The organism is Chryseobacterium mucoviscidosis (assembly GCF_002177115.1).
Lineage (GTDB): Bacteria > Bacteroidota > Bacteroidia > Flavobacteriales > Weeksellaceae > Chryseobacterium > Chryseobacterium mucoviscidosis.
The window spans coordinates 1-57,671 of record NZ_MVAG01000193.1 but is presented as its reverse complement, the minus strand read 5'-3'; the positions used below and the strand labels follow the sequence as shown (position 1 = coordinate 57,671).

General features: G+C 36.2%; 52 protein-coding genes, 1 tRNA gene and 2 pseudogenes (1 of these 55 running past the window's edge). 26 read left to right on the top strand and 29 right to left on the bottom strand.

The genetic code is table 11. The features are described from left to right. Nucleotides 1-56: the 3' end of a tRNA dihydrouridine synthase DusB gene (gene dusB, locus B0E34_RS19775; protein WP_076390857.1), read on the top strand. It extends 943 nt beyond the left edge of the window; 56 of the gene's 999 nt are visible here — the last part of the coding sequence; its start codon lies off the left edge, out of view; its stop codon occupies nucleotides 54-56. A gap of 62 nt (nucleotides 57-118) precedes the next feature. On the opposite strand, the gene deoC is transcribed toward dusB, so the two are convergent. The 5 genes from deoC to B0E34_RS19750 all read right to left on the bottom strand — a co-directional run bounded on the left by deoC (nucleotide 119) and on the right by B0E34_RS19750 (nucleotide 4,608). Then, nucleotides 119-865, bottom strand: coding sequence for a deoxyribose-phosphate aldolase (gene deoC, locus B0E34_RS19770; RefSeq protein ID WP_087712264.1), 747 nt, complete (start codon nucleotides 863-865; stop codon nucleotides 119-121). Between the two features lie 3 nt (nucleotides 866-868). Further along, nucleotides 869-1,339 carry an Lrp/AsnC ligand binding domain-containing protein gene (locus B0E34_RS19765; RefSeq protein WP_076390855.1) on the bottom strand — a complete coding sequence of 157 codons (471 nt, stop codon included), beginning with the start codon at nucleotides 1,337-1,339 and terminating at the stop codon, nucleotides 869-871. A 32-nt stretch (nucleotides 1,340-1,371) separates the two neighbouring features. Then, nucleotides 1,372-2,307 (bottom strand): endonuclease/exonuclease/phosphatase family protein, encoded by a 936-nt coding sequence (locus B0E34_RS19760; protein ID WP_087712262.1) that lies wholly within the window; start codon nucleotides 2,305-2,307, stop codon nucleotides 1,372-1,374. A gap of 370 nt (nucleotides 2,308-2,677) precedes the next feature. Continuing rightward, a complete protein-coding gene (trmD, locus tag B0E34_RS19755) occupies nucleotides 2,678-3,349 on the bottom strand; it encodes a tRNA (guanosine(37)-N1)-methyltransferase TrmD (protein ID WP_087712260.1) in 672 nt (223 codons plus the stop codon). Then, a complete protein-coding gene (locus B0E34_RS19750) occupies nucleotides 3,346-4,608 on the bottom strand; it encodes an NAD(P)/FAD-dependent oxidoreductase (protein WP_087712258.1) in 1,263 nt (420 codons plus the stop codon). Before B0E34_RS19750 ends, trmD begins: the two co-directional genes overlap by 4 nt. A 76-nt stretch (nucleotides 4,609-4,684) precedes the next feature. On the opposite strand from B0E34_RS19750, the gene B0E34_RS19745 reads away from it, so the two are divergent. Beyond that, nucleotides 4,685-5,536 (top strand): glycoside hydrolase family 25 protein, encoded by an 852-nt coding sequence (locus B0E34_RS19745; RefSeq protein WP_087712256.1) that lies wholly within the window; start codon nucleotides 4,685-4,687, stop codon nucleotides 5,534-5,536. Between the two features lie 143 nt (nucleotides 5,537-5,679). Here B0E34_RS19745 and B0E34_RS19740 read toward each other — a convergent pair whose 3' ends face one another. Beyond that, nucleotides 5,680-6,810, bottom strand: a complete 1,131-nt coding sequence (locus B0E34_RS19740) for an 8-amino-7-oxononanoate synthase (RefSeq protein ID WP_087712254.1) — start codon at nucleotides 6,808-6,810, stop codon at nucleotides 5,680-5,682. Between the two features lie 46 nt (nucleotides 6,811-6,856). Then, on the bottom strand, nucleotides 6,857-7,372 hold the full coding sequence (locus B0E34_RS19735; RefSeq protein WP_306460667.1) for a DUF1761 domain-containing protein: 516 nt from the start codon (nucleotides 7,370-7,372) through the stop codon (nucleotides 6,857-6,859). Nucleotides 7,373-7,644: 272 nt separating this feature from the next. On the opposite strand from B0E34_RS19735, the gene B0E34_RS19730 reads away from it, so the two are divergent. Then, nucleotides 7,645-9,540, top strand: a complete 1,896-nt coding sequence (locus B0E34_RS19730; protein WP_087712252.1) for an ABC-F family ATP-binding cassette domain-containing protein — start codon at nucleotides 7,645-7,647, stop codon at nucleotides 9,538-9,540. A 191-nt stretch (nucleotides 9,541-9,731) separates the two neighbouring features. Here B0E34_RS19730 and B0E34_RS19725 read toward each other — a convergent pair whose 3' ends face one another. Next, complete coding sequence (locus tag B0E34_RS19725) at nucleotides 9,732-10,787, bottom strand: Gfo/Idh/MocA family oxidoreductase (protein WP_087712250.1); 1,056 nt, start codon at nucleotides 10,785-10,787, stop codon at nucleotides 9,732-9,734. A gap of 179 nt (nucleotides 10,788-10,966) precedes the next feature. Here B0E34_RS19725 and B0E34_RS19720 point away from each other — a divergent pair, with 179 nt between their 5' ends. The 3 genes from B0E34_RS19720 to B0E34_RS19710 all read left to right on the top strand — a co-directional run bounded on the left by B0E34_RS19720 (nucleotide 10,967) and on the right by B0E34_RS19710 (nucleotide 14,609). After that, complete coding sequence (locus tag B0E34_RS19720; RefSeq protein WP_087712248.1) at nucleotides 10,967-13,255, top strand: TonB-dependent siderophore receptor; 2,289 nt, start codon at nucleotides 10,967-10,969, stop codon at nucleotides 13,253-13,255. An 89-nt stretch (nucleotides 13,256-13,344) separates the two neighbouring features. Next, nucleotides 13,345-13,860 carry a hypothetical protein gene (locus tag B0E34_RS19715; RefSeq protein WP_087712246.1) on the top strand — a complete coding sequence of 172 codons (516 nt, stop codon included), beginning with the start codon at nucleotides 13,345-13,347 and terminating at the stop codon, nucleotides 13,858-13,860. Nucleotides 13,861-14,018: 158 nt separating this feature from the next. Further along, a complete protein-coding gene (locus tag B0E34_RS19710) occupies nucleotides 14,019-14,609 on the top strand; it encodes a hypothetical protein (RefSeq protein WP_087712244.1) in 591 nt (196 codons plus the stop codon). Between the two features lie 113 nt (nucleotides 14,610-14,722). Here B0E34_RS19710 and B0E34_RS19705 read toward each other — a convergent pair whose 3' ends face one another. After that, nucleotides 14,723-15,358, bottom strand: a complete 636-nt coding sequence (locus tag B0E34_RS19705) for a peroxiredoxin (protein ID WP_087712242.1) — start codon at nucleotides 15,356-15,358, stop codon at nucleotides 14,723-14,725. A gap of 99 nt (nucleotides 15,359-15,457) precedes the next feature. Here B0E34_RS19705 and B0E34_RS19700 point away from each other — a divergent pair, with 99 nt between their 5' ends. Then, nucleotides 15,458-16,339, top strand: coding sequence for a mechanosensitive ion channel family protein (locus B0E34_RS19700; protein WP_087712240.1), 882 nt, complete (start codon nucleotides 15,458-15,460; stop codon nucleotides 16,337-16,339). A gap of 55 nt (nucleotides 16,340-16,394) precedes the next feature. On the opposite strand, the gene B0E34_RS19695 is transcribed toward B0E34_RS19700, so the two are convergent. From B0E34_RS19695 to B0E34_RS19660, 8 genes are all read right to left on the bottom strand, one after another. Next, a complete protein-coding gene (locus tag B0E34_RS19695) occupies nucleotides 16,395-18,599 on the bottom strand; it encodes a reprolysin-like metallopeptidase (RefSeq protein WP_087712238.1) in 2,205 nt (734 codons plus the stop codon). 17 nt (nucleotides 18,600-18,616) lie between these two features. Continuing rightward, nucleotides 18,617-18,994: a hypothetical protein gene (locus tag B0E34_RS19690; RefSeq protein ID WP_087712236.1), complete on the bottom strand. Its 378-nt coding sequence runs from the start codon at nucleotides 18,992-18,994 to the stop codon at nucleotides 18,617-18,619. Nucleotides 18,995-19,145: 151 nt separating this feature from the next. Continuing rightward, complete coding sequence (locus tag B0E34_RS19685; protein ID WP_087712234.1) at nucleotides 19,146-19,637, bottom strand: hypothetical protein; 492 nt, start codon at nucleotides 19,635-19,637, stop codon at nucleotides 19,146-19,148. Between the two features lie 111 nt (nucleotides 19,638-19,748). Next, nucleotides 19,749-20,939: an ADP-forming succinate--CoA ligase subunit beta gene (sucC, locus tag B0E34_RS19680; protein ID WP_087712232.1), complete on the bottom strand. Its 1,191-nt coding sequence runs from the start codon at nucleotides 20,937-20,939 to the stop codon at nucleotides 19,749-19,751. A 193-nt stretch (nucleotides 20,940-21,132) separates the two neighbouring features. Continuing rightward, nucleotides 21,133-22,083 carry a hypothetical protein gene (locus tag B0E34_RS19675; RefSeq protein WP_087712230.1) on the bottom strand — a complete coding sequence of 317 codons (951 nt, stop codon included), beginning with the start codon at nucleotides 22,081-22,083 and terminating at the stop codon, nucleotides 21,133-21,135. A 90-nt stretch (nucleotides 22,084-22,173) separates the two neighbouring features. Beyond that, entirely contained in the window at nucleotides 22,174-23,097 is a 924-nt protein-coding gene (locus B0E34_RS19670; RefSeq protein WP_087712228.1) for an alpha/beta hydrolase, read from the bottom strand. 80 nt (nucleotides 23,098-23,177) lie between these two features. Then, nucleotides 23,178-23,804, bottom strand: a complete 627-nt coding sequence (locus tag B0E34_RS19665; protein ID WP_087712226.1) for a leucine-rich repeat domain-containing protein — start codon at nucleotides 23,802-23,804, stop codon at nucleotides 23,178-23,180. Between the two features lie 110 nt (nucleotides 23,805-23,914). Beyond that, complete coding sequence (locus tag B0E34_RS19660) at nucleotides 23,915-24,688, bottom strand: carbonic anhydrase (protein ID WP_087712224.1); 774 nt, start codon at nucleotides 24,686-24,688, stop codon at nucleotides 23,915-23,917. Between the two features lie 188 nt (nucleotides 24,689-24,876). Between B0E34_RS19660 and B0E34_RS19655 the strand changes: the two genes are divergently transcribed. Genes B0E34_RS19655 through B0E34_RS19640 form a run of 4 tightly spaced genes read left to right on the top strand, consistent with a single transcriptional unit; the run spans nucleotide 24,877 to nucleotide 30,118 of the window. Next, on the top strand, nucleotides 24,877-25,554 hold the full coding sequence (locus tag B0E34_RS19655) for a TetR/AcrR family transcriptional regulator (RefSeq protein WP_087712222.1): 678 nt from the start codon (nucleotides 24,877-24,879) through the stop codon (nucleotides 25,552-25,554). Between the two features lie 10 nt (nucleotides 25,555-25,564). Then, nucleotides 25,565-27,238 carry a peptidase domain-containing ABC transporter gene (locus B0E34_RS19650; RefSeq protein ID WP_087712220.1) on the top strand — a complete coding sequence of 558 codons (1,674 nt, stop codon included), beginning with the start codon at nucleotides 25,565-25,567 and terminating at the stop codon, nucleotides 27,236-27,238. 5 nt (nucleotides 27,239-27,243) lie between these two features. Then, nucleotides 27,244-28,560 (top strand): HlyD family secretion protein, encoded by a 1,317-nt coding sequence (locus B0E34_RS19645; protein ID WP_087712218.1) that lies wholly within the window; start codon nucleotides 27,244-27,246, stop codon nucleotides 28,558-28,560. Then, nucleotides 28,541-30,118, top strand: a complete 1,578-nt coding sequence (locus B0E34_RS19640) for a TolC family protein (protein WP_087712216.1) — start codon at nucleotides 28,541-28,543, stop codon at nucleotides 30,116-30,118. The genes B0E34_RS19645 and B0E34_RS19640 overlap by 20 nt, the downstream gene beginning before the upstream one ends. 254 nt (nucleotides 30,119-30,372) lie before the next feature. Here the strand turns inward: B0E34_RS19640 and B0E34_RS19635 are convergent, their stop codons facing one another. Together B0E34_RS19635 and B0E34_RS19630 are read right to left on the bottom strand one after the other, a co-directional pair. After that, nucleotides 30,373-30,759: a DUF423 domain-containing protein gene (locus B0E34_RS19635; protein WP_087712214.1), complete on the bottom strand. Its 387-nt coding sequence runs from the start codon at nucleotides 30,757-30,759 to the stop codon at nucleotides 30,373-30,375. A 151-nt stretch (nucleotides 30,760-30,910) separates the two neighbouring features. Continuing rightward, on the bottom strand, nucleotides 30,911-32,239 hold the full coding sequence (locus tag B0E34_RS19630; protein ID WP_087712212.1) for a hydroxymethylglutaryl-CoA reductase, degradative: 1,329 nt from the start codon (nucleotides 32,237-32,239) through the stop codon (nucleotides 30,911-30,913). A 312-nt stretch (nucleotides 32,240-32,551) separates the two neighbouring features. Here B0E34_RS19630 and B0E34_RS19625 point away from each other — a divergent pair, with 312 nt between their 5' ends. From B0E34_RS19625 to recA, 9 genes and pseudogenes are all read left to right on the top strand, one after another. Then, nucleotides 32,552-33,811: a putative DNA modification/repair radical SAM protein gene (locus B0E34_RS19625; protein WP_087712210.1), complete on the top strand. Its 1,260-nt coding sequence runs from the start codon at nucleotides 32,552-32,554 to the stop codon at nucleotides 33,809-33,811. An 84-nt stretch (nucleotides 33,812-33,895) separates the two neighbouring features. Next, on the top strand, nucleotides 33,896-34,654 hold the full coding sequence (locus tag B0E34_RS19620; protein WP_087712208.1) for a TIGR03915 family putative DNA repair protein: 759 nt from the start codon (nucleotides 33,896-33,898) through the stop codon (nucleotides 34,652-34,654). Nucleotides 34,655-34,815: 161 nt separating this feature from the next. Then, entirely contained in the window at nucleotides 34,816-35,802 is a 987-nt protein-coding gene (gene pfkA, locus B0E34_RS19615; protein ID WP_087712206.1) for a 6-phosphofructokinase, read from the top strand. A 28-nt stretch (nucleotides 35,803-35,830) separates the two neighbouring features. After that, nucleotides 35,831-36,841: a type I glyceraldehyde-3-phosphate dehydrogenase gene (gene gap, locus B0E34_RS19610; RefSeq protein WP_076390825.1), complete on the top strand. Its 1,011-nt coding sequence runs from the start codon at nucleotides 35,831-35,833 to the stop codon at nucleotides 36,839-36,841. Nucleotides 36,842-36,951: 110 nt separating this feature from the next. Then, nucleotides 36,952-38,518, top strand: a pseudogene (locus B0E34_RS19605) (IS1182 family transposase). A 123-nt stretch (nucleotides 38,519-38,641) separates the two neighbouring features. Then, nucleotides 38,642-39,265, top strand: a complete 624-nt coding sequence (locus B0E34_RS19600; protein WP_087712204.1) for a hypothetical protein — start codon at nucleotides 38,642-38,644, stop codon at nucleotides 39,263-39,265. 316 nt (nucleotides 39,266-39,581) lie between these two features. Beyond that, nucleotides 39,582-40,358, top strand: coding sequence for a response regulator transcription factor (locus tag B0E34_RS19595; protein ID WP_087712202.1), 777 nt, complete (start codon nucleotides 39,582-39,584; stop codon nucleotides 40,356-40,358). A 97-nt stretch (nucleotides 40,359-40,455) separates the two neighbouring features. Further along, complete coding sequence (locus tag B0E34_RS19590) at nucleotides 40,456-41,652, top strand: oxygenase MpaB family protein (RefSeq protein WP_087712200.1); 1,197 nt, start codon at nucleotides 40,456-40,458, stop codon at nucleotides 41,650-41,652. Between the two features lie 270 nt (nucleotides 41,653-41,922). After that, entirely contained in the window at nucleotides 41,923-42,924 is a 1,002-nt protein-coding gene (gene recA, locus B0E34_RS19585; RefSeq protein ID WP_087712199.1) for a recombinase RecA, read from the top strand. 66 nt (nucleotides 42,925-42,990) lie between these two features. Here recA and B0E34_RS19580 read toward each other — a convergent pair whose 3' ends face one another. Then, nucleotides 42,991-45,888, bottom strand: a complete 2,898-nt coding sequence (locus B0E34_RS19580; RefSeq protein WP_087712197.1) for a S9 family peptidase — start codon at nucleotides 45,886-45,888, stop codon at nucleotides 42,991-42,993. A 284-nt stretch (nucleotides 45,889-46,172) separates the two neighbouring features. Between B0E34_RS19580 and htpG the strand changes: the two genes are divergently transcribed. Further along, nucleotides 46,173-48,065: a molecular chaperone HtpG gene (gene htpG / locus B0E34_RS19570; protein WP_087712193.1), complete on the top strand. Its 1,893-nt coding sequence runs from the start codon at nucleotides 46,173-46,175 to the stop codon at nucleotides 48,063-48,065. Nucleotides 48,066-48,162: 97 nt separating this feature from the next. On the opposite strand, the gene B0E34_RS19565 is transcribed toward htpG, so the two are convergent. Together B0E34_RS19565 and B0E34_RS19560 are read right to left on the bottom strand one after the other, a co-directional pair. Next, a complete protein-coding gene (locus B0E34_RS19565) occupies nucleotides 48,163-48,966 on the bottom strand; it encodes an alpha/beta hydrolase (protein WP_087712191.1) in 804 nt (267 codons plus the stop codon). Nucleotides 48,967-49,068: 102 nt separating this feature from the next. Further along, nucleotides 49,069-49,365, bottom strand: a complete 297-nt coding sequence (locus B0E34_RS19560; protein WP_087712189.1) for an MGMT family protein — start codon at nucleotides 49,363-49,365, stop codon at nucleotides 49,069-49,071. A 59-nt stretch (nucleotides 49,366-49,424) separates the two neighbouring features. On the opposite strand from B0E34_RS19560, the gene B0E34_RS21475 reads away from it, so the two are divergent. Next, complete coding sequence (locus tag B0E34_RS21475) at nucleotides 49,425-49,571, top strand: hypothetical protein (protein WP_165763033.1); 147 nt, start codon at nucleotides 49,425-49,427, stop codon at nucleotides 49,569-49,571. 13 nt (nucleotides 49,572-49,584) lie between these two features. Here the strand turns inward: B0E34_RS21475 and B0E34_RS19550 are convergent, their stop codons facing one another. The 3 genes from B0E34_RS19550 to B0E34_RS19540 all read right to left on the bottom strand — a co-directional run bounded on the left by B0E34_RS19550 (nucleotide 49,585) and on the right by B0E34_RS19540 (nucleotide 52,739). After that, complete coding sequence (locus tag B0E34_RS19550; RefSeq protein WP_228423117.1) at nucleotides 49,585-50,676, bottom strand: acyltransferase family protein; 1,092 nt, start codon at nucleotides 50,674-50,676, stop codon at nucleotides 49,585-49,587. Between the two features lie 419 nt (nucleotides 50,677-51,095). Then, complete coding sequence (locus tag B0E34_RS19545) at nucleotides 51,096-52,067, bottom strand: deoxyhypusine synthase family protein (RefSeq protein ID WP_087712185.1); 972 nt, start codon at nucleotides 52,065-52,067, stop codon at nucleotides 51,096-51,098. Nucleotides 52,068-52,094: 27 nt separating this feature from the next. After that, complete coding sequence (locus B0E34_RS19540) at nucleotides 52,095-52,739, bottom strand: hypothetical protein (RefSeq protein WP_087712183.1); 645 nt, start codon at nucleotides 52,737-52,739, stop codon at nucleotides 52,095-52,097. A 392-nt stretch (nucleotides 52,740-53,131) separates the two neighbouring features. Between B0E34_RS19540 and B0E34_RS19535 the strand changes: the two genes are divergently transcribed. From B0E34_RS19535 to B0E34_RS19525, 3 genes are read left to right on the top strand one after another with little or no spacing between them, the layout of a single operon-like run. Beyond that, nucleotides 53,132-53,854 carry a phage tail-like protein gene (locus B0E34_RS19535; protein WP_087712181.1) on the top strand — a complete coding sequence of 241 codons (723 nt, stop codon included), beginning with the start codon at nucleotides 53,132-53,134 and terminating at the stop codon, nucleotides 53,852-53,854. A 5-nt stretch (nucleotides 53,855-53,859) separates the two neighbouring features. Beyond that, the gene (locus tag B0E34_RS19530; protein WP_087712179.1) at nucleotides 53,860-54,615 is read left to right on the top strand and encodes a phage tail-like protein; all 756 of its coding nucleotides are present in this window, start codon (nucleotides 53,860-53,862) and stop codon (nucleotides 54,613-54,615) included. Nucleotides 54,616-54,623: 8 nt separating this feature from the next. Further along, complete coding sequence (locus B0E34_RS19525; RefSeq protein WP_087712177.1) at nucleotides 54,624-55,427, top strand: phage tail-like protein; 804 nt, start codon at nucleotides 54,624-54,626, stop codon at nucleotides 55,425-55,427. Nucleotides 55,428-55,434: 7 nt separating this feature from the next. Here the strand turns inward: B0E34_RS19525 and B0E34_RS19520 are convergent, their stop codons facing one another. From B0E34_RS19520 to B0E34_RS19510, 3 genes are all read right to left on the bottom strand, one after another. Next, nucleotides 55,435-55,761, bottom strand: a complete 327-nt coding sequence (locus tag B0E34_RS19520; protein ID WP_306460666.1) for an aminoacyl-tRNA hydrolase — start codon at nucleotides 55,759-55,761, stop codon at nucleotides 55,435-55,437. Nucleotides 55,762-55,827: 66 nt separating this feature from the next. Further along, the gene (locus B0E34_RS19515) at nucleotides 55,828-56,211 is read right to left on the bottom strand and encodes a hypothetical protein (RefSeq protein WP_123956712.1); all 384 of its coding nucleotides are present in this window, start codon (nucleotides 56,209-56,211) and stop codon (nucleotides 55,828-55,830) included. Nucleotides 56,212-56,285: 74 nt separating this feature from the next. Next, nucleotides 56,286-57,311 (bottom strand): AMP-binding protein, encoded by a 1,026-nt coding sequence (locus B0E34_RS19510; protein WP_087712173.1) that lies wholly within the window; start codon nucleotides 57,309-57,311, stop codon nucleotides 56,286-56,288. 100 nt (nucleotides 57,312-57,411) lie between these two features. Between B0E34_RS19510 and B0E34_RS19505 the strand changes: the two genes are divergently transcribed. After that, nucleotides 57,412-57,482: transfer RNA gene (locus B0E34_RS19505), tRNA-Gln, on the top strand. Between the two features lie 90 nt (nucleotides 57,483-57,572). On the opposite strand, the pseudogene B0E34_RS19500 reads toward B0E34_RS19505, so the two are convergent. Beyond that, nucleotides 57,573-57,671: pseudogene (locus tag B0E34_RS19500) on the bottom strand (transposase); the annotation flags it as partial.

Below are 57,671 nucleotides of genomic sequence, written 5' to 3'. Positions count from 1 at the left end.
CACTGATTAAAGAAACGCAGGAGTTTTACACAGAATATTTGGCGCAACAGGCATAAAAAATGAAACCATCAATAGTAATAGGTTGATGGTTTTTTATTTTCACTGTTAATTTTTTCACTTAATATCCTTCCGAAGCCGATTGGTTTTTAATTAACGCCAATGCAGATGAAGTTCCTATTCTTTTTACACCAAGACTGATCATTTTTTCGGCATCTTCCGGAGTTCTTACTCCTCCTGCTGCTTTTACAGGAAGTTTTCCGGCGTTTTCCACCATGATTTTAATTCCTTCAAAAGTTGCTCCGTTGGGTTTTCCTCCTTCTGTCTCATAGAAACCTGTGGAAGACTTTACGAAAATTTTAGACAAATCGTTTTCGGAAAAGTTTTCTTCTGCCCAACCGGAAATATTTTTGGTAAGATCAGCAATCTGCTCATCAGTTAAAGCTGCGATTTCGATGATCCATTTTGCAATTTTATGGTGTTCCAGACAAAGCTTTGTACATTGTATAAATTCATTCTTTACAAGCTCAAGATCACCTTTAGTATAAGCACTGTAATTGATTACAAAATCCAGTTCATCTGCTCCGTCTGCAATTGCTTTTTCGGCTTCTGCAAGTTTTTCCTCTACAGAATAGGTTCCTTCATGAAACCCGATGACCGTTCCAACCACAACATCCGAATTCTTTTCCTGAATATACTTTTTAATTTCAGAAATATAATCGGGACGGATCATCACGGCAAAAATACCATGATCTATCGCTTCCTGCGTAAGTTCTATATCTTTCTGTAAAGTTTCTTTCTGTGACAGACCCGACTGTGCAGGTGTTTTCAAATATGTTGAATCCAGATATTGTGCAATATTCATAATTTATTATACTTTCAGTTGTCTGTAAATACCCTGTTCCAAAGATATGAAAGTTTCTGTTCTTATCACCCCTTTCAGTTGCTGAAGCTTACTCAGAATCTGCATAAGATGGTCGTTATCTTTACAAAGAACTTTCAGGAAAATGGTATAATTTCCTGTTGTGTAATGGGCTTCCACCACTTCATTAATGTCTTTAAGAGATTTTACCATGTCGGGATAATGACTTGGCTGATCCAGAAATACGCCGATGTAAGAAATAACTTTATAGCCGATTTTCTTAGGATTTAAAAAGGAAATTGAATTTTCAATAACCCCTGCCTGTTCAAGTTTTTTAATCCTTTGATGAACTGCTGTTGTAGATATTCCTACATTTTTTGAAATATGAGCTAGCGAAGATTTTGCATTATCCATTAACATATAGATAATTTCTTTATCGATTGAATCTAACTGATAACTCGTGTTGTTTGAATTTTTCATTCTTTCTACTTTATTTATGTTTTTTACGTCTGTTACAAATTCCTGAATTTTATAAAAACCGGAAAATGATCGCTATAACCACCCAAATACCTCGTTCCTGCGTAGGTTCTGTAGGGTCTGCCTGCAAATTTTCTGTCGCGGCTGCTGAGTTTTTCAGAATTAAATATTTTCGCCTCCTGAAATTTCAGACCACGGTCATCATCAAAGAAAGACTTCGATAAAATGATCTGGTCATACAGCAATCCCGATTTATAATGAAAAGTAGAATAATTTCTTGTGGAAAACAGACGCTGGAAAGGATTTTCCAATACTTTTTTTCCTGCATCATCAAAAAGAATTTTTACTAAATTTTCATCATCTGGGTTTTCATTAAAATCACCACACAGCAATACGTTTTCTTTATCATTCTGTACAATCTTAAGAATTCTCTCCCGAATCTCGGAAAGGATAAAGTCTCTTTTCGGTTTATTAACGTCTTTTTCGCGTTTAGAGGGAAGATGCGCGATAAAAACATTAATAATTTCGTCTTTATATCTTACTCTCGAGTAAAGAATGTCTCTTGTTGTATCGTAATTTCCTGTGTTTCTGTTTATAATTTCAAAAAAGAAAGTAATGGTTTCTGAGTCTATTACTTCCACTTTATTTTTATCATATAATAAGGCTACATCTACCCTTCTCTCGTCCATAGAATTGTAGTGCACAATTCCGTATTGCGAATTGAAAGGTTCCATCTCCACAAGATCCTCCAGAACTTTCCTTCCGGAAACCTCAGAAAGACCAATCATAAAAGGCAAAACACCGCTTTCCTCCTTCATCAGCCTGAAAACATGTGCAATCTTGGAAAGTTTATTCCTGTATCTGCTTTCATCCCAATTTCTAAGTCCTGATATTGTAGGATCTAATTTATGCATCGGCTTCGGATCCGGTAAAAACAGATTTTCAACGTTGTAAAAACTAAACAGCTCCATTACCACACTTTTCAGATTTCAAACAATTCCTTTTATAAAATTGATTATGTAAATTTATTATTTTATTTAATATATCGTTAATAATTTTAACAAATTTCAACAATTAATTTTATCATTCAAATATAGACAATTAAAAGAATATTTTAAACCAGATAAACAATTTTAATTAAAAATATTATCCATAACACAATATTCACCTTTAAGTCTAAATAAAAACTGTTTTTAAAATTAAATTTTTTGGTAGAAAAAATTCTATGAACAGTTAGGTAAATGAAAAATTTTCAACCATTTCTTCGCAACGGCAATCAATTATCGTTGTAAAAATTTAAAAAATTTGGCGGTTTCTAAAAAACGATTGTTTTTGTCTATTTTAAAGCAGATCGGGGCGTTTTTCCGTGGTAATTCTTACGGCTTCATCATGTCTCCATTCTTCAATTTTGGCAAAATTTCCGCTCAGTAAAACTTTAGGAACTTCCAGACCTTTGTAAACTTCTGGTCTTGTATAAATTGGAGGAGATAAAAGATCGTCCTGAAAACTATCCGTTAAAGCACTTTGTTCATCATTCAGAACACCCGGAAGCAGTCGGATTACAGAATCTGCAAGAACGCAGGCTGCCAATTCTCCGCCGGTAAGAACATAATCTCCGATTGAAATTTCCTTTGTGATGTGCAGATCTCTCACGCGCTGATCAATACCTTTATAATGACCGCATAAGAAGATCAGGTTATTTTTAATAGAAAGTGTGTTGGCAATTTTTTGGTTCAGCGTAACTCCATCCGGAGTAAGATAAATCACCTCATCGTATTCTCTCTGAGATTTTAATTCTGAAATACAATTGTCTAAAGGTTCTACCATCATCACCATTCCTGCACCGCCGCCGTAAGGCTCATCATCAATCTGCTTTTTTTTGTTGATTCCCCACTCTCTCAAATGATGGAAATGAACTTCTGCCAAACCTTTATCAATCGCTCTTCTTAAAATAGAAGTTTTAAACGGACTTTCCATCAGTTCCGGAAGTACGCTTATTATATCAATTCTCATTGTACTGTTTCGTTTTTCTTATTCGGCAAAATTATTAATCTTAAGGAAGAATCTTTGTTAAAATAGCTCCACATCCAGTTAAAGAACACGGCAAGCTTGTTTCTTACACTTAAAATAAGCATTAAATGTAAAAACATCCAGAAATACCACGCCAGAAATCCCTGAAATTTAACAAATGGTAAATCTACGACCGCTCTGTGTTTTCCGATGGTAGCCAAAGAACCTTTGTCGTCATACTCATATTCCACCCATTCACCTGCATTCTTCTTTAAGAGATTCCTTCCCAAATTTTTTGCCTGATTAATTGCTACGTTTGCCACCTGCGGATGACCCTGCGGATATTTCGGAGTTTCCATATACGCAATATCTCCGATTGCAAAGACATTATCGTAGCCTTTTATTTTATTGTATCTGTCTGTAATGTATCTGTTTTTTATTAATTTTTCGGCAGGAAAACCATCTACAACATTTCCTGTAACGCCGGCTGCCCAGATTACATTATTGGACGGAATGGTTTTTCCGCTTTTCATATACACTTTATCGCCGTCATAATCTGTAACATATTCCTGGCTTAAAAATGTAACGCCTAAATCTTTTAAATATTTTTCAGATTTTTGCTGAGCTTCCGGACTCATTACTGCCAAAGGTTTTTCTGTAGAACTTACCAGAATAATCTTCAGATGATCAAAATTCATATAAGGATAATCTCGCGGCAGAATTTCTTTTTTCATCTCCGAAAAAGCTCCGGCTAATTCTACTCCGGTCGGTCCGCTTCCTACGATTACGATGTTCCAGTTTCCGTCGTCGCTTCGGCTCTTTTCTAGAATCAGCTTTTCGAAAGTCATTAAAACATGGTTTCGGATACTGATCGCTTCCTGAGTATTTTTCATTCCGAAAGCTTTCCCTGCAAGATCATTATTGCCAAAAAAATTGGTTTTACATCCTGTTGCGATGATGAGTTTATCGTAGGTAAATTCCGCTTCGTCGGTGATGACTTTATTATTTGCGGTATCGATTTCCTTAACCTCCGTTAAACGAAACTGGGTATTTCTGGAACGCTGAAAAATTTTTCTGAAAGGAAAAGAGATATTGGAAGGTTCTATCCTTCCGCATGCGACCTGATAGAAAAGCGGCTGAAACATATGATGGTTTACCCGATCCAGAACAATTACCTTTTTGTTCTTGTTATTCAACGTTTTCGCAAGCTGCAGCCCCGCAAAACCTCCTCCAATGATGATGATCTTTTCGCGTGTTTCCATAGTACACAAATTTACTGATTTTATTTAGCATTTAGAAGTGAAAAAAGTTAGTTTTGTAAATCTTTATTCACAAACGATGTACAGCAAAAAAACCGCCAAAAAGATTCATAAAAACCGCCGGAAAAAATATCTTTTCCGCAGAAAAATTGTGCTGGGAATTTTAATTATTGCTCTTATCGGAACAGGATTGTATTTAAGACAGTCCATAAGCTATTATTACGCTTTATATTTCAATAAATTTACTCACAGAAAGCTTCACAACAGTGAAACGGAAACTCTGAGAATACAGAAAATCCTGTCCAATAATTTAGATAAAACTTACGGGTTTGATATTTCGCATTATCAGAATAAAGAAGATATTAAATGGGACAATCTTACGATCGGAAACAAAACCATTCCGCTGGAGTTTGTGGTGATGCGTGCAACGATGGGAAACCGAAATGCTGACAAACATTTTTCTGATTTCTGGGAGCAGGCTAAAAAGCAGGATTTAATACGGGGAGCATACCATTTTTACAGGGCAGATGAAGATCCTGTCATTCAAGCGAATAATTTTCTTGAAAATGTAAAGCTTGAAAGCGGTGATCTTCCACCGATTTTGGATATTGAAAAAATCCCGAAACGCAAAACAAATAAAAAACTGGTTGAAGACCTTAAAGTGTGGTGCAAAATTGTAGAGGAAACTTACGGCGAAAAACCCATTATTTATACGTATTATCATTATTACAAAGATTTTCTGAAGGGCGAATTTGATGATTATCCGCTCTGGCTAGCGAATTACAATGATGTTCCGGCTCCATCACCCGATGCAGACTGGGATTTCTGGCAGTTTACAGAAAACGGAATCGTGCACGGAATTAATACAAAAGTAGATCTGGATATTTACAACGGAAGTTCGTGGTCTTTAAAGAGGCTGGCTTTGGATTGATTTTCTTTCCGGTGATTTTGCAAATTTTAAACATCTGAAACTTTGGCTAAAGCCAATCGAAAAACCTTATATTGTTAACGGGCTGAAGCCCGTTTTTATTGATGAAAACTTCAAACTAAAACCTGTGTAAATTATGTATAAAACTATTTAAACGGCTTTCTTTGAATCCATTCTGTTTTTGGAGAAATAGAAGGGAAAATAGTTTTCAGGAAAGGATTAATCATGAAATTATTATGCTTAATTAAACCAAAAATTTCAGTCGGCTCTGCTCCGATCGTTGATTTGATCTCTAAAGCTGTTCTTCCGAAAATAATTCTTTCAAAACGATGATGAATTCCAAATTCCACCATATCAAGAAGCATATTGAGATAGATCTGCTTTTGTTTCTGACAGTCTTTTTCGTAGCCTAAAAAGTAGGTATCGATATCTTTATTATTGAGTATCATGGTATAAAAACCGATAAGTTGATTTTCTGAAAGATATCCGAAGACTCTGAAATTTTCTCCTAGATTTTCTTTCATGCTTTCAAAATGATTTTCTCTGAGAAAAAAGGTGTTGAAAGGCGCATTTTCTGCCACATTCTGATAAAGAACATTCATTTCAGACTGATATTTTCTGATCATGTCTAATTGGAGTTCTTTTTTAACGATTCCTTCCAGTTTCTTTTTGGCAGTTTTGGCTCTTGCCCTGTATTTCTTCGAAAAATCATTGATATAATCATCAAAATTATTCCAGTTTTCTCTTATCCGAAGAATCATGTTCGGCTGAACGGAAAATCTGAAATATTTCCGATGCTTTTCTCCTTCAAAGTATTTCACAAAATTCGACTGGTAATCTTTATATATAATTAAGGATGTTGTTCTTATTTCCTTCTGCATTGTATAAACGGATTCTTCCAGAAGCGGAATCACTTCTTCGGAAGTAATTTTTGAAGCATCAAAATAAAATCCGTTCTGTCCAGTAAGCATATTATTTCCCAGAATCATCACATCTTTACCGAATTGTCTTGCCATAAAATTCCTGATGCTGCAAAACACCTCATTTTTCTGAAAGGTTTTATGCTGCAGAAAATTGAGATACTGAAACAAAGCACCGCCAATCAGTTCATTTTCTTTGAAAAAACCGACAAAGAAGCATTCCATGTTTTGCGGTCTGGAATTTTCTAATGCACGAAAATATTCTCCGGAAAGCAGGATATTGTGATTTCCGATCACAACATTCCAGTCTTCCGGCAAATCGGCAACTGACTGAAAAATTCTTAAAGTATATGACATAAAAGAGGCTACGCAAAAGTAGCCTTAACTTTTTAAAACATTACATTTATTTTTGTGTTGCCCAGTGAAAACCGTCCGGAGCATACCAACCGCAGATAATTCCGCCCATAATGGTAATGCAGACCGTCCAAAAAGCAGCGTTAATTAATGTATATTTCCACGATTTTCTTTCGAACATCGCATTGATGGCAATCATGGGAAGCACGAATAAAAATCCCGTCATGGAAGAATGCAGTGCGCCGTGACCAAAGGATCTGTAAGCCATTCCGTAGTCTTTCATGAAGGCATGATAAGACGGATTGGCGTTCATTTCATCTCCGCCGACCATTCCGAGCGCGCCAAACTGATGAATAGTTACAAATTGTAAGAACAAAGCCATTAAAGCTGATAACATGATGGAAAAAATAAAAACTCCGATCATGAAACCCTTCATTTTCTCTTCGGTTAAACCGACTTCTTTCATCCATGCTTTTCCGAAAACTTTAGGATGATACCAGATAAATCCCATTATTAAAGGGACAAGTGCGGCTGCAAAAACAGCCCAGTAGTTGATTTGCATCATAGTTTTAATTTTAATAATGTTAGGAATATAAATCTACATCAAAAATCCATTAAATAATACATTAAATTTAATAAATATTTTAATTTTAACTAAAATTTTATAATTAAATAAAACCAAAGACAAATAAAATTCAATACATAAGACAATTCATTATTGTTTTAATATTGAAAAAAACGTGTGTAAGGCTTCGGGATTGTATTTCTGCTTTTTCTGATACATTTTCGTACTTTTGCGGCTCAGTTTAAGTTTCAAAATCTAACCATCAAACTATAATGAATTACGTTTCTGCCGAAAATCTTACCAAATCCTACGGAATAAAAGTTTTATTTGAAAATATTACTTTTCATGTAAACGAAGGAGATAAAATTGCCATTGTTGCCAAAAACGGAAGCGGAAAATCTACCCTTCTGAAAATCCTGATGGGAAAAGAAATTGCAGACAGCGGAACGGTAATCATCAATAAAGACATTCAGGTGGTTCTGTTTGATCAGGAAATAGATTTTGACCCGACTATTACGATTGATGAGTTTATGATGACTCTGGATTCGGCTCCAATTATGGCTCTGAAAAATTATCATCAGTCTCTGCATTCCACAGACAATGATTTTATTGAAAAAGCTCTTCTTGAAATGGAAGCGCATAAAGCATGGGATCTGGAAAACGAAATGAAGCAGATTCTTTCTCAGCTAAAAATCACCGATCTGGAAGCTAAAATGGGAACACTTTCCGGTGGACAGATCAAACGTGTTGCTTTAGCAAAGCTTTTAACAGAAACAAGAGCTGAACACCGCCATACTTTATTAATTATGGATGAGCCGACTAACCACCTCGACGTTGAAATGGTGGAATGGCTGGAAAGTTATCTGAGTAAGGCAAAAATTACTTTATTACTGGTAACGCACGACCGGTATTTCCTCGACAGTGTTTGCGATACGATCTGGGAAATGGAAGATAAGAATCTTTACGTTCATAACGGTTCTTACGCCACATATCTTGAAAATAAGATGATTCGCGAGGACAACACGAATGCCACGATTGATAAAGCCAACAACCTTTATAGAAAGGAACTGGAATGGATGAGAAGACAGCCGAAAGCAAGAACTACAAAATCCAAATCCAGAATTGATGCATTTTATGAAACGGAAAAAGTAGCCAAAACAGACACGAGAAAACAAGGTTTAGAGCTTGATTTTGAAATGAAAAGGCTTGGAAATAAAATTCTTGAGCTTAAAAATATTGACAAAAGTTTTGGAAATAAATTGTTGCTGAAAGATTTCAGCTATTCTTTCCAGAGAGGTGAAAAAGTAGGAATTGTAGGGAAAAACGGAGCGGGAAAATCTACTTTATTAAATATTATTCAGGGGTTTGAAAAAGCGGATAAAGGAGAGATTGAAACCGGAGAAACCATCCATTTCGGATATTTCTCGCAAAAGGGTCTTACGTATAAAGAAGATGAAAGAGTAATTGACTTCATTAAAGAAGTTGCTGAATTTTATCCTTTAGCCAACGGAAAAAGTCTTTCTGCCTCCCAGTTTTTAAGATTGTTTTTATTTGACGATCAGACGCAGTACTCCCCTATTTCCAAGCTTTCGGGTGGTGAAAAAAGAAGACTTCATCTGATGTATATTTTATACCAGAATCCGAACTTTTTAATTTTTGATGAGCCTACGAATGATCTGGATCTTCCGACCTTAACGGTTCTTGAAAACTTTTTACAGCAGTTTCAGGGTTCATTAATCATTGTGTCGCACGACCGGTATTTTATGGACAGAATCGTAGATCATATTCTTGCTTTTGAAGGCGAAGGTAAAATCCGTGATTTTACAGGTAATTTCTCCGAATACCGCGAAGCGAAAAGCAAGGAGGATGCTTTGGAAAAGTCTGTTTCCGTAAAATCTGAGCCTGTAAAAGAAACCGTTCCTGCTGCTAACAATACAAACACTAAGAAGAAAAGACTTTCCTTTAAAGAACAGCGTGAACTCGAAACCATCGAGAAAGAAATGCCTGAACTAGAAGAAAAGAGATCAAAAATATTAGATCAGCTTAATAATGAAGCAGATTACGAGAAAATATCCAAACTTTCTGCCGATCTGGAATCTATCTCTGAAACTTTAGAAAATCACGAAATGAGATGGCTTGAACTTCAGGAGATTTTGGGTGAAGCGTAGTTGAGTTTGAGGGTGAGAGTGTTTTAGAGTGAGAGTGTTTTAGAGAGTGGAAGCGTTATATTTTAATTGATATTAAATTTTCTTACTCTAAAAAATCTTGCTTTAAGATTCATAACTCTAAACTGCAATAAAACTCCCAAACCCTAAAACTCTCAGACTCTAAAACTCTCACACCCTACAACTCCAAAACTCTACAAGTAAATCACTTTCTCCTGTCTGGAACTTTCCACAGCCGCATCGATGATTTTCATATTTTTAATGATTTCTTCCGCAGGTGAAGGCAATGCGTATCCGAAAACGATAAATTCATAAATCTGCTGATAATAATTCATGTAATTTCCGGGTTCGCTTGAAGTAAGGATTCTTTCAGTTTCTTTATTTTCATTTAGATAATTCAGAATCCCGTCGGTTTCCGTTAAAGGCTTTGTCCATTCTTCGCCATATTCCGGAATGGCTCCTGCAACGAGCTCATTTTCCTGATTATCGGCTCTTTCCTGCAAAAAGCTTCCTTTTTCTCCGTGAACGGCATAAGCAAAATGCGCTTCTTTGGCGAATACTGAAGATTTCAGCCTTACTCTTAAATCATTTGGATAAAACAAAATAATTTCAAAATAATCGTTGGCAAATTCTTTTCCTTTCATAGAAAAAACATCGGCAAACAGTTTTTCGGGAAACCCAAAATACTGAACTGCCTGATCCACCAGATGCGATCCTAAATCATGCAGCGAACCCGAACCTACCACTTCAGGATTTTCTTTATGTGCCTTTCCGCTTGGTTCGGTACGGAATCGGTCGAAACGGATTTCCACCTCCTTGATATTTCCGAGTTTTCCTTCGTTGATGATTTTCTGCACCTGAAGATAATCGCGGTCGAATCTTCTGTTCTGATAAACGCTTACAAATAATTTTTTCTCTTCCGCAAGTTTTGCCAGTTCTTCTGCTTCTGCAACATTTACGGTGAAAGGTTTTTCAACTACTACATTTTTTCCTGCTTCCAGTGCCATTTTTGCATATTCAAAATGTGTCTGTACCGGAGTATTCACAACCACGAGTTCGATATCGGCATTTTCCAGCATTTCTTCTACGGAACGGTAAATTTCTGCTTCAGGATATTTTTCTTTAGATTCTTCTTTATTTCTTTCCACAATAGCGGAAATAAAAAATCCCGGATGTTCTTTCAAAAACGGGGCATGAAAAACTTTTCCGCTCATTCCGATCGCACAAAGTCCGACTTTTACTAACTGCATAGATTTATTTTTTAACAAATATATTTAATCTAAAGTTCTCATCCCTACTAAAATAAGGGAAAACACAATTTCTAAATTAAAGATTAATGACAAAAATCAGTTTATAATTTTTATTAATTCTAAATAATAATATACATTTGCACTTTATTTAAAACCACTCTAAATAACAATAGACTATCATGAAAAAGCAGCTAGCCACAATAGGATTAGTATTCGCAGCCCTTTCTTTGGACGCGCAGATGAAATACGTTGAAGCTGATACCATTAGAATCCAGACTATTGAAGACGTTAATCTTCATAAAACCGGAAATCCCAACAAGGCAAGACCATTATCTACCAAGTCTAATCTTACGATGATGGAAACTCCTCAGCCGATTGCGATTGTTACTCACGAAATTATAGAGCAGCAACAGGCAAAACAACTGAGTGATGTTCTGCAGAACGTTAACGGAATCTATGTAACTTCTTCCAGAGGAAATTCTCAGGACAGTTTCGGAGGACGTGGTTTCATTCTGGGAAATGACAATATTTTCAAGAACGGTTCCCGAGTTAACAGCGGCGTTTTCCCGGAAGTCAGCGGACTGGAAAGAGTGGAAGTTCTTAAAGGTGCGAATGCAATGCTGTACGGAAATACGGCTGCAGGTGGTGTTATTAATATGATTACTAAAAAGCCTAAATTCAACTTTGGCGGAAGCGTGGGGATGAATGCGGGAAGCTGGAATTCTTATAAACCGACAGTAGATCTTTATGGTCCGCTTTCAAAAAATATTGCTTTCCGTGTGAACGGAGCGTATGAATATGCAGAAAGTTTCAGAGATGTGGTACAATCTGAAAAGTATTATTTCAATCCTTCGTTTTTATTTAATTTAAGCGACAGATCACAGATCATCGTTGAGGCAGATTATCTTAAAAATGATTTTACTCCGGATTTCGGAATCGGCTCTATCACGCAGCGTGACGGATATACTTACCAGATGAATAATCTTCTTCCGAGAAATGCTTTTTTAGGAACAGACTGGCAATATCAGAATATAGAGCAGGTTACTACCAATGTTACCTTCAATCATCAGTTCAATGAAAGATGGTCTTTAAACGCTACGGCATCTTACCAGAATTATACGAAAGATTATTTTTCTACGGAAAGAGTTCAGTGGGGATACGAAAAATCAACCGACAGACTTTTCTGGAAAAGACCTTTGAACAGAACGTATAACGAACAGAATTATACTTCGGCACAGGTAAATTTAAATGGTGAATTTAATACAGGAAAAATAAACCATAAGGTGTTATTCGGGGCAGATGCAGATTACGGAGTTGGAGATTCTTATACTTACTATAATCCAACCAACAGACTGGCTTACGGAAACAGCTATCTGTATGGAACCAACGGAAACAGCAATGGTATTCTTTATCTGGACAATCCTGATTCCTGGGCAAACGGAAGTGCTCCTGCTGCTGAAAGGTTAGAGAAAAACAGAATTAATACGAGAAGAATCGGAGTGTATGCTCAGGACTTCATCAGTTTAACCAAAGAATTTAAAGTTATTGCAGGATTGCGTTGGTCTTACATTGAAAATATGCCAACGATCAATACTAAGTTTAAAACCGTTACAAGCGGTTTAGTAAATCTGAATTCCACAACCGGAAAATCGCTGGTTAACAACTCTTCGTCATCCGATCAGGCAATATCTCCGAAATTAGGTTTTGTTTACATGCCAAACGATAATTTTTCAGCATTTGCAACTTATACAAACTCTTTTGTTGCCAATGTAGGAAAATTAAGAGACGGAGAAGCTTTAACGCCTACGAATATCGATCAGTATGAAGTGGGTGCGAAAAAGAATTTCTGGAACAATGCTTTAGCGGTTAATCTAACGGTTTATCAGATTCTGTACAGAAATTATTATCAAAATGCATTGGATGATAAAGGAAATCCTGTGGATCCGACAGGACTTACCAAAGATTTTGCAGGAAAAATGAGAAGCCGCGGAGTTGAGCTTGATATTACAGGAAATCCAACAGAAAACTTATCCATTATCGGAGGTTTCTCTTATAACAATTCTGTGTATCTGGATACACCTGAAGCTTTCGGATATGTAGAAAATCAAAGACTTGTAAGAACTCCTGCAACTACTGCGAATGCATCGGTATTTTATAAATTCACAAAATTGGTTCCCGGCTTGAAAGTGGGAGCCGGAGTATACTACATCGGAGACAGACTTGCCGGATGGAATGATACTAAAACAGGAGCCAACAGTTTGCAGCAGAGAAACGGGGTAAGCAGAATTTTCGAATTAAAAGATTACACAACGGTTTCTCTATCAGTTGGCTACGACTGGAAGAAATTCTCTATTCAGGGGAAAGTCGGAAACCTGTTTGATGTAGAGAATTACACCGTTCACGAAAATTATTCCGTGAACCCGATCACGCCGAGAAACTACTATGTTACATTAACGTATAGGCTGTAAAAAAGAATCACAATAATTTCTTCATGTAAAGTGGGAATTGCAATTTTGCAGTTTCCACTTTTGAAATTTTAAAAACAAAAACAATATATATGGATAAGATTAAAGACACAAGAAGTTTTATGAGAATCACGCACCGTTATCTGGGCTATTTCCTTGCCGGAATAATGGCTGTTTACGCAGTAAGTGGTGTTTTGTTAATTTACAGAGACACCGATTTTCTGAAAAAAGAAAAAAAGTACGATAAAGTTGTAGAAAAAAATCTTGATGAAAAAGCACTGGGAAAAGAATTGAGAATTAAAGGTCTTGAGGTTGAAAAAACAGAAGGAACAGTTTTAAAATTTAAACAGGGAACTTATGATACTGCAACAGGACAGGCAAAATACACGAAGAAAGAACTGCCATTTGTACTGGATAAAATGACAAAACTTCATAAATCGCAGTCTAAAGACAGGCTTTCTCCTTTAAATGCTTTTTTCGGATTTTCTTTATTCTTTTTTGTGATCTCAAGTTTCTGGATGTTTAATCCTAAAAGCAAAGCTTTTAAAAGAGGTATAATTTTCACCGTTGCAGGTCTTGTAGTGTCGGTTATTTTGCTTTTAGTATAATTTTAAAACTAAAAAAACTCCTTTCCATCGGCATTTCATAAGAGTTATACCTTATTTGTTATTATCATGATTTCACTACCTATTGATTAGAATGGCACATTTATTGATTTTCTGAAATCACAAATGATATAAACATTAAAATATTAAAATAATAAATTATGAAAAAGTTAATTTTTACAGGAATAATGGCAGTAGCCGGCTTGGCGGGAACAATGAATGCACAGATCCAGAAAGGAAACTGGTTGGTAGGTAGTAGCTTAATATCCAGTAATTTCGGTTTAAATACTGGTGGTGGTTATAACATTGCTATTCAGCCTAAAGGAGCATACTTCATTGAAGACAACGTAGCTGTCGGTGGTTATGTAGATTTAGGATTCAACAAGGTAACTAACGGTTCTCCTACAGAATTTACGTATGGAGTGGGTGCTTTAGGACGTTATTTTCTTTCTCCGGGAGAAAAAGGAGTAGATAACTTATTAAACCACGGACGTTGGTTCTTAGAAGGAAATGCAGGGATCGGAGGAAGATCTGTAGAAAATGCAGACTCTACAACAGGTTTCGATTTCGGAGTAGGTCCTGGTTATTCTTACTTCATTACCCCAAACATTGGTCTTGAAGGTTTAGTAAAATACAGAGGAAGAGCAGGATTTGGTAGCGAAGGTTTAAATTCGAATATTACATTCAATTTAGGTTTCAGCATCTACCTTCCTACATCTAAAGCAAAACAAATCGCAAATGATGTAAAGTAAGATTACGATCCAATCACTTCACATTCACATATACACTACAATTGAAATCGCCTCGAAGTTTTTCGAGGCGATTTTCGTACAAATTAAAACTAAACTATAAAAAATCAAATAAATCATGTATTCGGTTGTGGCGTATATCTCAGATACGGCTTTATTTCTTTCACTCCTTTCGGGAAAATTTTTCTGGCATCTTCCGTAGAGATTGAAGGCGGAACAATAACGTCATCTCCGTCTTTCCAGTTAACAGGAGTCGCGATTTTATGAGAATCTACCAGTTGAAGAGAATCCAGAACCCTCAGAATTTCATTAAAATTTCTTCCTGTGGAAGCAGGATAAGTAATAATAAGCCTTACTTTCTTTTCCGGATCGATAATTAATAAAGAACGAACGGTTGCTGTTGCAGAAGCATTTGGATGAATAAAATCATACAGTTCAGAAATCTTTCTGTCCTTGTCTGCAATAATCGGAAACTGAACTTCCGTATTCTGCGTTTCATTAATATCCTTAATCCAGTTTTGGTGATCTTCTACTCCATCCACACTCAGGGCAATTACTTTGGTTCCTCTTTTATCAAATTCTTCTTTCAGTTTTGAAGTATACCCAAGTTCTGTGGTGCAAACCGGAGTATAATCTGCGGGATGCGAAAACAGAATTCCCCAGGAATTTCCTAAATATTCGTAAAAATTAATATCCCCTGCAGAAGTTTCTGCCTGAAAATCGGGTGCGGTGTCTCCTAGTTTAATTGACATAATATTTTGCTCTTATTAGTCTACAAATTTAGTAGGGTTTTTGGAACTGGCAAAATTTTTGTTGAAAAATTATATCTTTAATCAAAAAAATTTTTATTCATGGAGAAAAGTGGTTTAGGCTATATTGATGTTGTATATAATGTAATACAGAACTGGTATGTAAAATTTGCAGAAATTACCCCAAAACTTATTGTAGGGATTCTTGTATTTTCTTTTTTTCTGTTTACCAGTAAATATTTAAGTCAGGGTGCCGTAAAGCTTTTTCATAAATTCTTTCCGAAAAGCAAAAAAGAAAGTTCACTGGTTACGCTCATCAGCGTATTCAGGTTTTTGATCATGGTGATGGGAACGTTTATTGCGCTGGAAATTATGGGTTTCAGCGGTTTCCTTTGGAAATTCATCGGTAGTTTGGGAGTTGCAGGGGTTATTGCAGGGGTTGCCCTGAAAGATCTGGTTTCCAGTATATTCTCAGGAATGCTGATCGGAATTGATAAAGCCTTTAAAGTAGGAGATTATATTACGATAGGAACACACTCCGGAACGGTACAGGAAATTGGTTTTTTAACAACGAAAATCATTACGGACGACGGTAAGAAAGCTTATATCCCGAATCAGGTGGTTTTTAATGCTCCGTTTTACAATATTACCGCATCCCCTCAGCGAAGAATTATTTTAAATTTCGAAATTCCTGCCGATGAAGATATTTCAAAAGCACAGAAAGGTATGCTCGACATCATCAAAAATCTCGAAAATGTAGACAAACTCGATACCGCAGAAGTTATTTTTACAGATCTGAAACAGGGTGTTTTCAATATTCAGGCAAAATTCTGGATGAAGGTGGGTGCGAATATGGTTCAGCTTAAAAGTGAGGCTTATTTAAAAATAAAACAACGCCTGGATAAAGACGGTATTCAGTTGGTAACACCTACAAGCATCAGTATTACCAATGGAGATCAGTTGATCAACGAAAATCATGACTAAATAAAAAAAGCAACCTATATTTCGGTTGCTTTTCTATTTTAAAATTGATTGTTATTTATTTCTTGATAATTAATTTCTCTGTTACCTTTTCTCCATTTTCCATAATCACTGAGATCAGATAATTTCCGTTCATCAGATCATTAACTTTTACCTGAGTTTCACCTTTGAAACTGCCTTCTTTAATTAATCTTCCTGAAGCATCATACAAAGTATAATCTGCTTTCTGAGAAGAATTTTTAAGCCTGATATTTACAACATCATGAGAAGGATTCGGATAAATCGAGAAGTTTTTCACACTGGCTTCTGCCGTTGCGAGAACAACCTGAGTAATTGAGAAACTTGTTGTATTAAGTGCATAGTAAATATTTCCTACCGCTTTCACCATAATTCTTGCAGAAGAAACATTTTCATTAGGCAGCGTAACATTGGCAGAACCATTGTTCGGAACACTTGCCGCCAAAACAGTAGGGAACGTTAATCCTCCGTCTTTAGACAGCAAAATAGATACATTCTGAGTGTTGATGGTTCCTGTATTGGTTCCTGCAACATTCCATGTAACCGGAACGGAGGTATTTCCGTTATAGTTTGTTCCTGTTGTTGCCTGTGAAGTTACCGTGAAAGGTCCGTCGTTGGTAACCGTTACCACCATTACATCTCTTGCTGCCTGATTTCCTGTTGCCTTATTATCATTCACCAAAAGAGAAAAATTCAAAGTTCTGGCAACACTTGGGGTAACTTCCCATTTCGGAATCAGATTATTCGCTACAACAGAACTCAGCACCGGAAAATATCTGGACGGGGAAACCGTTGGAGTTAAAGAACGGTAAACCGGCCCCGCTGTTCCGGTAGAAACCGGAGGCTGTGTATTGCTTGTATTATCATATTGTTCCCAAAGATATGTTAAAGCATCTCCATTCGGATCTGTTCCCGTTCCCGTTAAAACAAAAGCGGTACTTTTCGGAATATTGTAATCGGCTCCTGCATCTGCGGTAGGAACTCCGTTATTGTTGTTGATTTTGGCAGCACAATCTGTCCCTCTCTGCAACACGGCATACATTTCAATTACACTTGCTGCATGAAAGTAAGGATCACTGTTATTCTGCACATTATTGGTTGCTCCGCAAATTCCCGCATAAGCCATAATCGTAGATCCGCTTCCCGGTTCGTAAGCTGTTGCGTTATTGAAGTTCCCGGCGCATGAAGAAGTTGCCGCTCTGAAGGTGTGGTTGGCTCCAAACTGATGCCCTATTTCGTGCGCAACATAATCGATATCAAAAGGATCTCCAATCGGAGCTCCCGAACCTGTAACGCCTCTTGCTTTACTGCTGGAAACACAAACTACTCCCAATCCTGCCAAACCGCCACTGTTTGTTCCGAAAACGTGACCGATATCGTAGTTTGCAGATCCGATAACCGCCGTTGTATTGGTCTGGTTTTCGTTAATCATGCTGTTTGGGGTGCCATTGGTAAATGGATCTGTTGAGGCATTGGTATAAACCAACAGATTATTGTTTGCGATCATCACCATGGTTGTGGAAATTGTTTTTTCATAAATTCCGTTTACTCTGGTCATTGTCGTTGCCATTGCAGCCATTGCCAGAGCAACTGTTCCTCCATGAAAAGTGGTATATTCTCCTGTCGCAGAAAGAGCCAGTCTGTAGGTTCGGAACTGTCCGTCCGAAACCAAAGGGGCTTTATTCGCCGTACCGCTATTTTTTAAGTTATCCAGTTCGCTTTCGACATGACATTCAAAAAGCCGGTCATTTTTTGGAAGATCTTTTCTTTTGTATAAAATAAATGCTGAATTGTCCTTTGTGTAGCTGTCGAGATAACTTACTTCCCAGTTATCAAAATACATGACACTGATTCCGGTAGAAGGAGTCACACTGAAACGGATTGAATTTTCGGGATGATTTTTTTGCCAACCTGTATAGGAACGGATTTCCGGGAATTTAGCCTGCAGTTCAGGTTCCATTACAGAAGCTTCCTGAACGATGTAATCTCTTATTTTCCCATCAGAATCCGGAAATTTAACAACAAGGCTTTCATCTCCCGAAAAACGCTGGGGTGCGTTTTTAAGATCAGCTTTAATTTTTTCAAGATCAGCCTGATAAAGTGCAAAATTATTGGGAGTCGTCCATCTCGGGTTCAGGTTTTCCCGTTCTATCTTTGTTTCTTTTAGTTTCGACCAGTAATTCTGCTGACCAAAAACCTGTGCTGCAATCAACAGGCACGAGACGATAAAGGTTTTAGCTTTCATGACAGTAATTTTATATATTAGTATTGAATGTTGACTTTTTTAACAGATAAATTTTCGTTGAGTTTTAATAAAATATCGGGCGGAATTCTGCTTTTCTCATTAAAATCCGGATTGTTGAATTCTTTGACTTTTATATAGAGTGTATTTTTAGAGAAAGTAATCGTATCAATTGAAACATCATTAGAGTTTTTAAGCTGGGGTTTTACGACAATATATGTTTCGGTTTCTGTAAGAGCAGGAATTGGAGAAAATCTGTTTCCTTTATTTTTTTGATGAATGATTTTAAAAATTTCATCCATCTTTTGCTGAGAATTGATAAGGAGAAAATCTTTACGGATTAAAGTAAATGGATAATGATTTTTGTCTTCAAAATGAATTTCTTTTCTTAGAGACATTACTTTATTGCTGGCAATTTGAGATTGACAAGTAAGAAATAAAAAGAGAAAAAAGAATAAATACAATCTCATTTTAAACCTTTCTTGTAAAGATAATGATTTTATAATGAATAACTTATTTAATTATCACACTTTCTTTACATTAAATTGTTTATTTTTTTGAACCTGCATCTTTGGTAATGATACTGTCTTTTTCAGAGATTTTTACACAGGAATCGCTTTCATTTATTTTAGCCTCGCCTATTACATAATTTTTATTTTCAGGAATAGAATCTTCTTCAATCATCACAAGACCTGTGGTTGCAAAAGATTCTTCCTTCGGTTTTGAGCAGCCGGTTAAAAATAAAATAATAGAAAGAACGGTTAATACAATTCTGCTATTTTGAAAGTGAACAGGAATATATTTAAAGAATCGAGTTCTTACCTTTTCAGATTTATTATCGGTATTTAACTGATGATCATAAAATCTTCCGCAGATTTCTTCATCTTGCTTTTCATCAAAGATTTGTAGAATTTCGTTGGGTTGTTTCTGTGTAAAATCAATTACACATTTATTGCAGACAGAACAGAATCGTCCTTTTTCCTGCGGAGACATCATCTCCCAGTTTTCTGAACACGGATTCGGAATGTGTATGTTTTTCATGGCATATTAAGTTTTTCAGCTACAAATTACAAAAGATATTTAATTTGATGAAAAAAAGAAAAAACCGTTCCAAAAAATGAAACGGTTTTAATGTATTTAAAAATTTCAGTCTTATGCTAAAACTTCTTTTACTTTGTTTGCTGCTTCTTCCAAAGTAATTGCAGAGTGAACCGGAAGACCAGACTCGTCAATTAATTTTTTAGCTTCAACAGCGTTAGTTCCCTGTAATCTTACGATCAACGGAACCGGAAGGCTTCCCATTGCTTTGTAAGCGTCTACAACTCCCTGAGCAACTCTGTCGCATCTTACGATACCTCCGAAGATATTGATTAAGATTGCTTTTACGTTCGGATCTCTCAAGATGATTCCGAAAGCCGTCTGTACTCTCTGTGCATCTGCAGTTCCACCTACGTCTAGGAAGTTTGCAGGGTTACCACCTGATAATTTGATGATATCCATTGTTGCCATTGCAAGACCTGCTCCGTTTACCATACAAGCAACGTTACCGTCTAGTTTTACGAAGTTAAGACCCGCTTCACCAGCTTCTACATCCATCGGATCTTCTTCTCTTGTATCTCTAAGCTCAGCTAAATCTTTGTGACGGAACAATGAGTTGTCATCTAAAGTTACTTTAGCATCTACTGCGATAATTTTGTTATCAGAAGTTTTCAACACAGGGTTGATTTCGAAAAGAGATGCATCAATTCCTGTATACGCATTGTATAGAGAACCGATGAATTTTACGAATTCTTTGAAAGCATTCCCTTCAAGACCTAAGTTGAAAGCAATTTTTCTAGCCTGGAATCCCTGAAGACCTAAAGCAGGATCAATGATTTCTTTGTGGATCAAATGAGGTGTTACTTCAGCAACATGCTCAATATCCATCCCTCCTTCAGTAGAATATACGATTGTATTTTTACCTTCAGCTCTGTCTAAAAGAATAGAAACATAAAATTCTTTAGTTTCCGTTTCTCCCGGATAATATACATCCTCTGCAACCAAAACAGAATTTACTTTTTTACCTTCAGCAGAAGTTTGTGGAGTTACCAACTGCATTCCGATGATGTTCTGAGCGTTTTCTTTAAGTTTATCCATGTTTGGAGAGAACTTTACACCACCCCCTTTACCACGGCCACCTGCGTGGATCTGAGCTTTTACAACCCATCCCTGTGCGCCTGTTTCAGCAGTTAGTTTTTCAGCAGCAGCTACAGCTTCATCTACGTTGCTTGCAACGAAACCACGTTGGATAGCTACTCCATACTTTGATAAAATCTCTTTTGATTGATACTCGTGAAGATTCATATTATTTTTATTATTTTATTTTAATAGTTAAAGGTTGACAAATTTAATAAAAACAGATGAATTATCAACTTTTATTTTAAAGAAAGCAATGTCTGTAAGGATGCTTTTTATCAGTTTAATAAAATCTAAATTACCCCAAAATTATATTGTAAATTTGCCCTTCCTAAAATGTTGTAACCAAAGGCAACTGTACTTATTTTCCGAAAATATTTTTAAAAAATTTACCGAAGAAACCTTCCTTCTTTGTTGTGACATTCTTAACAGGTTCTTTTACATCAGGCGAAAAATCAATTTTTATTTCATTAAAAATCTGCGATCTGTAACTCACTCTGGCAACACTTTGAAACTTTTCTCTGGAAATACTGGAAACCGAATCTTTCTCTCCGTTTTCAAAATTATCTATTTCTATATAATACTCCAATCCCTGCAATGCTTCGTTTAAAAGGTTTTTTACTTCATTAATCGTTTCTGCCCTGTTATCGAATAATCTTCCCAATACTTTAATTCTTTCTCTTCCCAGATTCATCAGATAAATTTCAAACTTATCTTTAAGAAGAATCTGCATTTCATTTTCTGCTGCGTTAAACTCAAAGTCTGGATTGTGTTCTACTTCCATATTAAAAGCCATCAGAACCGCCAGAAAAGTAAAATTCAGGATTTCACCGTTGATGCCGCCTTTATCAGTAAAAAAAGTTCTGGTGAAAGGATAAAAGTGCCATGAATCATATTGAGGATCAATCGCATGAAGCAGTTTCATGTGTGCGGAATGAAAAACATCTTCATTTTGGGTCTTCACACCATTCTGTATCACAAAACCATTTGAAGCACATCTTCCTCCGAAACAGTCTACTTCCACATACACCACTTCCAGATCTCCGTTCTTCTTAGAAAATTCAACCGCATGATTTTCAGATTCAGAATAATAATCTTCAACCTCATCCTGATTCCTGAAAAACTGATCCGGAAACTGTTCAAAAGAATATTCCTTAAATTTGTTATTCGCCTGACAGACAATTCCTCTGAAAGGTGTAAAAAATTCCCTGATATTGTAAAACTTAAAATTTTCAGTCAACCTATTTTTCAGATCTTCTTTCTCAGATTCCTCATTAATTTTGATAATAATATTGTATGTTCTGTAACTCATGTGTTATTAATTTCATTTAAATCTCAAAGATGCATTGATTTTATTAACAATCAAAATTCAAGAATACTGATTATTGAAAATACTGCTTATCTAAAATTCTCTTCCAAGAAGAAACTCCAAAGGCTTCGAAAGTCTTTTTGCCCATGCTTCCTCGCTGTGATTTTCGCTGGGAAAGTATAAGGTTTTCCAGTTCTTTTCAGAATATCCGTGTTTTCTGATAATTGCATCTGCCTTTTTCTGAATTTCAGGATACAGCGCATCCAGAGTCTGATCTCCGCAGTCGAAATAGATTTTGTGGTTTTTAGGATCTGGTAAATTTTTATCTAAATAGCGTAAGACAGACGCCGGAAAAGGATTATTTTCATTGGTAAAAGTTCCGGTCCAGTGCGTGGAAAGACAGGCAGCTCCGCCGAAAATCTGAGGATATTCACAGATCGCATACATCGAAATCAAACCGCCCATGCTGCTTCCTGCAATAAAAGTATGAGATCTGTCTTTAAAAGTTGAATATTTTTTATCAATCAAAGGTTTCAGTTCTTTCACCAAAAACTTTAAATAATTGTCTGAATTGGGAGAAAACTTTTCATTGGCTCTTCCTGCTTTTTTCAATTGATGATTAACGGTATCTTTTTCCACTGCGGATAAAGTTTCAAAAGGTTTCTGCGGAAAATAATCAAAATGCCTCATCTTGGAGTCGTTCCAGATTCCTACGACAATGGTATTCTGTATTTTTTTAGATTTAATCAGTTTCGCAACAGCTTCATCCACGTTCCAGGATTGCTTGTTCCAAGTGAGATCAGAGTCGTAAAGCATTTGTCCGTCGTGCATGTACAAAACTGCATATTTTTTAGTTTTTGAATAATTTTCAGGAAGCCACACATCAATGTTTCTCGGTGTTACAAACTGAGATTTAAAATCCGATATTCTTTCAATCTTTCCGCTGTTCACTTTCGGAATCTGTGCCTGAACTATGGAAAATAGAGCAACCACAACAATTAGTAAAAATCTGTACATCGTTTATAATTTATCACAAAGATAATTATTGTAAGAGATGATTATTTTTTATCTTTATTATGATATAAGGCGTTTTGTTTTTAAAATCTTAAAAGTGTTCCATACTGAGAATTAAGTCTGTCAATATCACTTGGCACAAACAGGTTATCATTGAGATAGATATTTTTAAGGTTCTTCATTTTACTTTTGGGAAGATTAAAATCCTTCAGTTGATTATCGTTCAGATAAACTGATTCTAAATAATTCAGTTTCCAAAAATTAGCAGGAAGTTTCTTTAATCCGTCGTTTTCTATATGCAATACTTTCAGATTTTTCATATTACTGATCAGATCAATATTTTTAGAGAGATCAATATTTTTTTCGTCATTCAGAAACAATTCTTCAAGATTTTTGAGCTGAATAAAATTGGAAGGCAGCACCCTGAAATCATTACCACTCACATCCAAAACTTTTAACTTGGATAAAAAGCCGATCTCATCCGGAATTTTTTTGAGGTGGAGATCTTTCAGACTTAGATATTCCAGGTTCTTAAATTTTTTCCAGTCGACATCTTCTATATTTTCTGTTGCCAGATTCAGATTAAGTCTCAATACTTTCTCAGGATTTTCATTGGCTTCTTTAATATTTTTAAACTCATACCTCTCCTGAGAATTAATCATTATTCCTATGAGCAGGAAAACAAATGTCAGTTTTTTTAAAATCTTCATTTTGATAAGTTTTAGTTAAACAAATGCGGGCTGTAGATAAAAGTAAAAGTATATGAATCAAAATTAAATATGAAAGAAAAATTCAGCCCGCATACAATGTTTTCAGTTATTTATTTTTTAGCTTTGGGAAGATTCACAAGTGTTTCCGGTAAAAACTCTACTTTTCCTGTATGGATATCATATACAGCTCCCACAATTAGTATTTCTCCGTCCACATATTTTTTGTGCAGAATAGGATCTAAATCCCTTAAAGAATTTACCTGATCTATTACATTCTGGCGGACTGCATTATTTACCGGATCACCATGCATATGAGAACTTTTAACGGCTGCAGGTTTTATGTCATTTATCAAAGTAACAATATGTCCCGGAACATTTTCCGGTCTTTCCACCGCGGCTGCAACAGCACCACATTCTGTGTGTCCCAGTACAACGATTAATTTGGTTTTTAGCTTCAACACCGCAAACTCCATACTTCCGTAAGACGCCGCAGCCGAAACCTGACCTGCCGTTCTGATGATAAATAAATCCCCTAAACCTTGATCGAAGATCATTTCATTGGGTACTCTGCTATCTGAACAGCCTACAATTATAGCAAAGGGAGCCTGACCATTTTCCAGCTTTTTAATAGTCTCATAGTTTTGTCGGGGTTTTATACTTTTCCCTTCAATAAATCTCTTGTTTCCGCCTTGCAGTTTTTTAAGACCCAGTCTTGGATCTGCATAAGCAGAATCACGATTAACAATATAATGTTCTGCACGCCACTTCACAGAATCCACAACTTTTGCCGTTGTTTTTTTATTTTTCTGCGGTTTTGTTACCTGTGCGAATGAAAAGGTTGGGAGTGCAAAAAAAGCAAAGAGTAATAAAAAAATTCGTTTCATTTTTTCAATTATTTAATTGCCTACTTTTTAATACGGTGTTCAGCTTTTCCGTCTTTCATGTTTTCATAAATATAACAAAAACTATACCAAATAATAGTATTACTATCACCAATAATAATGTAAATATTTATGGTATGGGTTTTGCTTCAAAAAACAATAGTTATAAATTTGTAATACTAAAATGAAAAATGGAATTTCAGGTAAAATTTAAAGTCAACGAATACTTATATCTTAAAGATCCCGAAAACAGCGAGATCGGACGTGCCATTGTAAAAAATTCAATAGAACTGATCTACGAGACCGGTTTTGAAAGTTTTACTTTTAAAAAATTAGCCCAAAAGATCAATTCAACAGAGGCAACGGTTTACAGATATTTTTCTTCAAAGCATAAACTTCTTACCTATATTCTCAACTGGTATTGGTCTTACATTGAATTCATTTCCAAACTGAGGCTTCAGGAAATTAAAGAACCTCAGCAAAAAATGGAAAAAATCCTCGAAATCATTACGCATAATGATGAAACTGATGATAAAATAGAAGATTATGATCTTACAAAACTTCACAACATCGTTATTGCAGAAAGCAGCAAAGCTTATCTGGTAAAAGAAGTGGACGAAATCAATAAAGAAATGGTTTTCAGTCCGTTAAAAAGTTTATGCGCATTTATCGGAGAAATCATTGCAGAAGCAAAAACAGATTTTCCTTATCCGAAATCACTTGCAAGTACCTTACTGGAAACCGCTCATGATCAGCAGTTTTTCAGCGAACACCTTCCGAAACTTACCGACAATCATATCGACAGAATAGATCATAAAAAATATGTTTTGGATTATCTGCGTTTTATCACCTTTAACCTAATAAAATAATAAAACACAAATGGAAACTTCTCCTAAACAGCACGGTTACAATCTTTTCAAATACGTCACGAAGGAAAAGAAAGATGTTACCAACATTTATTTTTACGCCATCCTGAATGGTCTTGTTCAGTTAAGCGTTCCGCTGGGAATACAGTCTATCGTCAGTTTTGTAATGGGAGCTACGATGGCAACTTCTATTTATATTCTGATTGCTTTTGTGGTTCTGGGAACATGGCTTGTCGGATATTTCAGGCTAAAAGTAATGCAGATCATTGAAAAAATCCAGCAGAAAATTTTTGTTGAATTTTCCCTTGCTTTTGCTGAAAAGCTTCCGAAAGTGAATCTCTCAGCAACACGGAAATATTATCTTCCCGAACTGGTTAATCGTTTTTTCGACACCCAGAATCTACAGAAAGGTATTTCTAAAATCTTACTGGAAATTCCGACTGCGCTCATCCAGATTTTATTCGGAATCCTGCTTCTTTCATTTTACCATCCATGGTTTTTGGTGTTTGGAGCTTTAGTGGTGATCTGTGTGGTCATTATTTTCAGATTTACTATGGAAAGCGGAATTAAATCCAGCATTGAAGAAAGCGATAAAAAGTATGAAGTAGCTTCCTGGATTGAAGATATTGCCGCATCTATCAAAACATTTAAGCTGAATTCAAAAACAGGAGCACATCTTTCAGGAACCGACGAAAGAGTGGTTAAATATCTCGACGACCGAACCTCACACTTCCGCGTTCTGGTTTTCCAGTATAAAACCATTATTGCTTTTAAAGTGGTGATTACTTTGGTGATGCTCGTTATCGGAACTTACCTTTTGGTGAATCAGCAGCTTAACATCGGAGCGTTTATCGCAACGGAAATCGTTGTTCTGAGCATTATGGCGGCTGTGGAAAAGCTTATCATCAGTCTGGAAAGTTACTATGACGTGATTGCAGCTTTGGCAAAACTGAATAAAGTAACCACGCTTCAGGAAGAAAAATTCGGGGAAATTACCTTCGATCAGAATAATGACGGTTTTGAAGTTGAATTTAAAGACGTAAATTTTGCTTTCAACGATCATCACAAGATTCTGGAAAACATCAATTTTAAGATTCCTGAAAATAGTTTAACTGTCATTTCAGGGCAGCTCGGCGCAGGAAAATCTTTACTGCTGAATATGATGACCGGATTTTATGATCCCACTTCCGGAAGTATTTTATTTGATAAAATTCCTTTAAAAAATATTGATAAAGTATCGCTAAGAAGCCAGATCGGGATGTACCTGGAAGACATGACGATCATCAAAGGAACGGTTTACGAAAATATCATTCTCGGACAGAATGAAACCTCCGCAGAACAGATTCTGGAAATTGCCGAAGAAATAGGCATCGAAGATTTCTCCAGCCAGTTCAGCAACGGATTCTTTACCAACATCAGCGAAACCGATACGGAAATTTCATTCAGCTCTAAAAAGAAAATTCTTCTTCTGAGAGCTTTGGCAGGCGAAAGAAGACTTTTAATCCTTGAAGATCCTTTAGACGGAATGAACGATGAATTCAAAACAAAAATGATGGAGTATCTTTTAAAACTGAAAGAAAAAACAACCATTATCATCGTTTCGGAGAACAAAAATCTAATACTGGAAGCCGATCAGCATCTTCAGGTGGAAGACGGAAATGTGAAAAAATTATTTAACAAAAACTAAAAAAGATGGAACTGCAGTCAGTCAATAAAATATACCACATCCACAGAAAATCAAGGGTTAAAAGATGGTTTCTTTTCATCCTGATTGGCGGAATTATCACTCTGTTTTTACCGTGGACACAAAATATTAAGGTAATGGGAAATGTGAGTACGCTTTATCAGGAACAGCGTCCACAACAACTAAATTCGCCGATTCCCGGAAGAATTATCAAATGGTATGTGAAAAACGGGGATTATGTAAAAAAAGGCGATACGCTTCTTCAGCTTTCCGAAGTAAAAGAAGATTATCTGGATCCGCTTTTGGTGAAAAGAACCGAAATGCAGGTAGAAGCCAAAAAAGGCGTTAGAGACTATTACGAAGCCAAAGTTGGAACCACCAATAGCCAGTTGCAGGCTTTAAATTCCGCCAGAGATTTAAAATTGAGTCAGCTTAAAGTGAAAATCAGTCAGCTCAATAATAAATTAGCCGGAGAAGAAGCCGAACTGGAAGCAGCAAAAAACGAGCTGAGAATGAGTTCCGATCAATACGAAAGGCAGAAGAAAATGTATGATGAAGGTTTGGTTTCGCTCACCCAATTTCAGCAGAGAAGTGTATCTTATCAAAATGCTTTAGCCAAAAAAACGGCAACCGAAAATAAACTGGCGCAAACCCGACAGGAAATCGTGAATGTAAACATCGAACAGAATGCTACCATTCAGGATTATAATGAGAAACTGAGCAAAACGGAAGGAGAACGTTTCCAAAGTATGGGACAGATCGAGGGAAGCGATGGTGATATTGCCAAACTCGAAAATCAGGTTGCCAATTACCGCGCAAGACAAGGCTTATATTTTGTGATTGCTTCTCAGGACGGACAGGTAGTACAGATCAATAAAGCCGGAATCGGGGAAATCCTCAAAGATGGTGAAAGCATCGGAATCATTGTTCCGGAAAAAGTAGATTATGCCGTAGAAATTTACATTAAACCTGTCGATTTGCCTCTGGTAAAAGAAGGACAACGTGTAATGTGTATTTTCGATGGTTTTCCGGCGATTGTCTTTTCCGGTTGGCCGAATTCCAGCTATGGAACCTTTGCAGGAAAAGTAATTGCGGTAGAAAACAACATCAGCGCAAACGGAATGTTCAAAGCCTTGGTGATTCAGGATAAAAATGAAAAACAATGGCCTCCGAAAATCAAAATGGGAACCGGAGTTCAGGGAATTGCGATTCTTAATGACGTTCCGATCTGGTACGAACTGTGGCGAAACATCAACGGTTTCCCGCCGGATTATTATGAAGTAAAAACCGAAAAATCTGCAAAAGATGAAAAGGCTAAAAAATAATCTGACTTATCGTTACAGACAATATTCAGAAATCAATAATAGTAAAGGAAGTTTAATCAACCGATCCTTCGACAAGCTCAGGATGACATTTCTGAAACTAACTGATTTATTTAAACGCTGTCAGACTGAGCTTATCGAAGCCTTTATTGGTCACAGTAAATTAAAAAATAAATTTTCAGCACTTCTCATTCTGTTGTGTGTTCAGTTTTCCTTTGCGCAGGATTCTCTGAAGCTTTCGCATCAGGAATTTCTGAATATTGTAAAGAATTATCATCCGTTAGCTTTTAAATATCAGCTTCAGAATAAAATCGCCAATGCTGAAATTACCAAGGCGAGAGGAAATTTTGATCCGATACTTGCAGGAAAACTGGGGGAGAAAAATATTGACGGAACAAAATATTACGAACAGCGAAATGTAGAACTCGGCATTCCGACTTGGTACGGAATTGATATTACCGGAAGTTACAATTATCTGGATGGCGAAAAACTCAACAGCAGCGAAACAAAAGGAGGTTTATACCAATTCGGAGTTACGATTCCTTTGGCAAAAAACCTTCTGTATGATAAAAGAAGAGCCATGCTGGATCAGGCAAAATTCGGATTGAAAATGACAGAAGCAGAACAGACCGTTCTTACCAACGAGCTTCTTCTGGATGCTGAAAATACGTATTGGGAATGGGTTAAAAACTATGAGATCTACAAATTGCAGAAATCTGCGGTAGAAATTAACCGAAAAAGGCTTAATCTTACCAAAAAAACTTATGAATTCGGGGAAAGACCGGCAATTGATACAGTAGAAGCCTCTTCGCAATTGCAGAGTTTTGAGCTTCAGGAAAGAGATGCTTATTTAAGTTTTGTGAAAAGTACGCAGGAACTTCAGATGTATCTCTGGAAAGAAAATCAAGAGTTTTATGAAATTTCAAAGCTTATTTTCCCATCTTCGAATCTTGACGAGCATTCCGGATATTCCGATTATGAATTTCTGGTGCAAAATTTAGAATCGAAACAGCTTCAGAATCACGCTTCACTGGAATATTATTTTCAGAAACAGAATATCCTCGAAAGTGAAAAAAGACTGAAATGGCAAAGCTTCCTTCCGAAACTGGATTTTACGTATAATTTTTTCAATAAAGAAAATTACCGTGCCGATTTTCTTCCTTTGTTTGATAATAATTTTCAGTACGGACTAAAACTGGAGATTCCCATATTTCAAAGACAGGCAAGAGCAGATTATGAAATTGCCAAGCTGAAGATTTCTCAAAACCAACAGGATTCTCAGCTTAAAACCCGTGAACTGAGTACGAAAATTGAAACCTATAAAAATGAAGTGAATAATTATTTCACCCAGATTGATATTTCCACCAAGAATCTGAATAATTACCAAAGGCTTCTGAATGCGGAGGAAACAAGGTTCAGCAATGGGGAAAGTTCTTTGTTCCTTATCAATTCCAGAGAAAATAAATTATTGGATGCGAGAGAAAAAAACATTGAACTGAAAGCTAAATTCCTGAAAAGCTACAATAAGCTGAAATGGCTGAATGAGAACTTTTTGAGGTAATAAAAAAGGAATTCTGCGGTCAGAATTCCTTTTTTAATTAATTTGCCGCAAAAGAATACAAAGAAGTTTCATTTTTTGGAGATTATTTTAAGAAAAACAAAGGCACTTCGTTTAGTAATGAAATACAAAGTTTTGTATTTCTTTGATAAGTTTTACGCCTTCGTTTAACTTAAATATCTGAAAAATGAAGAATTAAACTCTTGTCTAACCTTGTGATTCATTAAATTTTATCTCAAACTGAAGTTTCTTTATTTCTAATCTTTCATTTTCACGAAGTAAAAGATCAACAGAGTCCAGCTCAGGATCATCAATAATCCTCCCAGCGGAGTGATCGGTCCGAGAAATTTCAGGTTCATTCCGAAATAATCCTGCATACTCAATCCATAAATACTGAATGAGAAAAGCATTGTCCCGAAAATCATGAACCACGAAATCCAGTTTTCCGTTTTGGTTTCAAATTTTAAAATGTAGCCTGCAATTAAAAGAAAAAATGCAGCATACATTTGATATCTCACTCCCGTTTCAAAACTTTCAAGTCTTTCCACAGACAATATTTTCTTTAAAGCGTGCGCTCCGAAAGCTCCCAGAATAACGGAAAGCATCCCGTAAACAGCTCCGAAAATTAATGTTATTGTTTTCATTTATAATTTAAAATCTTGAATATTAATGATACGAGTCCGATTCCGATAAAAATCCATGCGAACTTTTTATTTTGGGTGAAACCCGGATTTTTGGTCAGTTTCAGAAAAATTCCAAAACCCAGCATAAAAGCAGCTACAATAATTCCAAACATTATTGTCCTCTCATTCGGTTAAACTCATTGATCACTTCGTGATGACTCACCGTTTTATCTTTGAAATACGTCACAAAATGTTGTTTTTCTTCTTCTGTTGCACCCAATTGGTTCAAAATATTCAGCAAATGCATTTTCATATGCCCTTTTTGAATTCCAGTCGTCACCAAAGAACGTAATGCTCCAAAATTCTGAGCCAGTCCGGAAACCGCCAAAATACTCATCAGTTCCTGAGCAGAAGGTTTTCCAAGAAGCGCCAAAGAGAATTTTACCAAAGGATGAAGATTCGTTAAACCGCCAACAACCCCTACCGAAATCGGAAGATCGATCCAGAATCTGAAAATTCCGTTGTCCGTTGTACAATGTGTGAGAGAAGAATATCTTCCGTTTCTCGCTGCGTATGCGTGAGCACAGGCTTCTGTTGCACGGAAATCGTTTCCTGTTGCAATTACAACCGCATCTACTCCATTCATAATTCCTTTATTGTGAGTGGTCGCACGGAAAGGCTCAATTTCAGCAATCGTTACCGCCTGTTTGAATTTCCATGCAAATTCTTCGTTGGAAATTCCGCTGTCGTCTTTCAGATCTTCGATTTTACAGGAAACTTCAGCTCTTACGATACAATCCGGAGTAAAATTGGACAGAATATTCATTACGATCTGTAAAGAATTCTTTTCTTCCTGAGAAAAATCCTCGCTTATAACCACTTCCTGCTTCAATGTTTTTCCGAACTGTTCCAGACAGGAATTGATAAAGTTGGCTCCCATCGAATCTACGGTGTCGAAACTTGCTTTCAATTGATAATAATTCGCCATTTCAGACGTTTTATCAACCAATTTGATGTCTAAAATTCCACCACCGCGTTTTCTCATATTCGCCGTGATGTCTTCCGTAGCCTCCAGTAATTTCTTCTTCAGTTTAAAATTGAAAAAATGAAGTAACTTATGAGATTCAACATTAAAAATAAAGTGGGTATGCCCCAGTTTTTCGTTGTTGATGATCGTTGTTTTAAAACCACCTTTATCGATCCAGAATTTTGCTGCCTTGGAAGCTGCCGCTACTACAGAACTTTCTTCCACTGCCATCGGAAGCGCAAACAGTTTTCCGTCGATTAGGAAATTCGGAGCAATTCCGTAAGGCATATAGAAATTGGAAATGGTATTTTCAGAAAATTCATCGTGAAGTTTCTGCAAATCAGCATTTTCGTTCCAGTATTGGTTTAATATATTTTGATATTCTTTGTTTCCTTCAAGATACTCGTTTACGAGCCAGTCGATTTTCCCCTGTTTTGTTAATTTGGAAAAACCTTCAACGGGTTTATGATTCATAACATAAATTTAATGAGCGTAAATATACTAAATTTGTCACTTTAAACTGTTGATAACTTCTATCAAAAAAGATTGACATTTATCAATTTTGGAATTAAATTTGAACGGAAAATATAAAATTTTAAATCTAATTAAGTTTATTTTTTTAAACACTTAAGTGCCATTAGAATTAAATAATTCAAAAAATAAGAACACTTTAGTTTTTAAAATCTTTGATTTTCTTTCTTATGAAATCTAAATATTTTCAAAGTATTTTGTTGGAAGCTGATGTAACTTATGTGTTAATAAAAAAATGGTAAAAAAAGAATAAAAATGAATTTTGACCGCCTGAAAGAAAAACTTGAAATCCTTGCCGATGCAGCGAAATATGATGTTTCCTGCTCATCAAGCGGAGGTTCGAGAAAGAACAAAAAAGGGGCTTTGGGAGACAGTTCCGCAAGCGGAATCTGCCATACCTATACGGAAGACGGACGTTGTGTTTCTCTTCTCAAAATTCTATTGACCAATCATTGCATTTACGATTGCGCTTACTGTGTTTCCAGAAGTTCAAATGATATTAAAAGAGCTGCTTTTACTGTGGAGGAAGTGGTAGATTTAACGATCAATTTTTACCGCAGAAATTATATTGAAGGGTTGTTCTTAAGCTCAGGAATTTTTAAAAATGCGGATACGACCATGGAACGTCTGGTTCGTGTGGCGAAAAAATTACGTCTGGAAGAAAATTTCAACGGTTACATTCATTTAAAATCAATTCCGGGAGCAAGTGATGAACTGATGCAGGAAGCCGCTTTGTACGCCGACCGTTTATCTGTAAATCTCGAAATCCCAACCGAAAGCGGACTGAAATTGCTGGCTCCTGAAAAAAACAGGCAGGATATGCTTAATCCGATGAAGTATATCCAGAACGGAATTGCGCAATACAAAGATGAGAAAAAACTTTTCCGGAAAACACCAAAATTTGCTCCTGCAGGACAGTCTACGCAAATGATTGTAGGTGCTACGAATGAAAATGATTTACAGATCATTAAAGTTGCCGATCATTTTTATAAAAATTTCAGTCTGAAAAGAGTGTATTATTCCGGATATGTTCCGGTTTTAGAAGATAAAAGATTACCTTCGCTTACGACTGAAGTTCCGATGCTTCGTGAAAACCGTTTGTATCAGTCGGATTGGCTGATGCGTTTTTATGGTTTTAAAGCTGAAGAAATACTGGATCCGAATATGCCATTTTTAGATCTTGAAGTCGATCCCAAATTAAGCTGGGCTTTGCGACATTTAGATCAGTTTCCTGTTAATCTTCAAACTGCTGATTACCAGATGATTTTAAGAATTCCTGGAATTGGAGTAAAAACAGCACAGAAAATTGTAAGTGCAAGACGTTTTCAGGTTCTGAATATGGATCATCTTAAAAAGTTGGGAGCAGCAGTAAACCGCGCAAAATATTTCATTGATTTTAACGCAGGAAACGCCTTTTTAAAATATCTGACGAATCAAAATCTTAAGAAATTGCTGATTGGCGGAAGTTCTTCGAAATTTCATAATCAGTTTTCGCAACAGTTGACGTTGTTTTAGTTAAAACACGAATTGCACGAATTTTTTCACGAATAACACAAGATTACAAACTCTAAAACACTAAAACACTCCCTTCCAACTCAGATGACTACCCTACTCTACGACGGCAGTTTCGACGGACTTTTAACCGCTGTATTCGAAGTTTTCGAGTATAAATATAAAGATGTGGAAATTGTAAGCAGGGAAAGATTTCATCAGGAAAATATCTTTGCGGAAATTCATGAGGTTATTACTCAAAATGATAAATCTGAAAGGGTTTTAAACAAATTAGAGCAGAATATCGGAAAAGCTGGAATTCATGAACTATTAAAAGTTTTCTTATCTGAAGATCCGGAACTGGAACAGCTTATTTTGTCTGCCGTAAAGCAATCTGTAAAACATCCCGATGAAAATATCCTGAAAAATTATGCAGACAATGACATTCTGAAGATTTCTAAAATCTGTAAATCCGTCAGTCGGGAAAGACACAGAATGACGGCTTTTGTACGATTCGAAAAAATGCAGGACGGTGTTTTCTTCGCTAAAATAGATCCGGATTTTAATGTACTGCCTTTAATCCGGAAACATTTCAAAGACCGCTATCAGGATCAGAAATGGATGATTTATGATTTGAGAAGAAATTACGGGATTCTATACGATCTTGAAATCTGCGACTTTTTTTACCCCGATGAAAAAATAGATCTGAACCGCTATCAGCAGAAATTTCATGATGAAGAAAAAAATTACCAGACGCTTTGGCAAAGGTATTTCACAAAAACCAATATTGTGGAGAGAAAAAATATGAAGCTTCATATTCAGCACGTTCCGAGGAGATACTGGAAATATCTTACCGAAAAGCATTAAATTAATTTTCATCTCAATAATTTTCATTCAAAAACATTGATATTTTTTTGTAAACCGATAAATTTTATTCAGGTTTAATCATTTATATGCAAAACTCTTCTTAAGTTACTACGATTATCTGAACTTGTTTTTGTAAATTTGTGTTCGAAATTTTTTACTAGATGAAAGAGAGTGCTGTAAAAAAAATTGCAGTTCTTACTTCAGGAGGAGATTCTCCGGGTATGAATGCAGCATTAAGGGCGGTAGTAAGAACCGCAAATTATTATAAAATAGAATGTTACGGAGTAAGAGAAGGTTATAATGGCTTAATCCACGATGATTTCCTTAAAATGGGGCCTCGTTCCGTAAAAAATATAATCAACCAGGGCGGAACGATTCTGAAATCTGCCAGATCACAGGAATTTAGAACCAAAGAAGGTCGTCAAAAAGCCTATGACAATTGTGTAAAATATGGCATTGACGGTTTGGTTTGTATTGGTGGAGACGGAACTTTCACAGGAGCAAAAATCTTCAACGAAGAATTCGGCATTCGTGTAATTGGTGTTCCGGGAACGATTGATAATGATATTTTCGGGACGGATAACACCATTGGTTATGACACGGCTTTGAATACTGCAATGGAAGCGATTGATAAAATCCGTGATACGGCAACTTCCCACAACAGGGTTTTCTTTGTGGAAGTAATGGGTCGTGATGCCGGTTTTATCGCTTTGAACAGTGGACTGGCAACCGGTGCTCTGGATATTTTGATTCCCGAGAAAAAAGACAGCATCGATGAACTTTTTGCCAATTTCAGAAGTGCAGAAAAAACAGGAAAAGCTTCAAGCATAGTTGTCGTTGCAGAAGGTGAGAAATTAGCCAACGTGTATGAACTTGCGGAAAAAACAAAGAAGGAATTCCCGGACTATGATATTCGTGTCGCAATATTGGGACACATGCAAAGGGGTGGTTCTCCGAGTTGTGCAGACAGAGTGTTAGCAAGCAGACTGGGCTTTGGAGCCGTAACAGGATTAATGGAAGGACAAACCAACGTAATGGCAGGAATGCGCTCTAATGATTTGGTATACACTCCGATTGAAGAAGCCATTAAAAAACACAACGAAATTAATAAAGATCTTTTACTGATTTCAGAAATTTTAGCAATCTAATATTTAATATAATTTAAAACAAACTATTATGTCAACAATTAAAGTAGGTATCAACGGGTTTGGTAGAATTGGACGTCTTGTTTTCAGAGCAATGACTGAAAGAGATAACATCGAAGTAGTAGGAATCAACGACCTTATCGATGCTACATACATGGCTTATATGCTTAAATATGATTCTGTACACGGAGTTTTTCCGGGTGAGGTTTCTGTAGAAGGTAATGACCTTGTAGTAAACGGAAAAAGAATCAGAGTAACTGCTGAGAAAGATCCAAGCAATTTGAAATGGAACGAAGTAGGTGCAGATTACGTTGTAGAATCTACAGGTTTATTTTTAGATAAAGACAGTGCTGCAAAACATATTGCTGCAGGTGCAAAAAAAGTAATTCTTTCTGCTCCTTCTAAAGATGATACGCCAATGTTTGTAATGGGTGTAAACCACACAGAACTTACAGACGATATCAAAATCTTATCAAACGCTTCTTGTACAACCAACTGTTTGGCTCCATTAGCAAAAGTGATCCACGATAACTTCGGAATCGTAGAAGGTTTAATGACTACGGTACACGCTACAACGGCTACTCAGAAAACTGTTGACGGTCCTTCAATGAAAGACTGGAGAGGTGGTAGAGCTGCTTTAAACAACATCATCCCTTCTTCTACAGGTGCTGCAAAAGCGGTAGGAAAAGTAATCCCTTCTTTGAACGGAAAATTAACGGGGATGTCTTTCAGAGTACCAACTGTTGACGTTTCTGTAGTTGACCTTACAGTAAGATTAGAAAAAGCTACTTCTTACGATGAAATCTGTGCTGCTATTAAAGCTGCTTCTGAAGGTGAATTGAAAGGTATTCTTGGATATACTGAAGATGCTGTAGTTTCTCAGGATTTCGTAGGAGATAAGAGAACTTCAATCTTCGATAAAGATGCAGGAATTATGCTTTCTCCAAACTTCGTAAAACTTGTTTCTTGGTATGACAACGAAATGGGGTATTCTAACAAGTTAGTAGATATGCTGATCCACGCTGCTTCTTTATCTAACTAATAAAGTATCAGCTTAAAATATGAAGAATCCGTCTCACAACTGAGGCGGATTTTTCTTGGTTATTATTTTGGGTTTTTGTATATTTATACCTGGAAATCAGATATTTGCATATGAATTTCAAATATTATAACCAAAATCAGACTGTGTTATTTCCGTATAGTTTTGAGGAGTTGATTCCCAATAATCATCCTGTTCGGATTGTCAATGATATTTTGGAGAGGATCGATATAGCCCCTCTTCTAAAAGCCTACAGCAAAGAGGGAAATCCCAGCTATCATCCCGTGATGATGCTCAAAGTGATGGTTTTTGCGTATATGAACAACATTTATTCCTCTCGGAAAATCGAAAAAGCACTTCGCGAAAACATCAACTTCATGTGGCTCTCCAACATGAGCATCGTGGATCATAATACCGTGAACAGATTTCGGGCTCACAAGCTTGAAGCGGCTTTTAAAGATATTTTCTCGCAAGTGGTTTTGCTTCTTGCCGAAGAAGGTTTGGTAAGTTTGAGACAGGTTTTTGTGGACGGAACGAAAATCGAAGCACAGGCAAACCGCTACACTTTTGTTTGGGCAAATGCCATTAAAACCAATAAAGAAAAGATGCTTCGGCAGCTGGAGGAACTCTGGAAATATGCCCAAAGCGTGGCAAGGGAAGAGGACAAAGACCCTGAACCACCGGAGTTTAAAGAAATCAGCAAAGAAAAAATCCGTCAGACCGTAGAAAGCATTAATGCTAAATTAAAAGGCAGCGACGGTAAAACCGATTCCGACAAGAAAGCCAAAGCCAAGCTGAATTACATTAAAAACAATTTTGAGAAAAATCTCGGTAAATACGAAGTTCAGGAAGCGGTTTTGGCAGAGAGGAATTCCTATAGCAAGACTGATGAAGACGCCACTTTTATGAGAATGAAGGATGACCATATGATGAACGGACAGCTCAAACCTGCTTATAATGCGCAGATTTCTACCGAAATCGAAGATTCGACGGAGTCAAAATCAGTTTATTGTAAATTACACAATTCATCAAGAGACCAACGACTTCAATACTCTGGAGCATCATTTAGAAAATTTCAAAAAACTGTATGGAGAAAAAAGATGGGCTAAATTAGAAGAACTCACTGCCGATGCGGGTTACGGAAGCGAGCAGAACTATGAATTACTGGAACAAAACCAAATCACTCCGTTTGTAAAGTACAACACCTTCGATAAAGAGCAGGATGCCCATTATCAGGCGAAACACAAAACATTCAGCAAAGGAAATCTGCATTATAATAAGGAAGAAGATTTTTATGTTTGTCCGATGGGACAAAAAATGGAGAAAACTCACGAAAGCACCCGGAAAACCAAGACCGGTTACCCTCAAAGACTCTCGCATTATCAAGCAAAAAATTGTGATGGATGCCCAATTAGAGGCGTTTGCCACAGTTCGAAAGAAAACCGGAGCATTGAGCGAAACCATCATCTGGAGGATTACAAAGAAAAAATCCGGGAACTTTTAAAAAGCGAAGAAGGCATTAAAAAACGCAAACAACGTTCGGTTGAAGTAGAACCTGTGTTTGCCCACCTCAAACATTGCAATAATTTTAAGCGATTCACACTTAAAGGACTGAAAAAAGTAGAATTGGAGTTCGGATTATACGCTTTAGCCCATAATTTAAGAAAGAAGGTTGCATGATGATGATGACAACTTTTTCTTTTCCAAAGGATGCCGGAATTTAATGAAAATAAAAATCCATCTCACTTGGTGGTTGTGAGACGGATTCTTTTTGGTTAAATTAACCGCTTAAAATTAGTAAATATGCTGGATGAACTTATTGAAAGATATTCTAAATATTCCGATTCTGAGCTTATGAATGTCTATCTGAATTCAAACGGATATACCGAAGACGCGAAAAAAGCGCTTGAAATAGTGGTAGAAGAAAGAGGCGGCTTCAGCTCTCTGAAGGAAAGATATTATAAACTGGTTGAAAAAGAAGAAGAAAAGCAACGAGTTTATGATAAAATAAATCAGCTCTATAAAAAAGGAAATACCAAAAACGACATTAATTCAATCATACATTCTGAAATACTGTGCACAGAAGAAATTCAGGAAATTACAGACCTTGTGAGCAGCAGAATAGAAGCTGAGAAAAAAGACGTAGAAATAAAAACAAGTACATACATCGGAAGTATTCTCGGGGGAATTCTTGGTGGCACTATCGGCGGAATTTTATGGGGCTTACAAATGATATATTCAGGGCATATATTTTATCTTTTTGCGGTCGGCTTGGTAATAATATCGTATGGATTTATTAAATTTTTTATCAAACAAAGCAAAAATAACATTGTTGTTCTTATTCTTACGGTAATTTCGGTATTTTATGCTCTCATTCTGGGTTTCTATATTTATCAAATATTCGGCTATCGTGGACCGGAAAGTTAAACTCAATAAATTAATTTTAAACAGTAAACTTATATAATAATGAATCCCCTGCAAAATTGCAGAGGATTCCAGTTTATCATTTTCAAACAGCTAACAGAAAATTCTAAACTATTTCTGACATATTAATGATATTATGTAAATTTTGTTTTTTAATAGAAAATATGAAAACATAATCCGAAAAAACGGAAAAATATTTAGAATGAGTTTTCATGATTATTGGCTTATACAAATTTTAAAATTTTATTGATGTAAAAAAATCCCCCTTTTGCGGTATTTTTAAGAAAACTTTAACTATTTTTAGTTATAAATCTTTTTTATGGATAATCTGGAGAAAAAACATCCTTTGGTAGAAGTTTGGAACTCTTATTCTGATGTAGAAAGAAAAGAAAAACACATTTCTAATATTCCTCCTGTTGAACGTATCATCGGAGAAATGTTTGCCATTGGAGAATTTTATTATTATGTGCTAAATCTCACCAACAGTACAATTTCCAATCATCATCCTGACATCCTGAAGATACATGGTTTGAAGAAATATCCACAGAATTTAAAAGAAGTGATTGATCTCGTTCACCCCGATGATATAGAATTCATTATGAAAGCCGAACAGAAAGTGGTAGAAATATTGATGAAAACAGGGAAAGAACATCAGCTTTTTCTTAAATCCAGTTACTGCTTCAGAATGAAAACCGCTTCAGGAAATTACGAGCTTTTTCATCATCAGGCGGTACTTACGTGGGAAGATGAGGATAAAAATCTGGTTCAGTCTGTTAACATCCATACCAACATCCATCATATTACAAAACAGAATCCGCATACTGTACTGATTACAGGAATTGGTCATCGGAGCGATTTCATTCAGATTAAAATTGAAAATTCTTCTTCAAAAAAAGATCAGGAAATCAATTTAACAAAAAGAGAAACAGAAATTCTTTCACTTATTGCCAAAGGATATTCCGGACCAGAAATTTCGAAAATGCTGATTTTATCAGAACATACTGTCCGTACTCACAGAAAGAATATCTTAGCCAAAACAAATTCCAGAAACAGCAAAGAACTGTTAACAAAAGCGTTCGAATGGGGATTGATATAATGTCAAAAGTGAATGAAGAATTGTAAACTGTGAATTGAATTTTCCTGATAAATCTCACTCTGCAATTGCGGAGCAAAACTTGTACCTTTAGCCTTCGATGGAGAAAACAATTTTACAGCCACGCTTTAAAGATTCGCAGCATTTTAAAGATTTCTGGACAAAAGGCAACGGAAAACAGCTTCTTGATTTTTCAGGAGCAGAGGTCAGTTTTAAAGATTTTGAAAGATTTTCATCTTATTTTTATGATGTGGATGAAGTCGGCGATCAGGTTGTAAAAGACGTTTATCTCACTCAAAAATTTCATGAAGCTTCGAGAGAAATTGAAGGCTACATCCGAAATGGTGTTTCTGAGAATGATGATGTTCCGGAAAGCGTAAAACAGCTTTTCCTGCAGACTCAGAAAATTCCTGACTGGCTGGATTATCATCTGATTAAAAGCGGTGCAGAACTCTGCATGAGAAGCAATGTGGATTCTCTGATCTCTCTTCGTGATTACTGCCTGATCGGAGGTTATGATTATGCTTACCTCAACAAACCCCTTATTGCAACGGAAGCCTTAAAAAAAGGCGCTGTAAAAAGACTTTCTGAAACGCTTGATTTTTGGGTAAATGTTACCCGATATGATGCTTTGGAAGTTCATAAAAAAGGATATGAGTTTGCCATAAAAACCCGACTGATCCATTCTTACGCAAGAGTTTCCATTAAAAAATATTATAAAGAATGGGACACGGAAAACTGGGGAGAACCCATCAATTCCTGGGATATGATGGCAACGTATATTGGTTTCAGTCTCGTTTTTATGCACAGTCTGTACAAACTGGGAAACACGTTCACCGAAGAGGAAGAAAAAGGGCTTTTCCACCTTTGGAAATATGTAGGTTATCTTCTGGGAATTCCGGAGGATCTTTTACCGAATGATAAAGTACAGGCAACGCAGTATTTCTATCTGTGGACTTCGGTTCAGCCTTCTGCGGATGAAGATTCTGTTTTGCTGGCTCATTCTCTTCTGAACGAATCGCTGGAAAATCCGATCCTGAAATACAGTTTCCAGAGAAAAAATCTTCGTTATCTCCACATCTGCTGTACATGGTTTTTGCTGGATGATGAAGTGTGCAAAAGACTGAAAATTCCGGAAGTTTCCAACAGAAAGGCTTTTCCGGTGACGAAAAGAATGATTACCAAAATTGTTGACCGACTCGTAAGCCGTAAAGCCAGAATAAAAAAGGGAAATAAAGATCAGATGAAAGTCTTGAGTGATTATCTCAGCATCACCCAAAATTCTAATTTCCATTAAAAATCTACTGCAAAGACTGCAATTTATTTGATGACTTCTACCCTAGCCGCGATTGAAGCGGAAATCCTTTTTTGAAAAAAAAGATTGCAGCGTAAAGCGCGAAAAAGCTCCTGATAAAAGGTAAAACAAAAGTTTTAAAGATTCTGTTTTTCTTTTTGATATGCATCTGAATTTTATTTTTTTTTAACTATAAAAACAACTTTTAGTGGTAGGAAAGATTAGTTTTTGAGCGTAAATTTTTGTATTTTTGATAAATTATTTAAACATCAGATGAGTAATATAGACGATAAGAAAAAAGCACTGGCTTTGGTGCTGGACAAACTAGATAAAACATACGGAAAGGGAACGGTAATGACCTTGGGAGAAAATTCCGTAGACAGTACAATTGAGGTGATTCCTTCAGGATCTTTGGGATTGGACATCGCTCTTGGAGTGGGTGGTTATCCGAGAGGAAGAATCATTGAGATCTACGGTCCGGAATCTTCAGGTAAAACAACTTTAACGCTTCACGCGATTGCAGAAGCTCAGAAAGCCGGAGGTATTGCAGCGTTTATTGATGCAGAGCACGCTTTCGACAGAACTTATGCGGCGAAATTGGGAATCGATCTTGAAAACCTTATTATTTCTCAGCCGGACAACGGAGAACAGGCACTGGAAATTGCTGATAACTTGATCCGTTCGGGAGCGATTGATATCGTGGTAATTGACTCGGTTGCTGCGCTTACGCCAAAAGCAGAGATCGAAGGGGAAATGGGAGATTCTAAAATGGGTCTTCATGCGAGATTAATGTCTCAGGCTTTAAGAAAATTAACGGCAACCATTTCAAGAACAAAATGTACGGTTATTTTCATCAACCAGTTGAGAGAGAAAATCGGAGTAATGTTCGGAAATCCTGAAACAACAACGGGTGGTAACGCTTTAAAATTCTATGCTTCGGTAAGAGTTGACATCAGAAAGGCAAGTGCGCCAATCAAGCAGGGTGATGAAGCGATCGGAAGCCGTGTGAAAGTGAAAATTGTTAAGAACAAAGTTGCCCCGCCTTTCAAACAGGCAGAATTCGACATCATGTACGGTGAAGGGGTTTCCAAAACAGGAGAAATTCTGGATCAGGCTGTAGAACAGGGAATTGTAAAGAAAAGCGGTTCTTGGTTCAGCTACGAAGAAACAAAGCTTGGACAAGGTCGTGATGCAGTAAAAGATGTCTTAAAAGACAATCCTGAACTTGCAGAAGAACTGGAAAACAAAATTAAAGAGGAACTTAAGAATAAATAAGTTTTTTGATAACGCGATAAAACGAATCGGCGGAGCTTTCAGCTCCGCCGATTCGTTGTTTATACACTAAGGTTTTTCATCGGTTAATTCAAATCCCCAGTCTTTTCCCTTTTGGGTTGCAGGAATTCCTTTCGTCATCCAGACCGGTGCTTTCGCATCTTTAAGATAATAATCGAAAAACTGCTGTTCGCGGATCTGAATATCTTTTCGGTTCTGGCGTTTTATAAGATTATGGTCGTCACCATTATAATTCAACAGCCAAGCCAGTTTTCCTAAACGGCGCAATGCAGTAAACATCTCAATTCCCTGATACCACGGAACGGCTCCGTCTCTGTCGTTGCTCATAATCACCACCGGAGTTTTCACTTGATCAATGGTAAAAAGCGGTGAATTTTTAATATACAGTTCAGGAGCTTCCCAAAGATTTTTCCCTAATCTGCTTTGCGATTTTTCGTACTGAAACTGTCGGTTCATTCCTGAAGACCATCTTATTCCGCCATACGCAGAAGTCATGTTCACGACAGGAGCACCACTCCATGCTGCCGCATACATATCTGTGTGTGCGATGAGATAGGCAACCTGATAACCGCCCCAGCTTTGTCCCTGAATTCCTATTTTTGAGCCATTCACCCATGAATTTTCTTTCAGCTTTTCAACACCGGAATTGATATATTCCATTGCGGATTCCCCCGGAAAACCATCGGTATATGAAATATCAGGCGTGAAAACCAGATATCCGTTGCTCACAAAATACGAAATATTTAATCTTGAAGGAGTCGGAGACGGTGCTACATAACGGTTCAGATTATCCGATAGTTTTTCGTAGAAATAAACAATCATCGGATATTTTTTGTTCGGATCGAAATTTTCAGGTTTGTAGAGAACGCCTGTTGATGAATTTCCTTTCGGAGTCTTCCAATTGACCAATTCACTCGTTCCCCAATTGTAAAGACTTTGCTGAGGATTGGTGCTGCTTAGTTTTTCCTGATTTTTAAAATCGGAAGTGGTGAAAATATTCGGAGAATCGGTGTAGGATTCTTTTACTAAAATATAATCTTCTGCATTTTTTGCTTTCTGAAGACTGCGATATCCCCAAACATTTTCCATCTGAATTTTTACAGGATCAGAACCGGACTGAACGGTTGTTTTAAAAATCCCGTTGGCTTTGGAGACATTATCAAATACTGATAAATATATCGTTTTTTTTCGGTTTACACTTTTAATGTCTTTGTCTAAATCGTACGTATCAAAAGTAATTTTGTTTTTGCGCCCGAATCCGTTGGTGATGTTTCTGGGCTTTTTAGAGCCGTCCGGAAAAAACTCCCAAAGATCATAGCGGTCTTTGATGATGACGGATTCATCGTTGTCTGTCCATGATGCAATTCCGTATGCGTTTGGAAAATCCGGCATGTCGAACTCCTCATCTACAAAAGAAACGGACAAATCTTTATTGAGCGGTATTGTCTGTTTTGTTTTTACATTATAACTCAGCCATTGTCCTTTTTCCCTGTCGAAAATCACGACAAATTTCCCCAACGGAGAAACGGCAACTGAGCCATTCAGGTTTCTTATCATTTCTGTTCTTTCACCTGTTTTATTGTCAATAATAAAATACGTTTTCTTTGAAAAGCCTTCCCATTGTGAAGAGACGCGGTTGTTTAAACTGGTAATTCCCAATACAAACTCTGCATTTCCTTCATTCACCAGTCGTAAAGTGTCGAGATCTTCTCCGTCGATATTGGTGAAAAGTTCAGGTTTGTCGGTCTGCATTACGGCAGCATAAGATTTTTTAAGATCATTTCTCAATTCTTTCAATTGAACCGTTTGCAGATAATCATCCTTATAATTCCAGATATCGACCACAGCATGATCGTTTGCAATCAATGTAGTGTCTTTTGCAACAGGTTTCGGAGCCACCCCGAAATACAACTGTTTTCCGTTTTTACTGAATATCGGTAAACGGTTTTCTGAAATTACCCAGTTTTTCTTCATCTGAGAATGATCGTTGGTAACGGTTTTATTTTTATTTCCTTTAAAATTAAAATAATACAATTGGTAAAGTTTTACGAGATCATTCTGTGCAGAAGAGGTTCCAACAAAAGCTAACTGATTTCCTTCTTCATCAAATGCAAGCTGTGAGAAATCTCCCTCCATTTCTGAGATTTTATTGACGTTTCCAGTTTTAAGATCAACAACCTGAACGGTCTGAAGCGTATATTTTTTAGGTTTGGATTTATCCGTATCTTTTTTAGCCAAAGATTTATCTTCCAATGAATCTTTTTTCTCTTCCTTCCCTTTTTTAGGTTTTTCTTCCGGTTTTTTTGTAACGAAAACAAGTTCCTTACCATTTTTGCTAAACTGATAACGAACCACATTGTCATACGTTGTACTTTTTCCGTCCAAAAGATCTCTGATAACCAACTGTAATGGTTTTGCCTTTGTATCATCATCTTTGTTTTCGTCGTCATCATCTTTGTCTGAAGCACTGTCGGAAGATTTGTCTTTCATATTTTCCAGCAGATAAGCCACAAAAGAGCCTCCCTTTTCCGGAATTTTGAATCCTTTTACATTAGGAATTTTCTCTGTCGTTCCTTTAGAGAAATCAAAAACAGCCAAAGTGTCTTTGGTCAGTTTATTCTGTTTTAATTTTTTATCTTTTACCGCTTTTATGTCTTTGTAAAAAGGACGGATCTGGAATACGGCAAATCTGGAATCGCTGGTAAATTCCATTTTTGTGGCTCTCGGAAATTTCTTTGTGCTTTTATTTTTTGCAGAATGTAAGTAAAGATCAGGATTTCCTTCCTGTACATCTACTGAATATCCTACCCATTTTCCGTCATTGGATATTTTTCTGGCTCCGATATTCTGCCAATTATCGTAAACCGAATGATCCAATGGTTTTTTCTGCCCATAGACATACGAAGCCATGAGAAGCAGAAGCAAAACTGCACTTTTCAAATTCATTATTAAATATTTTAAGAACTAAAAATAAGGCTTTTCTCGGATAAATCTGCATTATAAAGGTATTTTCAGGATAAACTATTAACTACAAAATGAGATGTCTCATTTAAAATTCGGGTATCTGATTGAAAAAGAAAATATCAGTCTTAAAAAATTGCTGATTTTTATTCTTTTGAGAAATTTTGATCTTCAACAATCCTTTTCTGAAAAAAAATGTCAAAATGTCACTTTCCTGGAAACGGTATTTTTTTTGAGAAAGTATAGAAAATTAAAAAACCAAAATTATTATGACTAAAGGAAATATTAATGTATCTGTGGAAAATATTTTCCCGCTTATTAAAAAATTTCTTTACAGTGACCACGAAATATTCTTAAGAGAGTTAATTTCCAACGCAACGGACGCTACGTTAAAACTAAAACATTTAACAGGCATCGGTGAAGCAAAAGTGGAATACGGAAATCCGAAGATTGAAGTAAAAGTAGATAAAGAAAACAAAAAACTTCACATCATCGATCAGGGAATCGGGATGACGGGTGAAGAAGTTGAAAAATACATCAATCAGGTTGCTTTTTCAGGTGCTGAAGAATTTCTGGAAAAATACAAAGACACGGCAAAAGATTCAGGAATTATCGGACATTTCGGACTTGGATTTTACTCTGCATTTATGGTTGCAGAAAAAGTAGAAATTCTTACAAAATCTTACAAAGATGAACCTGCTGTTCGTTGGATCTGTGACGGAAGCCCTGAATTTACTTTAGAAGAAACTACGGATAAAACAGACAGAGGAACAGAAATTATTCTACATATAGCAGAAGATTCTACAGAGTTTCTGGAAGAAGGAAAGATCCGTGAACTGCTGTTGAAGTATAACAAATTTATGCCTGTTCCCATTAAATTCGGAACAAAAACCCATACGCTTCCTTTACCGGAAGATGCTCCTGAAGATGCGGTTGCAGAAACGGAAGAAGTTGACAATATTATCAACAACCCGACTCCGGCATGGACTATCGCGCCGAGCGAACTGACGAATGAAGATTATATGAAGTTCTACCACGAATTGTATCCCATGCAGTTTGAGGAGCCTTTGTTTAATATTCATCTGAATGTAGATTATCCGTTCAATTTAACGGGGATTTTATTCTTCCCGAAACTGAACAATAATTTAAATATTGAAAAAGATAAAATTCAGTTGTATCAGAATCATGTGTTTGTAACGGATGAAGTGAAAGGAATCGTACCGGATTTCTTAATGCTTCTGCGCGGTGTGATCGATTCTCCGGATATTCCACTGAACGTTTCCCGTTCTTATCTTCAGGCAGACGGAGCCGTGAAGAAAATTTCATCATACATCACGAAAAAAGTTGCCGACAAAATGGCATCTTTAATTAACGAAAACCGTGAAGATTACGAGAAAAAATGGAACGATATTAAAGTAGTGATCGAATACGGAATTGTTACCGAAGAAAAGTTTGCAGAAAAAGCTGATAAATTCACTCTTTATCCAACCACTGACGGAAAATATTTCCTTTGGAATGAACTGGAAGAAAAGATTAAGCCTACTCAGACCGATAAAGACGGAAAACTGGTCGTTCTTTATGCTTCCAACGCAGATGAACAGCATTCTTACATCCAGTCTGCAAAAGATAAAGGATATGAGGTTCTTCTTTTGGATTCTCCGATTATTCCTCACGTTATCCAAAAACTGGAAACATCCAAAGATAAAATTTCTTTTGCAAGAGTAGATGCAGATCATATCAACAATCTGATTAAAAAAGATGAGCCTGTTATTTCAAAATTAACAGAGACTGAAAAGGAATCTTTAAAGAAAAACGTTGAAGAGTCTATCAATGATACTAAATTTACCGTTCAGCTTGAAGATTTAGACAGCAATGATGCGCCTTTCACCATTACCCAGCCGGAATTTATGAGAAGAATGAAAGATATGCAGGCAACCGGAGGCGGCGGAATGTTCGGAATGGGAGGATTCCCGGAAATGTATAATCTGGTGGTGAACTCCAACAGCGAACTTGCAGGTCAGATTTTAAAAACGGAAAATACAGAGGAAAAGTCAGATCTGATTAAATATGCTCTGGATCTTGCCAAACTTTCGCAGAATTTATTGAAAGGAAAAGAGCTTACCGACTTCATCCAGAGAAGTTATAAGCAACTGGAAAAGTAAATTGACTATTTTTATATGGAATCCGGCGGAGCAAAGCTCCGCCGGATTCTTTGTTTGGTTTGGGTTTCGGCGGCTTCGCCGCCGAAACCCAAACCTCTTATTTATTCAGCATCTTATCAATACCTGAAACAATTTTCCCAGCCTGTGTATTCATTGCTTCCAGATGTTTTCCGGAATATTCCAAAAACTCTTTCGGCGAGGAAGCTTTGGCATAATTCTCAGATCCTTCTTCGTAAGGAACATCCTTATCATCTTTACTGTGGATAAAAAGTTTGGGAAGACCTTCCGTATCCTGTAAATCCTCTTTAGCAGAATAAGGAGAAATAACATATCGGGAAATGACTTCCTTGAGTTCAGGTTTGTAATACATCGCAATATCTGTGAAAGAAGAAAGACTTCCATCCATTACCAGTCCTGCAATTTTGGTCTTATTATTTTTCGCTAAATGAGCTGCAATCTGCGATCCCATAGAAGCTCCGTACAGAATAATTTTGGTATCGGCAATTTCAGGTCTTTGCATCATTTTATCAAAGAAAATCTGTCCGTCTGATGCGATGTTAAGGTGAGTTGGTTTTCCTGTTGACTTTCCATAACCTCGAAAATCGATCATTACCACCTGAAAATTATTTTCAACCAAAGGTTTCGTCATGAAGAGATAAGAAGTTACATTTCCTCCTGCTCCGTGAAAAAACAGAACCGTTCCTTTGGCTTTTCCCGATTTTGGCTTTAAAATAATTCCTGTAATGGTATCTTTTTCCACCGGAATGGAAAAATCTTCGTAAACCAGATTTTCTACAGGACGAAGTGTCTTGCTTGGCTTGTAGAAATTATCATCCATCTGTGCTTTAAAAAAGCAGACTGTCATTAAAAAAAGTGCGGAGAATAGTAGTTTTGTTTTCATAGCGTATTATTTATGAAGCAAAACTAGCCTTTACAAAAGTCTTTCGCCAAAAAAACAGACTCAGCCGTAATTTTTCTCTTCTGAATGGTAAATATTCTCTTCTTACAGTTCTTCCAGCGGATTCCAGAACAGGTTTTTAAAATTTTTAATCCGGAAATTTTCCACAGTAATCCCTTCTGCTTCCAGTCTTTCCTGAAATTCCGGAACCGATAAAGTTCCTGAACTTGAAATTACGCGATGCGCAGGAACATCTTTAGGACAACCTCCCATTGCTTTTCCAACGTGGCGGGAATGATTGGGATAGCCCACTGCTTTGGCAATTGCTCCGTAACTCGTTACTCTGCCTTTCGGAACTAACTTAGTGATTTCCCAAACCTGCTTTTTAAATATTTCGTCCATTTTTGTTTTGCATTATTTTTGAATTGACCATTGAAATTCAATCTGTAAAATATAAAGTTATGAAAAAATCGTTTTTCCGTTTTTTGAATACAATAAATAAGGCAATTTTACCCAAATTAAGTGATAAAGATCCGAACAAACTGACAAAAATTCAGAGAGGAATTCTTGCCTACCGTTATTTTGTTCTGATAAATTCGATGGATTAGACTGAGAAAAGTTTTATTTAATTTTAGCAATTAATTTTCTACATTTTTCATAGAGAGGTTTCTCAATCAGCAAATAAATAATAATGGAACAAATCCACAACAGTACAAAATTTTTATCGGGAAGATAAATGTAGGATTTAAGTTTCATATTGAAATAACTCAAATGGATCAGGTAAAACACAAATGAGGCATTTCCTAATAGAATCAATAGTTTTGAAGAAAGGACCTTTGAAATCCATGTTTTTTCAGACATCAGTCCCCAAAAGAAAATAATGATCGCGATTGGAAGCAAAAATTCGTGAATCAGTCTTCCCTCCCATCGCTCTACTCCGTGAACAAAATTATTCCGGGCAAAAAATGCAATGGCAATAATTAACAAAATAATTGAAACACCGCCCATTAAAGTAGACCGTTTTAATTTTTTTAAAAACTGAATACCTTTCTCTTTCTTCATTAAATAAGCCAATCCCATTCCGAAGAAAAACTCAGAACTTCTTCCGAAAAACGTGCTTCCTGTCATGAATTTCAGAGGATATAAAAAGCCTTCCGGATTTCCGTTATATTCATGCAGACCATAACCGATTCCCCAACCTACAATAAAAAATCCGGCTAAAAAAAGAATACAGTAGCTCCAGTTTTTTTTAAGCAAAAGAAATAAAAACGGAGCGAGAAGATAAAAGAAAAATTCTACCGTAAGCGACCATGCCTGAACGATTCCTGAGACAGAGTATTTTTCAAATAAAGAGTAAAAAAGTGAGTACTGTAAAAAATAGGTATCTACATCTTTGGAATATTTTACATCCAGAAAAAAAGCGCTCAGCAAAATCCAGTACAGCGGAAAAATTCTGGCGATCCGCAGTAAAATGTATTTTAAATAAGATTTTTTGGACTCCAGAGGTTTTTCTTCGTAACGGTAAGCGAGTAAAAAGCCACTAAGAACAAAGAAAACGGTTACTCCAATATGCCATTCGCTGATGAAACGCATGATTTCAAACGGCAGATCATCGCGCCAGTATTTGCGGTTATGATATACAAATACCATAATCGCTGCAACAGCGCGCATTCCTGTAAGAGCATCGAATTTATTTTTCTGAAAAGCTTCCAAGTTTTATAACAGTAAAAGTTATTTAGTTTTTAAACCACAAAAGAAACAAAAGAATTTTGAATGTAAAGAATATTTCAAAGGTTACAAAACATCAAAAAATTATTTGATTGTCCGTTTATTAACCTAAAGCTTCGACAGGCTCAGCTTGACATCGCTAAAAATCAAGTGTTTAGTATTAGAGGTGTCACACTGAGCTTGTCGAAGTGCCCGTTATAAATAATTGATTTTCAAATCAATGCATAGTAATAGGTTGTTTAACGGATACTCAAAAAAATTAACAAAGTCACATTTTGCAAACTTTTGAATTTCTATTTTTTTAATGAGTTCTTTTAACTCTTTTGCGGTTAAATTAAAAGTATGATACTAAAAAAGGCTTAATAAATAAGCCTTTTAAATATAATTAATTGAAATTTATACAATTAGTTTTCAAGGATATAAGAGAACATTAATGGTGCACAAATGGTAGCATCACTTTCAACGATAAATTTCGGTGTTGTGATATCCAGTTTACCCCAGGTAATTTTCTCGTTCGGAACAGCTCCGGAATAAGAACCGTAAGAAGTCGTTGAATCTGAAATCTGACAGAAATAAGACCAGAACGGAATATCATGCATTTCCATATCCTGATACAGCATCGGAACCACACAGATCGGGAAATCTCCGGCAATACCTCCTCCAATCTGGAAGAAACCTACTCCTTTTCCTGCTGAATTTTTAGTGTACCAGTCTGCTAAATAAGCCATATACTCGATCCCTGATTTCATCGTAGAGAATTTAAGTTCTCCTTTGATGCAGTAAGAAGCAAAAATATTACCCATTGTAGAATCTTCCCATCCCGGAACGACAATTGGTAAATTTTTCTCCGCAGCAGCGATCATCCATGAGTTTTCTCTCGGGATTTCATAATACTGTTCCAAAACTCCGGAAAGGATCATTTTGTACATGTATTCGTGCGGGAAATATCTTTCACCTTTATCATCTGCATCTTTCCAGATTTCATGGATATGTTTCTGCAATCTTCTGAAAGCTTCTTCTTCAGGAATACAGGTATCTGTAACCCTGTTCAGACCTCTTTCCAGAAGATCCCATTCTTCCTGTGGCGTAAGATCTCTGTAGTGAGGAACTCTTTCATAGTGAGAATGTGCTACAAGATTCATTAAATCTTCTTCAAGGTTTGCCCCTGTACAAGAAATGAAATCTACTTTATCCTGACGGATCATTTCTGCAAGAATTTTTCCCAACTCCGCAGTAGACATTGCTCCGGCAAGAGTAATCATCATTTTTCCGCCATCCTTAAGATGCGCAACATATCCCTTAGAAGCATCCACCAATGCAGCTGCGTTGAAGTGCAGGTAGTATTTTTCTATGAACTCAGTTATCGGTTTGCTCATTTTTTATAATTTTTGCAAAGATAAAACTTAAAAACGGAATGTAGCGGCTGCACTTAAAGAAAGTCTCGTTAAACCTTCTTTTTGGTCTTCTCCGAATTCTACCGACTGTCCGTTAAAGCTCATTTTGCTAAGGGTTCCTCCGGAAAGTCCGATTTTCGGACCTATTAAAAAGTTCCTGCTTACTTCATACTGATAGGCAAGATCCAGTTCCGCCCCGAATGTTGTTCCTTTTCCTTTTACCGTTCCTGTTTTTGTAGTATAAGTCATTGCTCCTAAAGCGACATCCATAAACAGTTTGTGCTTTGTTTCGTGAGCATCATTAGTTAACGTAAGTTCCGGACCGTAAAAATTAATCTGGTCTTTTGTACTTACATTTGCCGAAACAATATTTCCCATATTGTCTGCAACACTTAATCTTCCGCTTGTAGAAGCACTGTAGTTGGAATATTTGAAACCGATAAGAAGTCCTCTTTTCACTTCGTAACGCAATGCAACGTCGAAATTAAGACCGCTTTTGATTCCTTTGATGTATTCTTTCTGATCTCTCGGAATATTGTCCGGAGTTTTTGCCAGGCGCCACGCATAACCTACCGATGGAGAAATAGAAACTTTTTGTGCAAAAGAGAATACTGAGATTGAGAATAAACCCAATGCGAATAGTTTTTTGATCATTAGTTTAAAAAATTTATTTAATATTTAAGAATTGGAGATCGCTAAATTACTTTCTGAAAATTCGCCGCAATATATAAAGAAAACCATAAACCTGAAAGGTTGTAAAATGATATATCTTTCTTTTTAATTCTATGCATTGAATATTAAAAACTTTGCAAAAAACCAATGCCACTGTGCGATTACCAGAATTATGAATATTTCTACAATAATTGAAAAAACAAAATAAATTATCTATCATAAAAAATTATTTAACAATTTTTCAATAAAATAATCATTATTATCAATTTTTTAACTTAATTTTGAACGGTTCAATTAACAGCGAACTAAAATTATTTAATACCGTTATCCGTTACCATTTGAAATTTTGTATAAAATTTTAAAAACTAATAAGAATGAAAAAAAACATACTTTCAGGATGTGTTGCCTTGTTTTTTTCTTTGCCGTTCTATGCGCAAGTAGGCATCAATACAAAAAACCCTGCAGCCACACTGCATATAGAACCTTCTTCTTCAGTAAATCCTACAGGCAAAGACGGAATTATAGTACCCAAAGTACAAAATCTTCCTTCCGTAAATCCTTCAAGACTGGGACAATTTATTTTTTTAGAAAACAATGCTACTCTTGCCGACGGATTTTATTACTGGGATGGCTCCGGTTGGGTTTCATTTCCGGAATCCATCGACAGAAACACAGACAATACCATATATTCTTTTGACGGACAAGGCTATACAGGAACGGCATTATCAAGAAATATTAATTTTTCGAGGTATATAAAAGCCACTACAGACGGGTTTACATTAAACAACAATACGATTACAGTGGGAAAAGCGGGATTGTATCTTATTTCTTTTACAGGAAACAGTAAAAAACCTTCCGGAGCGGAAGAGCATGCCAATTTTACTTTTTCAGTTCTGGTAAACGGAGTTCAGGCGTCTTCTGTTCAGACTTCGATGGCAGCAGAATCCACCGCTTCCGTAAGTACTGCTTTTTCATTTTTAAGAAGATTAAATGTGGGGGATAATTTAACAGCCACCGTAACAAAGTCGAACGAAGGTCCCAATAATTATCAGGCATTCGGAATTAATAATCTGACTTTATTTTTTATACAAAACTAAGAATCATGAAAAAAATACTGCTTCAATCTCTTTTTCTTCTTGCCGGAATATTGATAAAATCGCAGATAGGAATCAATAACACCAATCCTAAAGCCAGTTTACATCTTGATGCTAAAAATAAAATACTACCTGAGTCTACAGTTGGTTTGGGAGTTCCGGTAGTGGATAAGTTTCCCACAACATCGCCTTCCTCCAACCAGGACGGAATGTTAATCTATCTTAGAAATACTACAGATTCTAATTTGGAAGGATTTTATTATTGGGATCATGCGAAAAGCAATTGGGAATATATCATGGATCTTAAAGCTGCCGGACTGGATGTTTCCAAAACTATTGCTTCCGGAAATTCTTTTTCTCCGAATAATATGAGCGGAAACGGTGTGCAGTCCAGAACAATTCCTCTCACCACAATCAACAGTCTGGATCCCAGTTTCAGCCTTAGCAACGGAGGTCTGAAAATCGGGAAAACAGCAAGTTATTATATTTTTCTTACAGGTGGCGTTTATAAAGATGCCGTAAATAATGTGAATGAATACATCACAGAGATTTTAATTAACGGAGTTTCAAATACGCAGCTTACCTCAACCAATACAGCTCCGGGAGGAGATACCGTTGGAAGATCTTCTACTTTTTATATTGCAACCATCTTTTCTTTAAATAAGGATGATGTTTTAACTGTAAAAACAACAAGAACTACAACTGCCGCCAATACTGTAAGTGTTGATACTCCATATACTTTAACCATCATTAATTTAAACTAAGCAACACCATGAATAAGCTCTCCATATTTTTTTTCACCCTTGCATTTTTATGTACAGGTAAAGTAACGGCTCAGATAGGAATCAATAATCCGGCTCCCAAATCCACACTGGATGTTAAGCCCGACAATCAGGCAAATCCTTCGGGTATTTCCGGTGTTATTATCCCGAGAGTAAATGCCTTAAATACAACGGATGTTAAAGAAAAAGGTCTTATGGTTTTTCTGAATTCTGCCGACACTGCCCAAAAAGGATTTTACTGGTGGAACGGAACAGAATGGAAACGATTTTTGTCTTTAAGCAGGGTTTCCAGTAACAAATCTATTTTGTATGCCACAACAAAAAATACCTTCAAAGAAGGAAATATGACCGAGTTGGGTTCTTCCAACGACAGAACTTTAGATTTTGAAGATTTCACCACCAATGATGCTTCTAATTTTGAGATCAACACTGCCGGAGAACTTGTGGTAAAAAAAGCAGGATATTACCATATACAGGCAGCTTCTTTCATCAAAAAAAACAATGGAAACGATCTTAAAAGAGAACAGCTTGATATGAAAATCTATGTAAACGGAGTAACTGCATCCGCCAATAATCCCGTAAATTTTGATCTTGAAGGAACAAAAAGTTTTCCGATTGGCTTATATTCCATTGCGATAAATGCTACCGGTGTTTTGAAACTGAATGCGAACGACCGTTTATCAATGAAAATCATCAGAACGTACAGAGACACCGATCAGACAGGGAATTTGGTGATCATCCCGGATCAGAATACGAAATCCAATGTTACTTTACGATATATGGGAAATTTTTAGAACTGAATTAATATTTAAACTTCCGATTCTCTTTTTTATCCGATAATTTCTTTTTTGTATCTAATCTTTTTTGCTTCTGGGCTCTTGAAGGCTGCGTAGCAAGACGTTTTTTGGGTACAACCAAAGCTTTATTCACGATTTCAAGGATCTTATCCGTCGCTTTATTTTTATTGGCAAGCTGCGTTCTGCTTTCTGAAACGGTTAAAAATAAAAATCCTTCTGCGTTAATTCTGTTTTTCAGTTTTTCCTGAATAAGATTTTTCTGAAATTCATTAAAAAATCCGGATTCCTGAACATTCCAAAGAACCGTTACGGAAGTTTCCACCTTATTCACATTCTATCCTCCTGCTCCACTGCTGCGGGAAGTCTTATAGCTTAGTTCTTTGGTAAAATCTTTCATTTAAAATTTTAATTTTGAATGTTCTTTTATATAATTGAGCTCTCCGTCCACAAAAGACAAATCTTTTCTTAAATTATTCACCGTATCTTTTTTAATAATTAAAAAACTCCTTTTATTGGAGTCTATAATTATTGAATCTCCACGTTCCACATCATGCACACAAGCCCAAGAATATATTTCACAATTCCTGCCATTAATTGCATAGGGATAAGTATTTTTCCTGAAAGGATTAAAATAATGTGCTGTACTTTTAAAACTTTTCAGATAAATGATATTAAAACAATGATTACCGGAATCGCTTATAACATCAATTATTCCTTTTATAACAATATTATTTTGGAATAAAGGCTCTTCATACTGATCCTTTTTTTCAGCTTCTCTCACACTCCATTGAAAATAAAACATCGAGCAGGTAAGAAAAATGACAAAAATAACTGCAATTTTTATCAGTTGTCTTTTCATAAAATCAATTTTAAAAGTTCTTTCCTCGATACTTTCCCATTGGGCGTTCGCGGAATTTTTTCAACAAAAACAATTTCTTTCGGCTTGTGAAAACTTTTTTCAAACTGAATTCTTCTTATTTTTTTAATTAAATCGTCCGATTTTTCGCCTTCAATTACTGCAATTAATTTCTGTCCCAGACTTATATCATCAATTCCTAAGAAAACCACTTCATTCGGAATTTCTTTTTTTACCAAAGCTTCCAACTGTTCAGGAAATATTTTTGCACCGCCTGAATTGATTACATTGTCAATTCTTCCTAAAAATTTAAATTGCTTTCCATTTTTAATTTCAACTAAATCATTCGTTTGAAGAATTTCGGGATTTAATTTTGGAGCAAAGATTTTCAGACAGTTTCTTTCGTCCAAAGATATTTCTACATTTTCAAAAACCGTAAAATATTCTTCAGAGTTTGGCAAAATCTGTTTTAATCCAATATGAGAAAGGGTTTCAGACATTCCGTAGGTTTCGAAAATAAAGGTTTCAGAGTCTGAATTTTTCAAAGCTTCCTTCATTTTTTTTTTCAGATCTTCAGAAACGGCAGCTCCTCCAATGATGAGATTTTTAATCAGATAAAGTTTATCTAAAGAATTTTCAATCTGAAGCGGAGTCATGGCACAGAAATCGATTTTCCGGTCTAACGTTTCTACAGGTTTTACAGAAGGATCAGCAACAATTAATTTTAATTTCCTTATCATCGAACGAACGACCATCATTTTCCCTGAAATATATTCTACAGGAAGACAGATTAAAGCCGTATCTCCTTCTTGTAATCCCAAAAAATTGCAGGTCATCTCTGCGGAATTCATCATTCTGCTTTTTTCAATATCAAAAACTTTTGGAGTTCCTGTAGAACCGGAAGTCTGTACTTTTACCGTATCAGAATCCGAAAACCATTCGTTCAGAAAATTCTTCACCCTGATTTCGAATTCCGTTTTAAAGGATAATTGATTAATATTGAGATTCTTGAAGTCTATCAGCATAATTTCCGTGAATAAAATATACAGTAAATTTAAAAAAAAGTTTAAAATTTTCTTGTATGTAATAAAAAAAGCTGTAAATTTGCACCACTAAAACAAACAGAGACTCATGGTGTAGCGGTAACACTACTGATTTTGGTTCAGTCATCTGGGGTTCGAATCCCTGTGAGTCTACAAAAACCATCCTTTTTAAGGGTGGTTTTTTGTTTCTGTTTTTTCAGAATTTCAGCTTCGTTATTTTGGATCATAGCCAAAACTTGGGGGCTATGCAAAAAGTTTAGTCAACCTGAATAGAAAGAAAGTTCTGTCTTTTACCCCTCGAAGTTGTAGTCTGAAGTTTTTAATTTTCGCATTAAAAGATTC

Excerpts from the sequence above, each read along its gene's own strand:
- B0E34_RS19765 (WP_076390855.1), bottom strand. The coding sequence starts at position 1,339 with ATGAAAAATTCAAACAACACGAGTTATCAGTTAGATTCAATCGATAAA.
- B0E34_RS19760 (WP_087712262.1), bottom strand. The coding sequence starts at position 2,307 with ATGGAGCTGTTTAGTTTTTACAACGTTGAAAATCTGTTTTTACCGGAT.
- trmD (WP_087712260.1), bottom strand. The coding sequence starts at position 3,349 with ATGAGAATTGATATAATAAGCGTACTTCCGGAACTGATGGAAAGTCCG.
- B0E34_RS19750 (WP_087712258.1), bottom strand. The coding sequence starts at position 4,608 with ATGGAAACACGCGAAAAGATCATCATCATTGGAGGAGGTTTTGCGGGG.
- B0E34_RS19745 (WP_087712256.1), top strand. The coding sequence starts at position 4,685 with ATGTACAGCAAAAAAACCGCCAAAAAGATTCATAAAAACCGCCGGAAA.
- B0E34_RS19740 (WP_087712254.1), bottom strand. The coding sequence starts at position 6,810 with ATGTCATATACTTTAAGAATTTTTCAGTCAGTTGCCGATTTGCCGGAA.
- B0E34_RS19735 (WP_306460667.1), bottom strand. The coding sequence starts at position 7,372 with ATGATGCAAATCAACTACTGGGCTGTTTTTGCAGCCGCACTTGTCCCT.
- B0E34_RS19730 (WP_087712252.1), top strand. The coding sequence starts at position 7,645 with ATGAATTACGTTTCTGCCGAAAATCTTACCAAATCCTACGGAATAAAA.
- B0E34_RS19725 (WP_087712250.1), bottom strand. The coding sequence starts at position 10,787 with ATGCAGTTAGTAAAAGTCGGACTTTGTGCGATCGGAATGAGCGGAAAA.
- B0E34_RS19720 (WP_087712248.1), top strand. The coding sequence starts at position 10,967 with ATGAAAAAGCAGCTAGCCACAATAGGATTAGTATTCGCAGCCCTTTCT.
- B0E34_RS19715 (WP_087712246.1), top strand. The coding sequence starts at position 13,345 with ATGGATAAGATTAAAGACACAAGAAGTTTTATGAGAATCACGCACCGT.
- B0E34_RS19710 (WP_087712244.1), top strand. The coding sequence starts at position 14,019 with ATGAAAAAGTTAATTTTTACAGGAATAATGGCAGTAGCCGGCTTGGCG.
- B0E34_RS19705 (WP_087712242.1), bottom strand. The coding sequence starts at position 15,358 with ATGTCAATTAAACTAGGAGACACCGCACCCGATTTTCAGGCAGAAACT.
- B0E34_RS19700 (WP_087712240.1), top strand. The coding sequence starts at position 15,458 with ATGGAGAAAAGTGGTTTAGGCTATATTGATGTTGTATATAATGTAATA.
- B0E34_RS19695 (WP_087712238.1), bottom strand. The coding sequence starts at position 18,599 with ATGAAAGCTAAAACCTTTATCGTCTCGTGCCTGTTGATTGCAGCACAG.
- B0E34_RS19690 (WP_087712236.1), bottom strand. The coding sequence starts at position 18,994 with ATGTCTCTAAGAAAAGAAATTCATTTTGAAGACAAAAATCATTATCCA.
- B0E34_RS19685 (WP_087712234.1), bottom strand. The coding sequence starts at position 19,637 with ATGAAAAACATACACATTCCGAATCCGTGTTCAGAAAACTGGGAGATG.
- sucC (WP_087712232.1), bottom strand. The coding sequence starts at position 20,939 with ATGAATCTTCACGAGTATCAATCAAAAGAGATTTTATCAAAGTATGGA.
- B0E34_RS19675 (WP_087712230.1), bottom strand. The coding sequence starts at position 22,083 with ATGAGTTACAGAACATACAATATTATTATCAAAATTAATGAGGAATCT.
- B0E34_RS19670 (WP_087712228.1), bottom strand. The coding sequence starts at position 23,097 with ATGTACAGATTTTTACTAATTGTTGTGGTTGCTCTATTTTCCATAGTT.
- B0E34_RS19665 (WP_087712226.1), bottom strand. The coding sequence starts at position 23,804 with ATGAAGATTTTAAAAAAACTGACATTTGTTTTCCTGCTCATAGGAATA.
- B0E34_RS19660 (WP_087712224.1), bottom strand. The coding sequence starts at position 24,688 with ATGAAACGAATTTTTTTATTACTCTTTGCTTTTTTTGCACTCCCAACC.
- B0E34_RS19655 (WP_087712222.1), top strand. The coding sequence starts at position 24,877 with ATGGAATTTCAGGTAAAATTTAAAGTCAACGAATACTTATATCTTAAA.
- B0E34_RS19650 (WP_087712220.1), top strand. The coding sequence starts at position 25,565 with ATGGAAACTTCTCCTAAACAGCACGGTTACAATCTTTTCAAATACGTC.
- B0E34_RS19645 (WP_087712218.1), top strand. The coding sequence starts at position 27,244 with ATGGAACTGCAGTCAGTCAATAAAATATACCACATCCACAGAAAATCA.
- B0E34_RS19640 (WP_087712216.1), top strand. The coding sequence starts at position 28,541 with ATGAAAAGGCTAAAAAATAATCTGACTTATCGTTACAGACAATATTCA.
- B0E34_RS19635 (WP_087712214.1), bottom strand. The coding sequence starts at position 30,759 with ATGAAAACAATAACATTAATTTTCGGAGCTGTTTACGGGATGCTTTCC.
- B0E34_RS19630 (WP_087712212.1), bottom strand. The coding sequence starts at position 32,239 with ATGAATCATAAACCCGTTGAAGGTTTTTCCAAATTAACAAAACAGGGG.
- B0E34_RS19625 (WP_087712210.1), top strand. The coding sequence starts at position 32,552 with ATGAATTTTGACCGCCTGAAAGAAAAACTTGAAATCCTTGCCGATGCA.
- B0E34_RS19620 (WP_087712208.1), top strand. The coding sequence starts at position 33,896 with ATGACTACCCTACTCTACGACGGCAGTTTCGACGGACTTTTAACCGCT.
- pfkA (WP_087712206.1), top strand. The coding sequence starts at position 34,816 with ATGAAAGAGAGTGCTGTAAAAAAAATTGCAGTTCTTACTTCAGGAGGA.
- gap (WP_076390825.1), top strand. The coding sequence starts at position 35,831 with ATGTCAACAATTAAAGTAGGTATCAACGGGTTTGGTAGAATTGGACGT.
- B0E34_RS19600 (WP_087712204.1), top strand. The coding sequence starts at position 38,642 with ATGCTGGATGAACTTATTGAAAGATATTCTAAATATTCCGATTCTGAG.
- B0E34_RS19595 (WP_087712202.1), top strand. The coding sequence starts at position 39,582 with ATGGATAATCTGGAGAAAAAACATCCTTTGGTAGAAGTTTGGAACTCT.
- B0E34_RS19590 (WP_087712200.1), top strand. The coding sequence starts at position 40,456 with ATGGAGAAAACAATTTTACAGCCACGCTTTAAAGATTCGCAGCATTTT.
- recA (WP_087712199.1), top strand. The coding sequence starts at position 41,923 with ATGAGTAATATAGACGATAAGAAAAAAGCACTGGCTTTGGTGCTGGAC.
- B0E34_RS19580 (WP_087712197.1), bottom strand. The coding sequence starts at position 45,888 with ATGAATTTGAAAAGTGCAGTTTTGCTTCTGCTTCTCATGGCTTCGTAT.
- htpG (WP_087712193.1), top strand. The coding sequence starts at position 46,173 with ATGACTAAAGGAAATATTAATGTATCTGTGGAAAATATTTTCCCGCTT.
- B0E34_RS19565 (WP_087712191.1), bottom strand. The coding sequence starts at position 48,966 with ATGAAAACAAAACTACTATTCTCCGCACTTTTTTTAATGACAGTCTGC.
- B0E34_RS19560 (WP_087712189.1), bottom strand. The coding sequence starts at position 49,365 with ATGGACGAAATATTTAAAAAGCAGGTTTGGGAAATCACTAAGTTAGTT.
- B0E34_RS21475 (WP_165763033.1), top strand. The coding sequence starts at position 49,425 with ATGAAAAAATCGTTTTTCCGTTTTTTGAATACAATAAATAAGGCAATT.
- B0E34_RS19545 (WP_087712185.1), bottom strand. The coding sequence starts at position 52,067 with ATGAGCAAACCGATAACTGAGTTCATAGAAAAATACTACCTGCACTTC.
- B0E34_RS19540 (WP_087712183.1), bottom strand. The coding sequence starts at position 52,739 with ATGATCAAAAAACTATTCGCATTGGGTTTATTCTCAATCTCAGTATTC.
- B0E34_RS19535 (WP_087712181.1), top strand. The coding sequence starts at position 53,132 with ATGAAAAAAAACATACTTTCAGGATGTGTTGCCTTGTTTTTTTCTTTG.
- B0E34_RS19530 (WP_087712179.1), top strand. The coding sequence starts at position 53,860 with ATGAAAAAAATACTGCTTCAATCTCTTTTTCTTCTTGCCGGAATATTG.
- B0E34_RS19525 (WP_087712177.1), top strand. The coding sequence starts at position 54,624 with ATGAATAAGCTCTCCATATTTTTTTTCACCCTTGCATTTTTATGTACA.
- B0E34_RS19510 (WP_087712173.1), bottom strand. The coding sequence starts at position 57,311 with ATGCTGATAGACTTCAAGAATCTCAATATTAATCAATTATCCTTTAAA.